This window comes from Pseudomonas cerasi (genome assembly GCF_900074915.1).
Lineage (GTDB): Bacteria > Pseudomonadota > Gammaproteobacteria > Pseudomonadales > Pseudomonadaceae > Aquipseudomonas > Aquipseudomonas cerasi.
The window spans coordinates 921,268-978,938 of the sequence record NZ_LT222319.1; the positions used below are offsets into that span (position 1 = coordinate 921,268).

Consider the following 57,671-nt stretch of genomic DNA (forward strand, 5'->3'; position numbering starts at 1 on the left):
CTTCCATGCTCGCATCGTTGCGTGGGCTGTTGCCGCGGAATTGCCCGCCGTACAGCGTCAGGCCGTCGATTTCCTTGGAGGTGACCTGGCCGCCGCGAAACGTCTGCGGCAACGAACGACCGTCATCGGAGCGCAGGATCGGCAGCACCGGCATCCACTCGCCGACCTTCAGTTCGGTCTTGGAAATCCGCGCCTTGCCCGCCACGCCCAGACGCCCGAAATCATCGGCTGGACGACCATCGCTGTGAATCGGCAGCAACTGAGTGCCACCCGTATCCTTGCCGCCATCGAGCTTGAGCGAATACAGGCCCAGCACGTCAACCCCGAAACCCACCACACCCTGGGTGAAGCCCGACTTGGCGTCGAGAATGAAGCTTTGCGTCCATTCCTCGGCCTTGTTCTGTGGGGCCGCACTGTTCGGGAAAGCCGGGTTGGTGAAGTTGCGGTTGAAGTAGGCATTACGCAGGTTGAGCGTGGCCTTGGTGTCGTCGACGAAACCTTCGGCCATGCCAAGCATCGGGAATATCAGCGTCATGCCGCCGACGCCCAGCAGGATGCGTGAGCGGGAAGTGTGAGATGTCATTATTGTTGTGCTCCCTTGTTTAGTGAAACCGTCCCCTTTCCTGGCCGCGCGCGCGCGGCGGCCGACACCTTCGAGGATTACGTGATGCCTGTCGCCAGGCATGGCCTCGACCTGCAGGCGGCCGAGTACCGTTCGCTGTGTTTCAGCGAATGTTGTGAATCGAGAAGGGTGTCTGGTCGTGCGAGTTTTCAGTAAACGAGGCGTCACTGATCAAGGCTTCGATGATTGAGCCCTTGCTGATCGAGCGGGCAGGCGCGGCGTGAGTGTTCATGATGGACTGGCCTCGGTGTTGTTTTTATTTTTGGCGTTATAGGTTGTCGTACAACTGCGGGGATTATTTGCAGACCGTCGCCGCGTTGTCAACGCACCCATGGTCGAGGTTTAACGATTCACCGGTCATTTACAGCGCTCTTGAAAGCAAAATTAAATGCGAGTGAACGCTGCGGGCGGGTGTGCAGTCCACCCGATAATCCCGTTCATTTTTTGGAGACTGCCGAATGAATCGTTTCACCCAGAAAGTCATCGTCGTCACAGGTGCCGGTTCCGGAATCGGCGAAGCGACCGCCAAACGTTTTGCCGAGGAAGGCGCAAGTGTCGTGCTGGTCGGCCGTAATCACGACAAGCTGGCCAAAGTAGCCGCGCAACTGAAGGGCGAAGGGCACTTGATCAGAGCCACGGATGTGGCCGACCCGAGCGACGTGGAAGCGCTGTTCAAGGAAGTGGCGACCCGCTTCGGGCGCCTGGATGTGCTGGTCAACAATGCCGGCATCGTCAAGTCCGGCAAAGTGACCGAGCTGGGCATAGAGGACTGGAAAGAGCTGATGTCCGTGGACCTGGACGGCGTGTTCTATTGCACCCGCACCGCCATGCCGGCACTGATCGCCAGCCAAGGCAACATCATCAACGTCTCGTCGGTGTCCGGTCTGGGCGGCGACTGGGGCATGAGCTTCTATAACGCGGCCAAGGGCGCGATCACCAACTTCACCCGTTCGCTGGCCATGGACCATGGCGCTGACGGCGTACGCGTGAATGCCGTCTGCCCCTCACTGACCCGCAGCGAGCTGACTGAAGATATGCTGGGTGACAAAGCATTGATGGCCAAATTCATGGAGCGCATCCCACTGGGTCGCCCGGGCGAAGCCGAAGACGTCGGCGACGTGATCGCCTTCCTGGCCAGCGATGACGCGCGCTTCGTGACCGGCGTCAACCTGCCGGTCGACGGTGGCCTGTCGGCGTCCAACGGGCAGCCGCCACAAGCGTGACTGTCAGGAGTGCAGAAACAATCAAGCCCGGTAAAGACCGGGCTTGATGTCAACGCAGGGTGATCAGATCCGGAAGTGGCTGACCATTGTCTGCAACTGCCCGCCCAGGCGTGCCAGCTCGACGCTGGACGCAGCGGTTTCTTCGCTCGCCGAAGCGGTCTGCTCGGAGACATCGCGCACGTTGACGATGCTGCGGCTGATTTCCTCAGCAACCGCGCTTTGCTCTTCAGCGGCGGCGGCAATCTGCTGGTTCATCGCCTGAATGCTCGACACCGTTTGCGTGATGCTGCCCAGCGACGTGCCAGCCTTACGGCTAAGGGTTACGCTGCTGACGGTCAGTTCGCGGCTGTTAAGCATGATGCTGGACACCTGGCGCGTACCGCTCTGCAACGCAGCGACCAGTGTTTCGATCTCCACGGTGGATTGCTGCGTACGTTGTGCCAGGCCGCGGACTTCGTCGGCAACCACGGCAAAACCACGTCCGGCTTCACCCGCACGTGCCGCTTCGATAGCAGCGTTGAGCGCCAGCAGGTTGGTCTGTTCGGCCACCGCCTTGATGACGTCCATGACCTTACCGATTTTGTCGCTTTCCTGCTCCAGCTGAGTCATGGCATCGGCGGAGCGACCCACTTCGTTGGCCAGACGCTCGATCTGGGCGATCGCTTCACCCACCACCTTGTCACCGTCACGCGCTTCGCGGTCAGCGTTGGAGGCGGCCTGCGAGGCCTGTTCGGCGTTGCGCGCCACTTCTGCAACCGTCGCCGACATTTCGTGCATGGCGGTGGCGACCTGATCGGTTTCGACTTTCTGGCTGTTGACGCCAGCGCTGGTCTGTTCGGTAACCGCCGACAGCTCTTCGGCGGCACTGGCGATCTGTACGACGCTGTCGCGAATACCGCCAATCAGCTCGCGCAGGGTGCTGCCCATGCGCTGGATGCCTTGTTGCAGAACGCCGAGCTCATCACGGCGCGTCACGGCCAGGGTCTGAGTCAGGTCACCCGATGCAATACGGTCGACCACCGCCAGGGTTTCCTGCAGGGGACGGGTAATCTGCCGGGTGATGATCACTGCGGCGATGATGCCCAGAATCATAGCCAGCAATGTGCAGACGATCTGCGTGGTACGCGCCTGTGCGCTTTCCTGATCGCGGCGATCCAGTTGCAGCTTGTACATGTCCTCGCTGATCTTGACGATATCCTGCCCTTGCGTGGTCATTTCTTTGCGCGCCTGGACAATCGTGCCCGTGGCCGCCTTGAAGTTTTGCAAGGTCGTCCGATAGGCCATCAACGAGGTTTCCAGCTGCCTGAGCTGATCGGCCTGAGTGCCGCTGAAGGTCGTCTTGAGCGCGTCCAGATCCTTGATGGCCGAATCCAGTTTCGAAACAGCTGCCTGCTCGGTCTCGGGCGTGGCATTGGTGGTGTAGCCGCGCACTTCATAGCGCGCGACTCTCAAGTCATCTTTGGCATCGGTGACGAGTCGGTACTGCTCGAATCGGTTGGCGTCAGCCGGGTCCATGTTTCTGACTTCAGTCACGAGCTGCTCGAACACCGCGAGGCTTTTGCTCGCGTGGGTGGTCAGTTCATCGCGTGCAGCGGTGCTGGCCTTATAGCCACTGCGCATGTTGTTGAGGGACTTCTGGTAGTCAGCGATCACGATGCCCAACTGATCGAGCATTTTCAGGTTTTCGGGACTTTTGAACGAGGCCCGCAGTTTTTCCTGATACGCCTTGAAGCTGTCCAGCGAGGTCTGCACGGTTTCGGCAACCTTCTCGTCGCCGTCGGCCACCATGTACTGCAGGCGCGTTACGCGCAGTTTGGTCAACTGTGCATTGAGTGAAGTGATGTCACTCATCCAGTTGCTGCGATTGATCAGCCCGCCCATGCTGGTCCAGCCAGTCAGTGCAAGAATGGCTGTAAAAACAAGTACCAGACCGAAGCCAAGAGCCAGTTTCATATTCACGCTGATGTTTGCAAACCAGCTACTCATTAAATTCTCCAACAACTGCCATTAAAACGGTTTTATCCCTGAAAGGCATGGCATACAGGTCAGGGTGAGGTGAGGTACACAGACACTATCGGCAGGGAATGGCCAAGCTGAAATAAAAAATAAAGAAAGTTCCTACACGCTCCGAATATTTTTCCCCGGGCATATCATTTGCGCCGGCACAGCGTTATAAAGCAACGCGTAAGTCATTGAATTAGAAACGCCGCATTCCAGGAGGAGCTGCACACTGTCGGCTGTGTTTGCGAGATTAAAACCCTATCCGTTGCAGGCTCATTGTGGGTGCAGGGCATGACATTTTTTGTGTCGTAACTTGCTTTGACATTCGAGCCTGCTTCCAGCAGTCCTGTTGAGATGCCTTGTCATGAATTTGAAGTTTCGTCATAAGATTCTGCTGGCCGCGGCCGGTGTAGTGGTGCTGGCGTTCGCCTTGTTCACCTTTTACAACGATTACCTGCAACGCAAGACCATCAACCAGAACCTCGAGTCTTCCGTGGGCCAAGCGGGTCAACTGACTGCCAGCAGCGTCCAGAACTGGCTCAGCGGGCGCATTCTGGTGCTGGAAAATCTCACCCAGAACGTAGCTTTTCAGGGCGTCAATTCCGACCTCAGCGGGCTGGTATCGCAGTCTGCGCTGGTATCGACCTTTCAGTTCACCTATGTCGGTGACAGCAAAGGCGCGTTCACCCAACGGCCCAATGTGGGCATGCCTGCGGGTTACGACCCTCGCCAGCGGCCGTGGTACAAGTCCACCGTCGACGCAGGCAAGACCATTCTCAGCGCGCCGTATCTGGCTTCCGTGGGTGGCCTGGTGGTAACGATCGCCAGCCCGGTCAAGGCGGCAGGTCAAGTCACGGGTGTCGTCGGCGGCGACCTGAGCCTCGACACGCTGGTCAAGATCATCAACTCGGTCGAGTTCGGTGGCCTGGGTTACGCCTTTCTGGTCAGTGGCGACGGACAGATCATCGTCAGTCCGGACAAGGAACAGGTAATGAAAAACCTCAAGGACGTCTACCCTGGCCAGACCATTAGCCTGGACGCGCGCCTGCGTGAGGTGACCCTTAATGGTCAGCAAAGGCTGCTGTCATTCACCCCCATCACCGGGCTGCCCTCGGCTGACTGGTACATTGGTCTGTCGATCGACAAGGAAAAGGCCTATGCGCCGTTAAGCCAGTTTCGCAGCTCGGCGATGGTTGCCGTGCTGATTGCAGTCGCCGTGATTGCGTTGCTGTTGAGCCTGCTCATTCGTGCGCTGATGCGCCCGCTGACCGACATGGGCCGTGCGATGCAGGACATCGCCCAGGGCGAGGGTGATTTGACTCGGCGCCTGAGTATTCAGGGCAAGGACGAGTTCGCCGCACTGGGCGGTTCGTTCAATCAGTTCGTGGAGCGCGTGCACGCGTCCATCGTCGAAGTGTCCTCCGCGACGCTTCAGGTGCATGACCTGTCGCAACGGGTGGTCAACTCCTCTAACTCGTCCATCGTCGGTTTCGATGAGCAGAGTGCCCGAACCAACAACGTCGCTGCAGCGATCAACGAGCTGGGTGCTGCAACCCAGGAGATTGCCCGCAACGCATCGGACGCCTCGATCCAGGCCAGTGAGGCCCGCAACCAGGCAGAAGACGGTCAGGTAGTGGTCGAGAAAACGATCCACGCCATGAGCGCGCTGTCGGCCAAGATCAGTGATTCCTGCACGCAGATCGAGCAACTCAACGCCAGCACCGAAAACATCGGCCATATTCTGGATGTCATCAAAGGCATCTCGCAACAGACCAACCTGCTGGCCCTTAACGCCGCCATCGAAGCCGCCCGCGCGGGTGAGGCCGGACGCGGTTTTGCGGTAGTTGCCGACGAGGTACGCAACCTCGCGCATCGTACCCAGACCTCTGCCGACGAGATTCACAAGATGATTGGCGGTCTGCAGACCGGTTCTCAGCATGCAGTGCTCAACATGAATGAAAGCCAGACGTCGAGTCAGGAAAGTGTCGAAGTTGCCAATCAGGCGGGCAGTCGGCTGCGCGAGGTAACACGGCGCATCGGCGATATCGATGGCATGAATCAATCGGTCGCCGCTGCGACAGAAGAGCAGACTGCTGTTGTGGAAACACTCAATATCGATATCAATCAGATCAACACGCTTAATCAACAAGGCGTGGCCAACCTTAATGAAACGCTCAAGGATTGTGCTGCGCTTTCGCAACAAGCCGGGCGTTTGAAACAACTGGTCGACAGTTTCAAGATCTGACCGTATATCCAGTAACAGAGGTCGGGCCACTGACACTTGGTAGTTGGCCCGGTCTTCAAAAGCGAAAGAGTAAAAGCACCAGTGCGTGGATGTTTCAGCAGCCCTGCTGGACCGTCCAGTGCAATCCGCCCATGAAAAAAGCCTGCTCGGTGGCAGGCTTTTTGGTCAGAGATCCTTTTTAACCTCTTTATCGATGTGCTTGTCAGCCTTGTGACGCTCTTTGTCGTCATGCTTCGCACCTTTGTCGACTTCGTCGGCGTCGTGCTTCACGCCCTTGTCCACTTCCTTGGCGTCATGATCGACACCTTTATCCAGCTCACGGTTATCGTGCCGGACACCCTTTTCCAGTTCACTCTCTGCAAAGGCGACTGGCGCTACAGCACCTGTCAGGAAGAGGGCGGCAGTTATTGAGAGTACAAGTTTACGCATGCTTTGCTCCGTCATGAGAAATGCTGGCTCGTCTTGAGCCATCATTTTCGAGCATAGACCAGACATTCAAAGTGAAAAATGCAGTTCGTCGAAAGGCCGACTCGAGTCACGATCCAGTCCAGCCGCGGCTGTCAAACAGCTGATTTAACCAGAATGCTTTCGTCGATCTGTTCAATCGAAGTCACCCCGGTCAACGTCATCGCCACATGCATTTCCCTGGCGAAAATATCCAGCATATTCTCGACGCCACGCTGCCCATCGGCGCCCAGCGCATAGGCCATCGAACGTCCGAGCAATATGCCCTTGGCGCCGAGGGCGAGCATGCGCACCACATCAAGACCCGAGCGAATGCCGGAGTCGGCCAGCACCGTCAGGTCACTGCCGACCGCCTGAACAATAGGCGGCAAAGCCTTGGCGGTGGACAGCGCGCCATCCAGCTGGCGTCCGCCGTGGTTGGATACCACAATGCCGTCCGCGCCAAAACTCAGCGCATCCCTGGCATCCTGCGGATCGAGAATGCCCTTGATGATCATCGGGCCTTGCCAGAACTCACGAATCCACTCCAGATCCTTCCAGCTGATGGACGGGTCGAAGTTGTTCGCCAGCCAGCCCACATAATCTTCCAGCGTGGTGGCCTTGCCCAGGTATCTGGAGATATTGCCCAGATCATGAGGGCGACCGAGCAGGCCGACATTCAGCGCCCAGTCCGGCTTGGTCATGGCTTGCAGAATGCGTCGAGGCGCGGCATAAGGCCCGGACATGCCCGAGTGCGCATCGCGATAACGCGCACCGGGTGTTGGCATGTCGACGGTAAAGACCAGCGTCGTGACGCCCGCCGCCTTGGCACGCTCCAGAGCGTTTTTCATAAAGCCACGGTCTTTGAGCACGTAGAGCTGAAACCAGATCGCCTGCTTGCTCTGCGACGCTACCTCTTCAATCGAACACACCGACACCGTCGACAGGCAGAATGGAATCCGCTTGTTCGCCGCGGCCTTGGCTGCCTGCACTTCACCCCGGCGCGCATACATTCCGCTCAGGCCCACGGGGCTGAGGACAATCGGCATGGCCAGGGTTTCGCCAAACAGCCTGGTTTCAAGACTCACGTTATCGACATTTTTGAGGACGCGCTGGCGCAGGCTGATATCGGCCAGGTCCGAACCATTGGCACGCAGCGTGTGCTCTGCATACGCACCGCCGTCAATGTAATCAAACAGAAAACGCGGGAGTTTGCGTTTGGCCGCTGCACGGTAATCGGATGCCGAAGAAATAATCATGACGTTTTCCTGAGCGAATAAATCTACGAACCAAGGCCGCCAGGGGGGAGCGGCAGGTTCAGATTACGGAAAAACCGACTATGATCAAAACAACTAATACAACTTGAATTCAGTCGGAAATCGAATACTTGTGAACCTTCGAACATTACGCACTTTTGTCGAAGTGGTACGTCAGGGTAGCTTCTCCCAGGCCGCTGACGTGGTATCGCTCACCCAGTCCACCGTCAGCAAGGCCGTCAAGACCCTTGAAGACGAATTGGGCACGCCGCTGTTGAGCCGCATTGGCCACCGCAGCGAACTGACCGCCGCCGGCGAAATCGTCTACCGCCGCGCCTTGACCCTGTTGGCCGAGCGCAACGATCTGCTGACCGAGCTCAACGACCTGCGTGGTTTGAAGGGCGGCGTGTTGCGCATCGGTCTGCCTCCCGTGGGCAGTGGTGCGCTTTTCGCCGCCATGTTCCCTCAATACCGCGCCCGCTATCCGGATATCGATATTCAGCTCACCGAACACGGCGCGAGCAAACTGCATGAGTGCCTGGCTTCGGGAGAAGTAGAGCTGGCAGCACTGCTGAAGATGAACTCGTTCAGTGAAGAGTTCGATTACCAGGATGTGCGTATCGAGCCCGTGGTGGTGGTCATGGCAGCGAACCATCCATTGGCCAAGCGCAAACGAGTCGTCATTGAAGACCTGGCCGAAACGCCGTTTATCCTCTTCGAGGCGGGGTTTGCACTGAACACCATGATTAAACTGGCCTGCGACCGCAAGGGCGTTACGCCCAAAGTGACTGCACGCAGTGGTCAGGTCGACTTTATTGTAGATCTGGTCTCGGCAGGGTTGGGTGTCGCATTCTTGCCGAGAATGCTGGCGCAGAAGCACTATCACGACGGGATTCGATTGGTTGCGCTGAACGATCCGGATACGGATTGGCATATGGTGTTGGCATGGCGCAAGAACGCGCACTTGTCACCTGCGGCCGAGGCCTGGTTGACCCTCGCCAGGGAAACCCGCCTCCCGACGACGTCCTGAATTTGCGCGGATCATCCAGGAGGCATGATTGAAGCATGCGCAGGGAGGCATAAGAGTGGTGACAAAACGGGAAGGCCAGAAACAAGAAAGCCCGCACGAGGCGGGCTTCTTGTTGATTCACAGTTATCAGAACAAAACTGTGAATCGGTACTTGGTGGCTACACAGGGACTTGAACCCCGGACCCCAGCATTATGAATGCTATGCTCTAACCAACTGAGCTATGTAGCCAAGTGGCGCGCATTATTCTCGGAGAACGCATATGTGTCAAGCGTTGTTGTGAAAAATAATTGCGTGCGATCAACCGGTTAGGTCGAAGCCCGGGTTGGAGTCAGGTTTTTCGGGCTTTCAGCGCAACAGGGTCTCCAGCATTTCCAGGTCATCGAATTCTTCTACTCTCTCCAGCATCTCGGCCATCTCCCGTTGATCCCTGAGCCAGGCTTTAAGGCTTTTCGGGTCGGTCAGTAACTGCAGTTCGTCCTGTTCCTCGTCGAGATGCTCCCGTATGGCTTTGACCTGCCTGGCACATTTTGTGTTGGCAGTCTTGGGTTTGAGGTCCTCGTACGGGTCCATCAGGAATTGTTCCCGGATCAGCATCTTGCGATCGTGGATCTCGTCTTCCAGCTCTCTGAGCTGTTCGCTCAGGATCCGGTTGAAATGCTTGAGGCGCTTGTCGGAGATGCTGTCGATGTGGCTCTGATCGATTTGCTCGATCTCCATTTGCATCTGTAGCAGCGCCAGCAGGTTGTCATTTTCATAGGCCTCGTTGACCCGTTGCATGAGCGCCGTTTTTCGCTCGCGCTCATCGGCATCCTGTTCACGGTCCGGGTGCAGCGCGCTGGCCAGCTTGCGGTAAATTTCGCGCAGTGACTGGCTGCCTTCAGCCTCTTCCTGCTCACGACGCAGTTCGCTGGCCGTCGGCTTTTTCGGCTCCTGTGCGCCTTGCGCCTGCTCGGCCTGATCTCTCAGCTTCTCTTCAACATGCCGGGTCACGTCTTCGAGAGAGTCCAGGTCGACATCGTCGTCCAGTTCCACGCCCAGATCTTCTTCCAGCGATGATTTGAACCGCTGTCTTTGCAGGCGCTCCTCCTCGTCGTAGTCGTTGCCGGTGTATTTGAAGTAGAGATGCTTGAGTTCTTCATCGTGTTCGCCGCCAATGAGCGATGTGGTCAGGTCGCAGATAATATCGAGTAGCGTGGCTCTGTCTTTTTTGGCCAGGCGGAACTGATCGAAAGCTACGTCAAGCAAGCGCAGCTTGTTCATCTCGTTCGCGGCCTGCTCACTGAGCATCGGAACCAGTTCTTCGATCCACAGCTTTTCGCAGGTGGCTGAAATCGAGAGCCACTGCTGCAAAAGCTTGCGCCTGGCTTCGAGCTTTTCCATCAGTGTGTTGAATTTCTTCTGACCGGCGCTCAATTGCGGCCTGGACGGTTGCGCGACGATGCGTGGCGAGGCGGGTGGGGTGGTCATGAAGACCTCCTTGATGGCGAGAGCACTGCTGCGTGGTGGTCGATTGTCGTTCTCCAGTCTACTTTTTTCGACCTTTTTGCGGGATGAATAAATGGCTGCCGTAAAGCACTCTTTTCGTCTGCCGAGCGGTCCGGTTCTTGCTTGGATGTGCCTGATAGCTCGTTTGAGAAGCTTTTTGACGCCAAAAACAATGAATGGCGACACTTTGCGTACCAATCTGAGGCGACGCGTATCGCCATTGAAACAAGAACATGGCATTTTGCTGTTAGTGTTTTTCCAACAAAAGGCATCGCCTCTGTTTTTGCAGATCTGGCAGGTGTTCACCGGGAGTCGCAGGACATGAACAGTCTTTTGTCACCAGGCATGCGCCTGATGGGACATTTTGGTTTTGCTCGCAAGTTTCAGGTCTTGTTCCTGCTGTTCATGTTGCCGCTGGCGGGCAGCGCATGGGTCATCACCAAGGAGTACAGCAACAAGCTTGATGTCATTTCCGGGGAGCAATCCGGCGTGCGTCAGTTGCTGGCGCTCGACGATCTGAACGTCGAGCTGTCCGCCCAGCGCGATCATGCCGCACGCTGGAAAGCCGCCGACATCCTGCGCGAGCCGACTCCGGCTGCAAAGGCTGCCATGGCCAGCGTCGATGCAGGCATCCCTCGCATTGCCAAGGCGCTTGAGGGCATTCAGGCGGTACTGGTCGAAGAAAAAGCACCTGCCGATACCATGAACCGTTTCAAGGCGCTTCAAGCCGCCGTCACCGGTCTGGACACGGCATCATTGCGCACGGTGGGCTGGTGGCCTGATGGCTACGACCGATTCACTACGGTGCTGAACCTGGTTCAGGCACTGCGCGAGCAGATCGCAATGGACAGCGGTTTGATTCTCGACCCCTGGCTTGAAACCTACATGCTCATGCAGCTCTCCACTCAGCAAGTGCCGGACCTGATCGAGCGTATCGGTCGTCTGTCGAGTGTGGGGCAGACGTCGGTGGCATCGGGTCAGTTCAGCTTGCAGAGCCGTCTGCAAATGCGCGACCTGCGTGGTCGCATCGATGACTCCAAGGACCAGATGCAAAAGGCTGCCGGCCTGCTGCTGTCCAAGCTTCCCGAGCAGTTACAGCCTTGGGCCGACAAGTACGCTGCAGTAATGCAAGTGCTGGAAGCACAGCTTAAGGTGATTGATGACGGTGTTTTCGGCGGCAGTATCAAGCTCAAGCCGGAAGAGTTCGAGAAGAGCATCGACACCCTGACCGGCAGCACGACGGAGTTGCGCAGGCAGTCGCTTGAGGCGCTCAACGGACGCCTCGATTACTACCATGAGAGCTCCAACACGGAGTTCATCCCGATGGCGTTGGTCTTCTGTGTTCTGGTGATCATGGCGATCTATCTGTTCGCCTGTCTGCAATCCTCGATTCGCAACAGCGCCAGAGGCATCACCACGCTGGCTGAATCCCTGCGTGACGGCAATCTGTGTGTGGAAGTCGCTGTGCAGGGGCGTGACGAGCTGGCTGCCATCAGCCGCGCGCTGAACGTCGCGGTGGTGCAACTGCGTACCAGTCTGCTGGGCGTCAATCAGGAAACCGTTCGCGTCGGCGACGCCGTGCTGACGCTCAGTGCTCAGTCCAGCGGGACGCTCACCGAAGTCGAGGACCAGCAACAGCAGATCAGTCAGATCGCTGCAGCAGCCACCGAACTGGCTGCCACGTCCCAGGGCGTGGCCAGAAGCTGTGAGCAGGCATCGGAGAGCGCCAGGCAGACGCGTCAGATTGCTCAGCAAAGCAGCCAGGACAGCCAGCGCACCACTGACAGCATCCAGCAACTCAATCAGCGGCTGACCGAAACTGCCGCTGCGCTGGGCCGCGTCAGCGAGCAGGGCCAGCAGATCCAGTCGGTGGTGGATGCCATTCGCGGCATCGCCGAACAGACCAACCTGCTGGCCCTCAACGCAGCCATCGAGGCGGCGCGCGCCGGTGAGCAAGGCCGCGGGTTCGCGGTGGTTGCCGATGAAGTGCGCAGCCTGTCCCAGCGCACCCAGGCCTCGACCGCTCAGATCGCCGGAACGGTCGACAGCTTGCGCTCCACCGTGACGCAGGCAGTCAACCTGATGGAGGCGGCCTGTGGACAAGCCGTCAACGATGCGCAGTCGGTGACCGGTCTGGGCGTCCGCCTGGGCGAAATCGCCATAGCAGTGCAGGGTGTGACCGATACGCTGGCGCAGATATCGACCGCCGTGGAAGAACAGGCGACGACCGCTGATGAAGTGAGCAGCAACATCCAGCAGGTCGATCAGGCCGCAGGGCGTTTGCTGGAAGGTGCCCGTGCGGTCAATCAGGCGGCGGATACCTTGAGTCAGGGCAGTCGGGCGCTGAATGACAATACGGCGCGGTTTCGCTTGGGGTGATACGCCAGGTGGTCAGTAAAAAGCCCCAGTGATGGGGCTTTTTTATTCGTCGAGAGACGACATTCATTTCAGCAGGTCGTGATAAACCTGCACAGTCGACGCGCACATTCTTTCTGCGGTGAACACCTCGTGGAACCGTGCCAGCGCGTTCTCGCCGAAGCGGGCCGCTTGCTCCGGGTCTTCCCACAAGCGGCGCATCGCTTCGCGCAACGCCAGCGGATTTTCCGGTGGTACTGCCAGACCGGTTTCTTCGTCGATATTCACGTAGGTAGTGCCGGTGCCGATCTCGCAGGAGATCATCGGCTTGCCATACATCGAGGCTTCAAGCAGCGAGATGCCGAACGCTTCCGAGCGTAGGTGGGAAGGGAAGACCAGGGCATAACACATCTGCAGCAGACACGCCTTGTCTTCATCGTCCAGTCGACCGAAAAACAGCACGTTGCGCAGTTGCAGTTTCTCAGCCTGCTCCTTCAACTCGGCCTCCTGAGGCCCGCCGCCGAGGATTACCACCGGGTAATCAACGCCCTCCAAGGCACTGAGCAGTGTGTGCAGGCCCTTGTAATAGCGCAGCACGCCGACGAACAGAAAGAACTTGCCCGGCACGCGCTGTTGCCATTCTGAACGTTTCTGCGCCGGGACCACCGGATAGGCCGACTGATCCAGCCCGTAGGGCACGACTACGGTCCTGTCGGCGAAGGGTTTCAGGGTCTCGCTGGTCTGCAGGTAATTGGGCGAGGCCACCAGAATGCGGTCCATGCGTTTGAGAAACTGGTTCATCAACGGGCTGTACAGCTTCAGCAGTGTGCGCTGCTTGATGATGTCCGAGTGATAACTGAGCACCGTTGGCCGGCCATGGCGGGTGGCGAAATGCACCAGATCCATCAGCGGCCAGGGGAAATGAAAATGAACCAGATCGGCTTCTGCGGCCATTTCCCTGAACTGACTGAAGACACTGGCAGAAAAGCCTGTGGACGCCAGATTGAAGTTTTCCTTCACGCGCGTGACCTGGTGGTCGGCGACCTGCAGGCGAGCGGGTGAGGGGGATGGGCTAAGCGTCAGCACCTGGCTTTCTACATCCAGCGCACGGCAGCCCTGAGCGAGCTGGAAAATGACCTGCTCTATCCCGCCGGTGTTGTCCGGGTAATAGGTTTTGAAGAAGTGTAGAACCTTGATCATCGTCTGCCTGATTCAGCCATGCGTGCTGAGTCGTTCACCACGGGCTTTAAGGGTGTTTAAAAAGGAAAGGCCTGTCTACCAGGTAGACAGGCCTTATTTTGTAACTGCCCACCAATCAAGCGGAGGGCAACATCCAGCTCAGGGTTTCCCGAAGCGGCGGGGTCTCCCAGTCGTGGACCAACGCGCGCAGGCGAGCGTTGTTGCCGCACAAGGTCTTGACCTCATTGGCCCGGACAAACGCAGGGTTCACCTGAACGTCGATATCCTGGCCCGTGATGTCCCGGCACATGTCTATCACTTCGCGCAGCGAGTGGGTCACGCCAGAGCTGACGTTGATCGTCTGCCCGACCGGGCGGGCTTCCAGCAGACCGCGGTAGGCGCTGACAACAGCGCGCACGTCACTGAAATCACGCCACACATCAAGGTTGCCCAGTTCGATGATGCTGGCCTTGCGTGCGAAGTGCGAAACGATCTTGGGCAGCAGAAAGTTCTCTGCCTGCCCGACGCCGGTGTAGTTGAACGGCCTGGCGATGACGATGGGCAACCTGGTTTGCCAGAGGCTCGCCATGTATTCCATTGCCAGTTTGCTCACGGCATAGTCGTTGGCCGGTGCGGGCGGAGTCGTTTCATCCAGCATGCCGGATGAAGCATTGCCGTAGACATTGGCGCTGCTCGCCAGCAACACACAGTCAGGCACCTTGCCGCAGGCATCGATCGCTTCGAGCAGGTTGCGGGTGCCGATCAGGTTGACCTGATAGAAAGCATCCGCTGCCCCATGCCCGACGAACGCCAATGCTGCGAGGTGCACGACGATATCCGGCTGAGTGTCTGCCAGCAGCTTGCGAAGACCTGCCACGTCTGCCAGATCCACCTGGTAGTAGCCGGGACTGTCCGAAGGCTGACTGCCGACGCCGAGGACTTCACAGCCCTGGGCGGCAAGCTCGTTCGCCATGAAACGGCCTGTAAAGCCGTTGATTCCGGTGATCAATGCGCGCTTGCCAGCAATACTCATCAGAACGAAAAGCCTTTTTCATTACGACGCAGATCCGCTTCGACCATCATGCGGCACAGCTCTTCCAGATTGGTCTTCGGTTCCCAGCCCAGGACTTCCTTGGCTTTTGCAGGGTTACCGATCAGCAGCTCGACTTCGGTTGGGCGGTAGAATTTCGGATTGACCGAAACCAGTACCTTGCCAGTGTCTGCGCAAATGCCTTTTTCCGACTCGGCTTCGCCTTCCCACTTGATGGTCACGCCAGTGGCCTTGAATGCCATGCTCACGAAGTCGCGTACGGTTTCAGTGCGGTTGGTGGCCAGGACAAAGGTGTCCGGCTCATCAGCCTGCAGCATGCGCCACATGCCTTCGACGTATTCCTTGGCAAAACCCCAGTCGCGCTTGGCGTCCATGTTGCCCAGTTCGAACGACTCGATCAGGCCCAGTTTGATCTTGGCAACCGAATCGGTGATCTTGCGGGTCACGAACTCACGGCCACGCAGTGGCGACTCGTGGTTGAACAGGATGCCGCTGGTAGCGAAAATGTCGTACGACTCACGGTAGTTGATGGTCATCCAGTGAGCGTAGAGCTTGGCGACGCCGTACGGGCTGCGCGGGTAGAACGGAGTGCTTTCTACTTGCGGGATGGCCTGGACCTTGCCGAACATCTCGGAAGTCGATGCCTGGTAGAAACGGATCTTGGTGTTGACGATGCGGATGGCTTCCAGCAGGTTGACTGCGCCGATGCCGGTGATTTCGGCAGTGGTCAACGGCTGTTCAAACGACACACCCACGAAGCTTTGTGCCGCGAGGTTGTAGACCTCGGTAGCGCCAGTGGTTTGCAGCAAGCGAATGCTGGCAGACAGGTCAGTCAGGTCATACTCGACGAGATGCAGATTAGGGTTGTTCTGGATCCCGAGCTCTTCTATACGCCAGAAATTGACGGAGCTGGTACGGCGATAGGTGCCGTAAACGGTATAGCCTTTTTCGAGCAGCAGCTCAGCCAGGTAAGCGCCGTCTTGACCAGTAATGCCGGTAATGATTGCTTTCATGCTATGTCTTTTAACTCCATCGAAGAACGGGGCCCCGGATTATTCTCGAGGCTTGTACTGTATGTCTGGTGTGCAATGATACAGGTTAGAAAGCCTATATACGACTGTTTCACCCATAGATCCTTAGCTTTCAAGAGTGAGTGATCCGCGATCCCGAGTGTCTGGCGGTGCAATCGCTATGGCCATGAGGCATCATTGGGAGTCTTCAATCTCCGTCATTTTTCAAACGGGCGCTGGCTTGCCAGAAAATAGCTGATTTTTCGATGTTTTCCACCGTTAGACCCGGCTGGGCTTCATGAACAATTCAACTATAAAGCGGGGATTTGTAGACTAGACGGTGACTATTCCAGCGAAGGCGATATAGTGCGCCCCCAGAAACCTTTTCTGCTTTTTACGTATCGCGGCTTCGTATGCCTCTCACAGGGCGAGCCTCGACCGAGACCCTGAGTAACGTTGCGCGAAACGGAAACACTCAGGGTAAGCACGACTTCACCCTTTTCAGGAGTCATCAATGTTGGAGCTGTTCAGAAGCCTTTGGGGTTACCGGGGATTCGTCTTTTCATCTATACGCAATGAGTTTTCCGCACGATTCTCCCGCAGCCGCCTGGGTGGCTTGTGGATGATCATCAACCCGCTGGCACAGGTTGCGATCTACGCGCTGGTTCTCTCCAACGTTCTGGCTGCCAAACTACCCGGCATCGACAACAAGTATGCGTACGCGGTCTACCTGATGGCCGGTATGCTGGCCTGGAGCTATTTTTCAGAGATCATCGGTCGTTGCCTGACGCTGTTCATCGACCAGGGCAACCTGATGAAGAAGATGCGCTTTCCGCGCATCACACTGCCGGTGATTGTCGCGGGTTCATGCCTGCTCAACTACGTACTGTTGTTCGCAGCCATTTTGCTGGTCTTCGCTGCGTTGGGGCAATGGCCGCACTGGCAAATGTTGTGGCTGATCCCGCTGACTATCGTGATTACTGCGCTGGCCGTAGGGCTGGGGTTGATTCTGGGCGTCTTGAACGTATTCATACGCGACGTTGGCCAGGTCATTCCCATTCTGCTGCAGGTATGGTTCTGGTTTACCCCGATTGTCTACCCGCTCAACATCATCCCTGAACAATTCAAGAGTGTCATGGGCATCAATCCCATGTTCCCGATCGTCAGTGCCTATCACGATGTTCTGGTTTATGCGCGAGCGCCTGATCTGCAAAGTATGGCCGTCATCGCCGTTGTCGCTGCCGGGTTAATGCTGTTGGGTCTCTTCATGTTTCGCCGGGCGGCGCCGGAAATGGTGGATGTACTATGAGCCTGCTAAGTGTCAGTAATCTGGGAAAGGCGTATCGCGTCTACGCCTCTGAGTTTCAGCGCATCGCTCGCTGGTTTGGCATACCCACCAAGCCAAGTGAAGAGCACTGGGTGCTTAAGCACATCAGCTTCTCGATCGAGCCAGGTGAGGCAATAGGGATTGTCGGGCAAAACGGGGCGGGTAAGTCGACGCTGCTCAAGATGATAACCGGGACTTTGCAGCCTACTGAGGGGCATGTTCAGGTCAACGGTCGTATTGCCGCTATTCTCGAGCTGGGGATGGGGTTTACTCCCGACCTGACCGGGCGTCAGAACGTCTATCATGCCGCCGGCTTGATGGGGTTCAGTGCCGAACAGATCAACGGTGTCATTGATGAGGTCGAGGCGTTCGCGGAAATTGGCGATTACTTCGACGAGCCAGTGAGGATGTATTCGAGTGGTATGCAGATGCGGGTTGCGTTCGCGGTTGCCACAGCTATCAGGCCTGAAATACTTATCGTTGACGAGGCGTTATCTGTTGGCGATAGCTACTTCCAGCATAAAAGCTTCGAGCGTATACGTCAGTTCCAGGCTCAGGGAACGACATTGCTTATCGTGTCTCACGACCGAGGTTCCATTCAGGCGCTTTGTAGCCGAGCAATATTGCTTGAAAAAGGTACGGTGATAAAAGACGGCAAGCCTGAAGAGGTCATGGATTTTTATAATGCATTGATTGCTGAAAAGGAAAACGCAACGGTTCAGGTCCGAGAGCTTGAGGATGGTTCGATGCAGACTCGCTCAGGCAGCGGAGAGGCCACTATCGGCTCCGTCAGCCTGCACAATGCTGCCGGCGAGCGTATTGAGTATGTGTCTGTCGGCGAGCCAGTGTCTTTGCGCATCAATGCTCAGGTCAATAGTGCAATTCCTGAGCTGGTCGTAGGCTATCTCATCAAAGATCGCCTGGGGCAGCCTGTCTACGGCACCAACACCCATCACATGGACTGCAAGGTCATTGATCTGCAGGGAGGAGAGTCGCTGGATTACTCCTTCAATTTTCCAGCTAACCTGGGGGTGGGCTCGTATTCGGTTGCGGTGGCACTCCACACAACGGACAGTCACTTGTCACGCAATTATGAATGGGTAGATCTGACGGTCGTGTTCAATGTAGTCAATATCTCGCAAAGCGAGTTTGTTGGGTTGGCATGGCTGCCGCCTGTTGTGGAGTGCAGTAGATGACCGTTCCTTTCTATCGTGCTTTTGAAGACCGTTATCGTGGCTCGCGTGAGTTGATCCATGAGCGTCAGCAGGTTTACATTCCTTTCCTGGAACCTTTAAAGCAGATTTATCCGGAATCTCAGGCACTGGACTTGGGGTGTGGCCGTGGTGAGTGGCTGGAAATTCTTATTCAAAACGGCTTTCAGGCGCTTGGTATCGATCTTGATGTGGGTATGCTTGAGGCCTGTACGGCGTTGGGATTGCCGGTCGAAAACATGGATGCACTGGAAAAGCTGAGAAGCTTGCCAGATGAAAGCATGACAGTTATTTCTGGTTTTCATATCGCCGAGCATATCCCGTTTGGCGATCTTAAAGTGTTGGTTGCCGAGGCGCTGAGAGTACTAAAACCTGCCGGTCTGCTTATTCTGGAAACGCCCAACTCGGAAAATCTTGTGGTGGGCACGCAGACATTTTATCTGGACCCTACCCATACTTGCCCCATACCGCATTTGCTGTTGAGCTTTCTGACTGAATACTCTCGGTTTAGTCGCTCTCAGCTGCTGCGTCTTCAAGAGCCCGTCGCGCTGTCCGAAGGCGGACCTGTCGATCTGTTCAGCGTGCTGCACGGCGTCAGTCCGGATTACGCGATCGTCGCGCAAAAAGCGGCAGCTCCCGAACAGCTGGAGATATTCGACGCCGTTTTCGGTAAAGAGTACGGCATGTCGCTGGAGTCACTTTCGCGTCGCTATGACTCCCAAGTGGCAGGCTGGGTTGAAAAGAGTGACGCTACATGCGCTGAGCTGCGTGAGCAGTTGAATCAGGTTCAGCAACGCGGTCAGGAACTTGAGCAAATTGTGCGTGCGCTTGAAGAGTCAGGTACTGCGACCGAGACTGAACTGCGTGAGCAGTTGAACCAAGTTCAGCAACGCGGTCAGGAGCTTGAGCAAATTGTGCGTGCGCTTGAAGAGTCAGGTGCTGCGACCGAGACTGAACTGCGTCAGCAGTTGAACCAGGTTCAGCAACGCGGCCAGGAACTTGAGCAAATTGCGCGTACGCTGGAAGAATCGGGTGCTGCGACCCACGCTGAACTGCGTGATCAGCTCTCTCATGTTCAGGAGCAAGGCAAGCACCTCGAGAGCAGTGTGCACGCGCTGCAAAATAACGACGAAGTTGAAGCCAGGATACGTGAGGTGACACTGCGTGCCGAACTGGCTGAGTCGCGCGTTCATAGTTTTCAGCTGGGTCAAGAAGCTGCACAGTTGCGTATGAATGAATCGGAAGCGCGCTTGAATGAAGCGTTTTCTTACCTGAAAGAGCTTCAGGCGCAGGTTACGCAATTGCAGCAGGATACCGGCGTTACTAAAGTGACAGACGCAGTCTCTGCGCAAGCGCGGGTCGATGAGCTCCAGGCCCGTCTCAAGGAATCGTTGGATAATGCGCATCACTGGTGGCTGAAAGCCAACGAGAACCAGGTCGAACAAGCGCAGATGCATGAGATTCAAGCCCAACTGGATCAATCGCTGAACAATGCGCATCATTGGTGGCTTACAGCAACCGCTTATGAGGCGCGTATTGCACAGTTTGAAAATAGTAGGTCATGGCGGATAACTCGGCCGCTTCGCACGTCGGCCAGTTTATCCAGCAAAGCGTCCAGAGTACCTTCGAGTCTCTTCAAACGAGTGGTACGTTCTGTGTTGGCCCGCTCGATACGCTTTGTTTTGAATAGGCCGCGCCTACGCACGCGTCTTGTCAATAAAGCTCAGGCATATCCCAATTTTTTGAATAGCGTCAGGCAATTTGCCCTGCGTCACGGAATTATTCAGCCTCGGCCTCATGAAGTGACTCCTGTTACGGCTGCAACAGAGGCGACTGACGATGGTTTTCCGACAGCAAGCCCAAGGGTGGCGCGTGTTTATTCCGATTTGAAGCTGGCTTTTGAGCGCAAGGAAAACCGTTAATGCGTATTGTCATTGATCTACAGGGCGCTCAGTCCGAAAGTCGTTTTCGCGGTATTGGTCGCTATTCTCTGTCATTGGCTCAGGCCATCGCACGAAATGCCGGGAGCCATGAGATATGGCTAGCCCTGAACAACTGCATGTCGGAAAGCATTCCTGACATAAGGGCTGCCTTTGCTGGTCTTATTCCTGAGAGCCGCATACGTATATTTGACGTTCCGGGTGATGCGAACCCGACTCCTTGGGTGGCGAGAGCATCTGAAGTCATCAGAGAGTCCTTTTTGTCCACGTTGAAACCCGATGCGGTAGTGGTCAGCAGTCTGTTTGAAGGCTATTGGGCCAACGCAGTGACGTCCGTTGGGGCTGTGCCGGCAACGCATCAAACCGCAGTAATCCTCTATGACCTGATTCCGTTCATGAACGAGGATGTCTATCTTCCTACTGCAGAGCTGAAAGACTATTACCACCGTAAAATAGACTGGTTGAAGAAAGCCGATACTTTGCTGGCCATTTCCGATTCCTCGCGTCAGGAAGCGGTGACTCACCTAGGCATTGACCAAGCAAAGATAGCCAATATTTCCGCGGCTATTGGTGAGCAGTTTATTCCCGATGATGTGAATCTGAGCAAGAGTTCGGCGATACTTGAGCGTCTGGGCGTGAAAAGCGAGTTCATTCTTTATGCGCCGGGCGGCTTCGACCCCAGGAAGAATTTCGCTCGCTTGCTTGAAGCCTATAGCACGTTGCCCAGCGCGCTTAAGGCCAGGCACCAGTTGGTAATCGCAAGCAAGCTGCATGCTCAGCAGCGAATGGAGCTGCTCGCCTTCGCAGAGCAATATGGCGTCAAGGCTTCGGAGTTGGTACTGACTGGCTACGTCAATGATGCAGACCTGATTGCCCTCTACTCTTTGACCAAGCTATTTGTCTTCCCGTCGACCCATGAAGGCTTTGGTCTTCCGGTGCTGGAAGCCATGGCATGTGGCGCTGCGGTTATCGGTTCTAACTGCAGCAGTGTTCCGGAAGTCATAGGGTTCGACGAAGCGCTGTTCGACCCCTTCTCGGTCGGCTCCATCGCTGCGAAAATGCTAGAAGGTCTAGAAAGCGATGGCTTCCGCTCAAGATTGCTTACCAATGCAGGGGAGCAGTGCAAGAAGTTTTCGTGGGATGAGTCTGCGAAAAAAGCCATAGAAGCTTTGGAGTCGAGGCATTCGTCGGTTGCTGCTGATCAGCCTGACCTGCCTGATCCTGGAGCTGCATTGCTGGAGCGACTGATTTCACTCTCGGACACTGCGCCTACTGACATCGAGCTTTTTCAGGTTGCGAAAAGTATCGCATTCGACTTTGCAGGTGCTGATCACAGGCAGTTGTTGCTTGATGTATCCAGCATCGTTCACAGTGATGCCAAATCAGGTATTCAACGCGTCGTACGCAGTCTGCTCCATGAGTTCTTGAATGACCAACCAGCAGGCCTGACTGTTCGTCCGATCTACTTCGCGGATGGCCAGTATTATTATGCTAATGCCTTTGCCTCCCGCATCTATGATCAGTTTTCCGAAACGACAGATGCAATTATCGACTTCGCCCAAGACGACATCTATCTGTCTCTGGACTTGAACATGCACTTGGCCAGTCAGCTCTATCCGCTGCACAGTCAGATGCGGCAGATGGGCGTACAGGTCAGTTACATCGTGTACGACTTGCTGCTGTTCCACCGCCCTGACTGGTGGGTGGCGCCGAATGCTGAGTTGTTCAACGACTGGCTGCAGAAAATCAGCATGGTAGCTAGCAGTCTGATTTGTATATCGGGTGCAGTTGCGGATGAATTGAAGCAGTGGCTTGCTGACAATGTTGACAAGTGCGCAGGCAACAAGCCGAGTGTAAAAAGCTTCCACCTGGGGGCCGATATCGACAACAGCCTGCCTTCTGCAGGTCTGCCCGATGATGCAGGGGAGCTGTTGGCACGTCTGGCGCAGAAGCCAAGCTTCCTGATGGTCAGTACCGTAGAGCCGCGCAAAGGGCATGCGCAAACGCTCTCTGCTTTTGAAAGTCTCTGGGAGCAGGGGCAGGACATTAATCTTGTCATCGTCGGGAAACGGGGCTGGCTTGTCGACGAGCTGGTCGCACGCCTTGAAAATCATCCCGAGAAAGGCAATAGGCTTTTCTGGCTGGAAGGCATCAGTGATGAGTACCTCGAAAAGATTTACTCAGCATCTACCTGCTTGATCGCAGCATCCGAGGGCGAGGGGTTTGGCTTGCCACTGATTGAAGCTGCTCAGTACGGGCTGCCGATGATCGTTCGTGATCTGCCGGTTTTCAGAGAGATCGCACTTGATCATGCATTCTACTTTAGCGGTATGAACGATTCTGATATCAGCGCCGCGATCACGGCGTGGCTTGACCTTCACAAAGACGACAAGCATCCGGGCTCCGGTGACATGCCTTGGCTGACTTGGGAGCAAAGTGCTGCGCAACTGAAAAAAGCACTGATGTTCAGCGTTTAGTACCCGTCCTGGAAAATACTGCCATACAGCCGATTTGAACCTGGGCGCCGCATCGCGCCCAGGACTGAGCCGCTGTCGGGGGCCAAGGGCTGGTGCTGCAGCCGCAAATATCCCATCAGAACGGCTATCTGACAGCCTTTAAATACCGCTACACGGTAGGCATGTAACGCCATGTTGCTTGCTTAAAGACGCTAAAAACTCTATCCTCCGCGTCTATTTTTGGGCGATTTCTGCGCGTTAATCAGCGCTTGTCAGCGTCAAAACCTTCAATATGGTAGTGAGCAGCGTGATACCTACATTAATACGAAGAATCGCCAACCTCGTTTACAGACTTACTCGAGGGATATTTCCCTTATCACTCATCTCCTTCCTGATCGTCGGATCACTTGGCGTTCTGGTACACATGAGCATTCTCAAGACACTCATGCTGACCTCGACGGACAGCTTCCGGTATGCCAACGCAGGCGCGATGATCGTTGCTGCCAGTTTCAATTATCTGATGAACAATAAGTCGACTTATCGTGAGACAAGTCTGGCAGGCAAGCGAATCATTGCCGGGTATTTGATCTATCTGACGATCACTTCTCTTGGGCTGGGTTTGAGCTTGCTGATTTCTGGAGAAGTTTACGACCGGATACAAATGCCTATGATTTCCGCGCTGTGTGGCATCGTGGTCGGTTCGCTCTGGAATTATTTCATGTCCTATAACTTCGTTTGGAAAATGCTGTCTCCGAAACCCAAACCAATTGAACAGAATTAAGCAAAAATAATGAAAAAATTGATTTTTTTTGCCACCTATAACGAGGCCGGCAACGTAACGTCCATGATCGAGCGGATCACCGCTGCCGCACCCGATGCGGACATCCTCGTGGTCGATGACAGCAGCAAGGATGGCACCCTCGATATTCTGGCCACCTTGGCCAGACCAAGCCTGAAAGTGATCGTACGTCCAGGAAAGCTAGGGTTGGGTACTGCCCACCTTCTGGCATGGAAGTATGCGATTTTTCATTCATACGACATTCTTGTCACCATGGATGGCGACCACTCCCACGATCCCGCCGACATCCCGAAGCTGATTGGCGCTCTGGATGCCACTACTGACCTTGTCATCGGCTCTCGTTACGCTGAAGGTGGAAAGTGTGATTACACAGGTTATCGTCTGCGTGTCAGTCAGGCAGCAAACAAAGCCGCCAGGCTGTTGCTGGGCATCAAGCTGACCGAGTTTACTACCTCTTTTCGCGCGTTTCGCGTCAGCCGGTTGAATGCAATCGACTTCGACACGCTGGTCGTGGGTGGCTACTCATTCTTCCTCGCGGTGATTGTTCAGGCTTATCGACATGGCCTGAAGCTATCCGAGCGTCCAATCCATTTCCATGAGCGCAATGCAGGTGTGTCGAAGATCCCTCCACTGGAGATCTTCCGCGGTATCGCTAATTTGCTCAGGCTGACGGCAATCAGTCATTTCACCAAAGTTTCTCCTGCTGTGAGCAACGTGATAATGAAATGCGAAAAATGCCAATGTGAATTCTCGTTGATCAAAGCCGATCAGCCGGGTGCAAAAGGCACCAAGGACGAAGTGTGTCTGAGCTGTGGGAATCGTCAGATCGGTGCGAAAGGCGCATGACGGTCGTATCAACCAGCGATAATCGTAGCCAGCTACTGCTAGGCGTTCTGCTTATTATTCTGTCGGGTATTGTTGCGGGTGCGGTACTCCCGCTAACCCAGGCGCTGGCAGGGTTTCAGGACGGAGACGGGATTCTTACTTCGCTTATTTCGACTCAGAAACTGACTTGGTATTTTTGGGGCCAGGATCGCTTGCTGAATGTCATACCTGCACTGGCCTCTCCATTTTCGGACGTGGACACCAATCTCAGGGTACAGGTTTTTTTTAGAAGCATGTTTGCGTACCTTTCTCCGTTGGGAATCTTGATCTTCTTTAACCGAAGCCCGAGGTTTCTGCTGGTCGCGATTGCAATCACCAATATCATCGTCCTCGCCTGCCTGAGCCAATATGGTAAGTTCAATTTCTACGTCCAGCACAATACATTTGGCACTTCGATGGTCATGCTGGCATTCGCTTATGCGCTGACCTATTCACAACTGCCTAAGGCGGCCATTATGGTCATCGCCTTATTCGTATGCAGTGTTGCTTACGCTACAAACTACGCGTTACTGACCTACGCCATTCCGGTCATCTTTCTGTTGGGTGTCTTGCGCTGGCCTGACTGGAAACGATACCTTTCGTTCTTTGTTATCAACGGTTTGGCTATTCTGATTGCTCGTTACCACAGCCAGACATTTGGAGTGGCTTCTACAGACTTTGGTATGTTGATTTCGCTTCAGGGAATTATTGAGTCCCTGAATAGCATCTACCAGAATCTGAATTTAGGTGCGTTCCTTATCTTCTTGGCGATGACAGCTATCAGTTATCAGGTGTTGGCCGAAAAGAAATTTCTCGAACTGAGTGCTGTGGTTTGCGTTGGATTAGGAATTATTGTCCTTTTAGCCAACACCGTATGGCTGCAGATGAATCTTTATAACATTCGTTACTTCCTCACCAGCGAGCTTATTATCGCCAGTGTTATGGGGTTTATTATAACGCGCATGCTGATGCTCGGTCAGTATAAATATGCATTGATCATCCCAGGTCTTGGTTTGATCTATTGTGTATTTGTTTCTTCGCGTGGCTTCGGTGCAGACTATGACGAGCTGGTTGCTGCACCTTGGCGCTCTAATTCCGAGGCCGTAGCCAAGCGGGCTGTAGAAGAGAAAGCAGAGGTGATTACCGGAGGTTTCTGGGATGTCTGGCCTGCTCTGTTCGAAACCAAGCATCTGCAGCCTGATTTGCCGGTCTATGGCGCTGCGTTTCGTGGCGGAGTCCTCAGAGATGACTTCCTGGCAACGACAAAGGGCAAAGGCGAATTTACGGCGCTTTGCTTCTTCGACACCACTGAGCTTTGCGTAAACGAGATCGTTGGTAACTTCGGTGTCACAAGTGATAACCAACTGGTTGTCAAGAAGGCCGAACCTATCGTTGTAGGTGAGAAAAAACTGCTCAAGATGGTGCTTGAAGTCAACTGACTCCAGATGTAACTCCTGTCAGCAGCGCTAAACAGCGAAAGGGCGCGATACCGTTAAAAACGGTATCGCGCCCTTTATCGATCTGGCATCTCGAAGCGTCAGATTCAGGTCAGAAGACCTTTTCCTTCAGCACGTTCTTCAAATACTGGCCGTAGCCATTCTTGATCAACGGCTGTGCAAGCTTTTCAAGCTGCGCACCATCAATCCAACCCGCGCGGTAGCAGATCTCTTCCGGGCAGGCGACCTTCAAGCCCTGGCGCCTTTCCAGCGTGGCGATGTACTGGCCGGCCTCTAACAGGCTGTCATGCGTGCCGGTGTCCAGCCAGGCATAGCCACGGCCCATGATCTCGACGTGAAGTTGCTTCTGCTCCAGGTACAGCGTGTTGAGATCGGTGATCTCCAGCTCGCCGCGTGGGGAGGGCTTCAACTGGCGGGCCAGATCGACCACCTGATTGTCGTAGAAGTACAAGCCGGTGACGGCGTAATTCGACTTGGCAACCTTGGGCTTCTCTTCCAGCGACAGCACTCGGCCACTGTCATCGAATTCGGCTACGCCATAACGCTCGGGGTCCTGCACGTGATATGCGAAGACTGAGGCACCCGACTCACGGTTGCTGGCATTGAGCAGCAGCGACTGGAAGTCATGCCCGTAGAAAATGTTGTCGCCCAATACCAGTGCCGATGCATCGTTGCCAATGAAGTCCGCGCCTATGGTGAACGCCTGAGCCAGCCCATCCGGGCTTGGCTGTACGGCGTAGGTCAGGTTCAGGCCCCATTGGCTGCCGTCGCCCAGCAACTGCGAGAAGCGCGGCGTGTCCTGCGGTGTGGAGATGATCAGAATGTCACGGATCCCGGCCAGCAACAGCGTGCACAGCGGGTAGTAGATCATCGGCTTGTCGTACACCGGCAACAACTGTTTGGAGACAGAGAGCGTGGCCGGGTGCAAACGGGTACCCGATCCACCAGCCAGAATGATTCCTTTACGAGCCATGAGAGTCCTTAGCGCTGGATTTCGTCCAGCATGCGTTGTGCGCCTTGTTGCCAAGACGGCATCTTCAATTGAAAAGCAGTTTCGAGTTTACTCAAAGCCAGCCGCGAATTGCGCGGGCGCGGTGCCGGCACTGGATACGCTTCTGTGGGGATGGCGCCGATCTGGTCGGGCGCTACCTTCAATGCCACGCCATTACGTGCGGCGTGTTCCAGAACGAACTGTGCAAAGCCGTGCCATGACGTCTCACCGGCAGCAGCCAGGTGATAGATACCTGCCAACGCTGCCGGGTTTTGATCTGCGCGTACTCGATACAGAATCTGCGTAGTGACGTCGGCGATCAGCTCGGCACCGGTGGGGGCGCCATATTGGTCCGCTACCACGTTCAACGAGTCGCGTTCGGTGGCCAGGCGCAGCATGGTCTTGGCAAAGTTATGGCCGCGCGCCGCATACACCCAACTGGTGCGCAGTATCAATGCCTTGGCACCACTGGCCTGAATCGCCTGCTCGCCCATCAGCTTGCTGCGGCCGTAGACCGACAATGGGCCGGTTGGCGCGCTTTCCTGCCATTGTTCTTCACCACTGCCATCAAACACATAATCAGTGGAGTAGTGAATCAGCCATGCGCCCAGTGCGGCAGCCTCTCTCGCCAAAACGCCCGGAGCTTCGCCATTGATCAACATCGCCAGGTCCGGCTCGCTCTCGGCCTTGTCCACAGCCGTATAGGCCGCTGCGTTGACGATGACGTCAGGCGCCAGCGCACGAACCGTGGCAGCCAGGCGCTCCAGATCGGCCAGATCACCGCACAGGCCATCGGTACCCTGACGATCCAGCGCGATCACCTCGCCCAGCGGTGCCAGAGCGCGCTGCAGCTCCCAGCCAACCTGCCCATTCTTGCCCAGCAGCAAAATCTTCATACGTCGCTGACCTCATACTGTTGCACGATCCAGTCACGGTAACTTCCGTCCATGACACCAGTCACCCATTTCTGATTGGCCAGATACCATTCCACCGTCTTGCGAATGCCGGTCTCAAAGGTTTCCGCAGGCTTCCAGCCCAGTTCGCGTTCAATCTTGCGCGCATCAATCGCGTAGCGGCGGTCATGGCCCGGGCGATCGGTCACATAAGTGATCAGCTCTGCGTAAGCGCTGACCGGCTGACCGGTCTTCTGATTGATGACCTGACGCGCAGCGGCCGGAGCCAGTTCATCGAGCAGGGCACACAGAGTCTGGACAATATCGATATTGGCCTTCTCGTTCCAGCCGCCAATGTTGTAAGTCTCGCCCAGCGCACCGGCCTCCAGAACCCGGCGAATACCGGAGCAGTGATCTTCGACATACAACCAGTCGCGGATCTGCTGACCATCACCGTAGACCGGCAGCGCCTTGCCGGCCAATGCGTTGACGATCATCAGAGGGATCAGCTTTTCCGGAAAGTGGAAAGGCCCGTAGTTGTTCGAACAGTTGGTAGTCAGTACCGGCATGCCGTAGGTGTGATGGTAGGAGCGCACCAGGTGATCACTGGCAGCCTTGCTGGCCGAATAGGGGCTATTCGGCTGATACGGCGTGGTCTCGGTAAAAGCCGGATCGTTCGCGCCCAGCGTGCCATAGACCTCGTCTGTAGACACGTGCAGGAAACGGAACGCAGCCTTGTCGACCGCCTCCAGACCGTTCCAGTACGCACGAGCCGCTTCAAGCAAACGGAACGTACCCATCACGTTGGTCTCGACGAATGCCTCGGGACCGGTAATCGAACGATCCACATGCGATTCTGCAGCGAAATGCACCACCGCCCGCGGACGATGTTCGGCAAACAGCCGCTCCAGCAATGCCGCATCACCGATATTGCCGTGAACGAAACGATGCTGCTCGTTGCCTTCCAGCGACTGCAGGTTGGCCAGATTGCCAGCGTAGGTCAGCGCATCGAGGTTCAATACCGGCTCGCCATTACGAGCGCACCACTGCAGAACGAAATTCGAGCCGATGAAGCCGGCTCCGCCTGTGACTAGGATCATAGTGTAGGTCTCAGTCTATAAAGTAGACGTAAATATTATGTACCTAAATCTAGAAATAAAATACGTTGGATCTAAGTACGGTATGCCCGGTTTGCCAAAAAATGAGGAGACTAAAAGTATCCGATATTCAGTGGTCGCAAAACGTGTCATTGCTTGAAAAAGTTAGCCATTTTTGGGCTGGGCTTCGTTAAGCAATCGTTTGAGCTCCGATATTTCTAGGGTCAAGGTCGCGATTTTCTTGTCTTTTTCACTTTCAAAATTCGATGAGCTCTGAACGTGAGATTGTTGAGGCTCTGGAACCAAGAATCCGCCATTCGCGAACTTGTTTTTCGCAACCAATTCTTGAGATCCGACCACATGGCGCACACCAAGAACATTGTTCTGAGGTTGATTTTTAGTAACGATACACATGGAGTTGATAAATTCAATAGAATGAATTTCCGATAGAAGACCCTCGGTGTCCACGTCGGCCGGAATGTTGAACTCAGCTAACAGCTGGGATTTATTTATGGGCACTCCCCAATGTTCATAGTTAATGATGTCTGTCAGTGATTTTAAAAAATTCATTGACGAGCTTTTGTTGAACAGCCCACCCTCAAATGATTGCCAGTAGCTGCAGTGGAGGTCTTCAATAATATAAATTCCACCGGTATTCAGTTTAGGAAAAAGCAGGAAGAACGAAGTTATTATGTCGCTGCTGGTGTGCGAACCGTCGTCAATGATGATGTCAAACTCATTTGATATCGCGTCAAGCTGTCGTTGAATGTTCGAATCATTTATGTTGCCGATGAGAAGCTTTATTTTTTCACTTTCGTAGTTAAGTTGCGCACAGTCAGGGTTTATGTCGCAACCCACTATTATTTTGAAGTGAGAGAATAATTTGCTCCAGATTTCAAGTGAGCCTCCATTTTGAATACCTATTTCGAGCAAGCTTACCGCTGAGGTTTCAAGGTTTTTAAATAAACGATCATACGTGTTTAAATAGATATCCCATTTATCAGATACATAGCCCTCATGCCCTGCGTAGATGTCCATTAAAGAGTGTCTGGTTTTCATGAGGACCTCTGTATTTAAAAAGTATTCCTGAAGCTTTTGCATTTACGATGCGCTTTCAGACTCTGGGTGTGTGACGTCGAAGGCACGTTTGCAATTTTCGGAATCCATAAAACGAAAAAAGGCTTTGGTTGACGATTTGTGATTTTTGTACTGCTCTGGGCGAAGCGACTTGATCACTGATTTTATATCAAGGCATTTAGGCCCTGGTATGATTTTCTCGAAAAGGCTGGTAGGTACGTAATGGCCTTTGATAAATTTCTGTGGCATGAAAAATATAGGTGCTCTTTTTTTGTAGTAGGCAAAATCGTAGCCCACGGAGCTGTAATCAGTAATGAGGTATTGTGACGTGTTGAAAATGTGGTTGAACGTAGATGTATCATTGTTGTTCACAAAACGAATGTTGCTACTGTGTGCTCTGAGAATAGCTGCCAGGCACTCTACGTGTTGAGCAGGAATAGAGTTGTGAATGAAATAGTATAGCTCCAGCTTGGGACGGCTCTTGGCGATCGCTTTTACAAGTTCTACAATGGTTGTGACATAATCAGAGCTCAAGAACTCTGCAAGCGTCGCTTCGTAAAGACGTCGCCGCCAGGTGAAAAATATGACCGCAGCGTTAACATCCAGCGGGGCGTCATTGCACCACTTATCCATTCTGGGGTATCCGCCGAGATAGATAGTGTCATGACCAAGAAGCTTAAAGTTTCTTTCTTCATAGGTGGAACAGGCGAAGATTCCATCATTGCGGTTGCCGTTGTAGGACGCTATTTCATAAGAGTCTTTGTCGCCAGCGGAAACGCCGTGCCACATAAGGTAGAGTTTATATTTGAGCGCGCTGATATGTATGTCTTTGAGTCCGGGAAAAATAATGCCGGGAAAGCCAAAGGAGCAGAAAAGAGATTTTGCATTCAAGAAGAGCTCCTTATGCTGGGCTGAGCCTAGAATGGCTAAGTGTTTTTTGATGTGCTCATCCTTTTCACGATCAACCACTTCCTTGCTTGTAATATAAAAACAAGAATCGTCCGACTTCAGCGCGTGTTTAAACGCTTCATAGGCATTGTCGCCTGTCAGTGACGCTCGCTCTGAGTAAAGGCTGTACTTGGCTTGTATTTCGTTGTTAATGATCGAGGCGTACAGGGATTTGTCAGTCTGGCTGTAGTTGTTTGAGAGCATTATTGAAATAATGGATTGTTCTTTGTTTTGCAGGTGTAAAGTGTTTTTTTCGATGCGCGGGTAGAGCCCTGAATTTTTGTGATTTAATAGGTTGTAGCACGGGATATCTCCGTAGACGTATTGTAAGTCTACGGGTTTGCCTCGCTCGCTGAATGTCAATCCAGCATTTTTTTCAATGTGCTTTTTATCGAATTCAAATATGAATAGGTGAAGGCCCTGGGTAAGGTAGCTGTCAGCAAGGCCAGTGTAAGTATCTTTGCCTGCTTCTGTACGGCTCGTAGCGGATGTAGATGTAAACTCCGAATCGTTTGATATTATGAGTTCCAGGTTTACATAGCTGTGTTCGGATACAGTCAGCAGGCTAACCATGTTGCCGGACGTAGCGCAGTCTACAATTCTTAGTTTTTTGTTTTTGATGATTGGAGTGTGAGTATTCTGATTGTCGTTTGAAACAATCTTGTTATCTTTTAGCTGGAATGGAAAATTTTTGGATTTGAATATCCCATTCACAATGCCTGCCCTTTCTGGCGACAAACCAGGCAGCATGCTTTTTTTGATAAATAATGCAGTGTTCAATACGTCCATGCATTCACGGGCTGCAGGGTTCAGTCCCGCAATGGATTTGTACATTGAGTGAGGTGGGTAGCCATGTGAGCTTAATAGCTTGGACATGCCCATTTCATAGTTGATAATGATATCTGTTTTGTGCTCCTCATGTTTTACAGAGTAGATAAAGTCTCGCCAGAACGTGGCATTGAAAACGCTTTTTGCTATAGAGAGAAAGTAGCTCTGTATGTGAGGGGAATACAATGAGTTTCCATGCGACTGGGTATTACGGAAGCCAAAATTGTTAATGGTTGTTCCATAGAACTCAGGATTGCCGTCCTCCTCCCTGCACTTGAAAAAGTCATTAATGTCTCCGCATGGACCAACGACAGAGTCATTGCATATGAGAATTTCATCAGCGTTTTTAAGCAGTCCATTTTCGTCTGCGTACGCGAAAGCTCGTTTGTAAGATCCAAAGTCGTATTCGCGATGGCGCACGAAATGTGCGTGACATACAAGGTGTTCTATCTTCCGGAACTCATCGGGCTGGATGCCGCAATCCCCAATCAATACGATCGCATCACACACGGATCTTACTTTTTCCAACAAGAATATAGTCTCGTCAGGTATTGCTCCGTCACCCATGTAACACGCGAATAAACACACGCGTTTGGTGGCGTGGGAAATATTTGAATTGTTTTCATATGTCAAAAATTTTGCAAGCGGATTGCTCAGGCCGGCTGTTCTGTTCTCTTTCTTTCCGTGGAGTTCAAAGTGCAAAAGCGGCATGACGCCATCTTCTTTGACGTCGGGATAACTCTCTAAGTAAGCATCCGCATCGAAGTGCTCGGATGGATTGCGAAGATTATCTTTGCAGGTAATGTAATCTAAGGCAGAGGCAAGCCTGGAGGTGCTTTTGCCATTGTGGTTTTTTTGATAATAGGCGTCGTCGAAATACGTTGAGTTGTAGATTGCTTCAACAGCATAGGGGATTACATACCTCTTCTCTTGTTTTCCATAGGTCTCATAGTGAAGAAGTGGATTCATATTTATTGTTTTTACATCAGGGTAGGCCGCTAGGTACATATCTCCGCTAAAGCCAAAGGAAGGGGATTTTCCTTGCCGCCATCCGTAGTTAAAATAATGTAATGCAAAATCTATGTTGAGATTTTTCAAGTCTCTGTAGTTGCTTTTGTACCAGGCTTCATCATAGAAATCTGAGTTTCTTATCTTTTCTAAAGCGGCCATGTCCACATCGTTTTTTTCGGCGCTAGCTATTTTAATCGTCGTTGAGCTGGTCGCTGATTCATCAAGGCTTTCATTTTTTTTTGCGCTGTGTTTATTTGTTTTAGGTTTGGTCACAGTATCTTTCTCATAATTTAAATCAAGCTGGGGCGCAACCTGATGGCTACGCCTAAAAGTATTGACTGATGTCTTGAGCTAAGTGCCTATGCGTCGCAACTGCCTGTGTCTTGGCGGCATCGCCAACCCCCCATAAGGCCCACTCAAATAATCCAGGCTCAACGCCGGGTGATAGTACGGATCGCTTTGGCCAGATTGGGACCAGCGTTCGATAAAGCCTTGCTGTTCGCGCTGGCCGCGGGCTCGCTTTTCCGGAGTCTGGTCTTTGCCGCGGCTGGCCGATTCGGCGTGGATGAGTTCGGCGAATGGCGTCCATATGATGTTCAAGCCCTGTTGTCGAATACGCAGGCACAGATCCACGTCATTGAAGGCCACCGGGAAAGCCTTTTCATCCAGGCCTTGCAGCGTACCGAAGACCGATTTGCGCAGCAGCAGGCATGCCGCCGTAACTGCGCTTTGGCGTCTGGTGATCTGATTCATGCCCAGGTAGCCGGGGTCACGTTGTTCCAGGTGGTTGCCAGTGTGCGCGGCCAGTCCATTGACACCGACCACCACGCCGCCGTGCTGCACCATGCGGTTGGGCCACAGCAGTTTGGCTCCCACTGCGCCGACGTTCGGGCGCAGCAGTTGGCTGACCATTTCCTTTAACCAGTCGGCCGCTATGATTTCGATGTCGTTGTTGACCAGCCCGATCAGTTCACCGGAGGCGTGGGTGACGGCGTAATTGTTGATGGCCGAGTAATTGAAAGGGTGAGGGTAGGGCAGAACCTTCACACCGCGCCCAGACAACTGTTGCAGATAAACCAGGGTGTGCGGGTCGCTGGACTGGTTATCGACAACGATGATTTCCAGGTCAGGATAATCAGTCGCGGTCAGCAGGCCTTCGATACAGGTGCGCAGCAACCCGAGTTGGTCGCGGGTTGGAACGATCAGGCTGACGCGGGGCAGGGTGGCCGGCAAGGGCCACTGCGTACGCAACAGCGTCGGGAATTTCGGCAACTGCGTGACGCTGGCACCTGATGCAAGGCTCTCGCTCAGCCAGGCAATCGCTTGCAGGCGTTGCGCAGAAGGTTCGGCTTGCTCCGGGCTGGCGGCTGCTAAATGGCTGCGGTGATAAAGCACGTGCGGCAAATGCGCGACGACGGCCTGGCTGGTCTCGGTGGCCAAGGCGATGGCCGCGCTCAACTGGTGCCAATCAAAAGTTCGCGGGCCATCAGTGGCGGGTATCAGGGCCAGGGCCTTGTCGATGATTGCAGCACTGAAGATCGCCCCGGGGGTGAAGATATCGGCCCCAATAAACAGGTCGATATCCCATACCGGTTTCAACCACGGCAGGCTGCGCTCGCCTTGCGGACCATCGCGATCACAATCTGCATAACCCCACGCGCAGCCATCTTCGAGCAGGGTACTCAGGTGTTCCAGTGCGTGCATTCCCAGATGATCGCCGGCCATCAGCGGGACCACTGCATCGCAGCCGGCTTCAAGTAACTGCTTGAGTGCGGGCAGCAGGTCAGCGGCGCCTGCTTTGACCAACTGATCAGGCGCTGTTCGCTGAGCGTTCAGGCTCGCGAGGCTGATGGCTTCGAGCGTGCTGTCGCCGTCACTGATCAACAGCACACCGGTCCTGCATTGCTGCAGTTGATCGTCTTTTGGCGCAGCAGGACGGAAGCGTTCAAACCACTCGGCGTAATGATGAAAGCCTGCGCTTTTCGGCAGGCGCATTGCCTGGTCCGCTGCAATCCGGGTCAGCAATGTCAGATTTTGCTCGGTGGGCGTGCGCTCATGCTGCTTGAGCAGACCTTCCAGCCCGTCGTGCCAGCAGCACAGGGTTATCGGGCTGCCGGATAGCGTATGGCCGAGGTCATTTTCGATGTCAAGCATATGTGGCTTACCATCGGCCAGTTCCCAGGGCAGATCAAAACTGAAGCCGTGATCGCTGGTGGCGCGATAGACCAGCGCCTGGTGATGAACATTGCACGTAGCCTGGCCCAGTACCCGGCTGCCTTCACGCACAGTGATTTGCACATGCCGCTGCGGTGCAGCCGGGTCCCAAGACCAGCCGCCGAGCCGCAGGCCACCGCTGTGCCAGACCTGAGACGCGATGGGCGCCGGCTCTGCGCTGGGCGTGGTCGGTAATTGCAGGTCGCCCGCAAGCCAGCAGTCACTGTTGGCCACCCGGGCGCTGATGTGCTTTGCATTATCCAGCCAGCCTTGGCGTAGCTGTACACCGAAGCCATGGAATGGATCATCCGCACCGGCACGGGGATGAAACTGGTCGGCCCGCACCAGTGAAACGCAGGCGCCGTCGACGTAGACCTCGACAACCAGGCGTTCATCCACGTGCTGGGTATCGAGCGCCCAGCCTTGCAGCACATCGCCATACAGGCCGGTGATGGCACCATTGAAGCGGGTATTGCCGGGGGGCTGAGCGGTCGGGTCGGAGTTAACCTGTGGGTGTTCTGAGATCATGTCCGACTCAATGAAATAGGCAGTGTGTTGATCGGTAATGCTCCGGCTTCATGGGCGAGCGGCCCTGGCATGGCGTACAGCGGCAGACCCAGTTCGACGGCAAGATCCGCAGCGCGCCAGGATGCACCCGGGCTGCGCTCCAGGCTCAATGCGGCTGTGCATCCGGCAAGCAGAATGCAGTCGGCCTGGCTCAAGCCTTGCGCAATGGGCAATGCATGAATTGCGCCAGTGGCGAGCAAGGGTTTGACCCACGGGCCGTCCTCTGCAACGAGCAAAACCAGAGATTGGTTTTCGTGTGTGATGCGTCTGCCCAGTTCCAGCCACTGTTTGGCGATGTCAGGGTCTGAAAGGCGGTCGGCTATCAGCAAGGTGGTTGGCACAGAATCGTTGTTCGGCAGCGCTTGAGGGGCTGACCGGATCAGAATATCGGCCTGTGGCAGAGCGGCGGCGTAACGCTCGCGCAGGGCCTGCCACGGCAACTCGATGCTCTGCGCCTTGCGTGCGAAATCCGCCGAGTCGAATCGGCTGTCTGGCGTGAGCAACGCGTCATCGCGGCAAACGATTCGGTAAGGTCTATCCAGTTGCTCGGCCAGTGCGCAGAGCGCTTCAGGGCAGTTGGCGAGGTTCTGATAGATCAGTTCGTCCAATGGCAGGCTGCGCAGGTCTTGCAGCAGTTGCTCGGTGTCGGCAGGCAGTTCGTAATCAAGGCTGAATGCCAGCGGCAGCACGTTGGCCTGCAGCGTTGCCTGGGCATGCTGGCCCTTATTGCGCCACGTGAGGCTTAAAGGCGCTTGCGACGCTGTACTGTTGGCGATATGCAGCTGCCTTAATGCCTGTGTCGACAACTGCTCGGTCAGTTGCGCAAGGCGCGCGCGTTGCAGGGCCTGACGCGCGGGCCTGATGGGGTCGCGCAGGCAGAAGTTTTCATAGCGCGATGACGCGTCCGGGTAGCGACGCTTGAGGATGGCGTTATTGTGCGCCACCCGCAGCGCCTTTTCGGCGCCGAATGAAATGCCACCCTGGTGCGCAACGAACACATTGGGCGCGCCCACATGACGCCAACCCAGGCCGCGTGCCCTCAGGCACCAGTCAGTTTCCTCACCATAACCGCGCAGCAGTTCGACTTCGTCCAGATAACCCACACTGTCCAGAGCGCTGCGTTTGATGTACAGGCAAAAGCCGCAGCCGGTTTCGAGCTCCATGGCCGGGCTGCCAGTCAGGCGCGCCAGATCGTCCAGGCGGACCTGTTCTGCTGCGCTGGGCATCGAATGGCTGAAACGGCTTTCAGGAAAACTCATCAGCTCGCCGTTATTGGTGAACGGGGTGACCGATGCGATGGTCTCGTCGGCATAGGCAGTCGTGCGCAGCCGGTCCAGCCAGTCACCCTGCACACGGGTGTCGGCATTCAACCAGACCACATCCTGCCTGGGGCTTAACGCCATCGCGCGGTTCATGCTGCGGATGAAGCCCAGGTTGATGGGGTTCTGCACCAGAGTAATTTTGCCCTTGCCCGCGAGAACCTTGAGGGCTTTGCGCAGCGCGGGGACCGGCGTTGCGTCTTCGATCACCACCAGGCGGTGAGGTGTGCGATTACGTTTGCGCGCCTCCAGCGCACTGTTGATGCACTCAAGGGTTTCTTCCAGGCCGTCGCAAACAGGAATGAGTACATCCACCGGCTGCTTGTCGCCAACCTTCAACGCCGCAGGTGGAGCAACGAAAACCGGCATCGCTGACACTGGGCTGCCCAGCAGCGCGGTGCCGTTATCGAAGCGCACATGCACGGCAGGGGTGGCATTGGGCACCTTGATGCGAATACCGCCGTGAGTCGCAGGCAATCCTGCCGCTGTCAGTAACGGGTGCGGGGCGCTGGCAACCATGCTGATCAAGTGACCGTTGGCTTCCAGTTGCAACGACACAGGCGTCTGCACGTTGTGCACGTCGATGGCCCAGCCGTGGATCTCCTGCACATCAGGCAGGTAACGGACCACGCCCAGCGTCCCTGGCAATCCGGTTTGTGCAGCCAGCAGTTTGAGTACCAAGGCGAGTTCGTTTGCAGCCGTAATATCAGGGAGGTGCGCGAGAATGATGCGGCGCAAGTCTTCGGGTGTTTCCGACAGGCTGCGTGCCTGCCACAGCATCATGCGTAGCGAAGCGTCAGCAGGCAGCTTTTGCCAGGCATTACTCATGTAACGGTTGGCCAGTAACGGCTGACCCTGGGCAATGATGCTGCGCCCGAGGAGGGCGTGAATGTCCGCACGTAAAGGAAACGCGTGCGCGGCGTTGAGCAAATAAATAAAGGCAAGCTTTGGGTCTTGCGGCAGGGCCTCGATACCTTTCCAGACCAGTGCTTCCGGACGGTATTCAGGGGTCTGCAGCGCACACTCGAGTGCCACGGTGGCAAGGTCGTGCTCATCGGCCTGGCGGTGGCGATGAAACATATCCATGAGCGTTTCTCGCCCACGGTCGAGGTGTCTGGACATAAGCTGGCGTGTTCACTTTAAAAATAAAAGAGGGGCGACCCGAAAGTCGCCCCTTTTTGTATACGACCCGGCCTTGCGGCCGGGCGTATTTGTTACAACGACGGGGCTAGTTACACCGCGCCGTGCAGCACGATAACGTTGTCGTTATGTGCTACTGCTTCTACCGAACCAACGATGCCGATAGCGACGTCAGCTTGAGTGCCGCCGTTAGCCAGGATGTCGGTAAAGGTTGCCTTGCCAGCAGTATCAGAAGCACGGCCGGTGGCGGTCAGGTACAGGTTGTCGATGAAATCGCTGTCTGCCTTGAGTGCAGCTTCATCGGAGTTCACGATCGCCTTGGCTACGTCTGCACGAGTAGAGCCGTTGAACAGGTTATTCACCCAGTTATCCAGACCAGCCTGATCAGCATTACGACCCAGTGCAGCGGCGTAAAGATCCTGGACGAACTCAGCGTTTGACTGGTCAAAGCGTTGTGCTTCGGCAGAACCAGCGATGCCTGCAGCTACGTCGCCAAGCGTACCGCCATTAGCCAACAGTGTTTGCCAGGTTTGCAGGCCACCACCATCGGCGCCAGTAGTACGGCCCAGCAACTCGTTATAGAGCGTGTTGATAGGAGCCAAAGTCGAGGTGTTGACGAACTCGTCAGAATTCAAGAACTCGTTGGCTATATCGGTCAGCGAAGTTCCTGCATTGACTTGGTTAGCGAAGTTCTGAGCGCCGCCCAGATCCGCATCGCGACCGAGCAGCCCGTCATACAGACGCAGGGCTGAAGCTTCAGCTTCGCTTTGTGCCAATACGACCGTTTCAGTGCCAGCGGTGCCTACGAAGGTCAGGAACTCAGCGCCAGTAATCGCTGCAGTTTGCGCGCCGGTCAGGTTGACGTTGAAGTTGTTGCCAGTAACGAAGGTGTAGTCAGCAACCGAACCGTCCAGCTGTACAACGTCGTAGCCTGCGCCAGCGTTGACAACGTCTGCATGGTTGGTGCCACTCAGAACAATGGTGTCGTTGCCGCTACCAGTGATCACGTTGTTGTTGCCAGCACCAGCGATAACAGTGTTGTTACCGTTGCCAGTGATGATGGTGTCGTTGCCAGCACCAGCGTCGATGAAGTTGTTCTGATCGCCACTGACGATGATCAGGTCATCGCCCGTACCAGTGGTCAGCACGAACTGAGTGATAGCGGAAGCATCAGCCGAAACAGCGATGCGAGCCTGCGAGGAAACATCGGCAGCGGCGTCGGTAGCAACGGTTGGAGTGATGTTGACGTGCAGGTTGGCCTGGCTGTCCAGAATGATTGCTTTGGCAGCAGCCACATCGGGAGTCACGTTCAGGGAGACCAGATCGCCAAGCGCACCCGCGATGGTGCCAGTGATCACGTCGGTAGTACCGGTTTGGCCAGTAGGAATCTCAAGAGCATTTACACCATCCCAGCTAGCCAGGTTTACGGTGGAAGCGCTGTCCAGAGCCAGCAGAGTGCTGATTGCGGCAGTGGTGCTGTCGGTCAGGCTGGTAGCGGTCAAGAACGAGCTGAACTCGGTTGCTGTTACCGGGGCATCATATTGCATGGGAAATTCCTGTTACTTCAGGCCATCTGGCCTGTGCTGCTAATTTTCTGCGTCAATGCAGAGTTTTCCCACGGAGACTTATAGCGGGCAGCGTTCATCTTCGTAGCGGGTGCGATGCAAATGTGTAACGCCACCAGGGGCTCTGTGCCGGTGGGGCCGTACATCATCTGGTTGGCGACAATGACCTGCGGCGCAGCGCCGCGAAAGACAAGGTGGCCAGACAATTCGTAAAAATGCCGATCGGGTCCGACCAGGCTGAAACCTGCTGAAACCAGAGGCAAAGACTTGCCACGGGTACCGGTGAAGGCTCCCGTAGCGACATTAGGGCTAGGGCCGGAGCCGGCGACAGTGGAGGTGTAAACCAGGTCCACGCCTGCCGGCTTGTCGTCCCACAGGATGGAAAACCCTTCAAGGCGCCGGGTGCCGTCAGGTTCACCGGTCCAGCCTTCCGTAGACATCACATCACCTTCGCCTTGCAGATGCGCGACCAGCTTCAGCGCAACGGGCGTGAGAGTCGACGAGATTGCCGCGCTCGGTTCGGCAGTCGCAGCGATCGTTAAATTGCGCATGATGGCGGTGGAGGTGTCGATTCGGTCGATGCGCAAGTCGATAGGGTCGATGACTGCGTCGAACATATGGTATTCGGTGATCAGAACCGTGGTGATGCCGCCCTTGACGCGAGCAACGATGGTATCGCCCAACCGGGTCAGCATGTTCTTACTGACACCTTCGGCTGGAAAGAAATCGATGGAGCCTTTACCAAGGGGGGCTTGCTGCAGTGCGATGCACACAGGTTTGTCTACGGGTGGCTGCGAGGCATAACGGAATATGTACATTCCTGGCTCGAGCAGCGTCACGCGAGAGCTGATCTTCAATCCATCAAGTTCTGGAGACTGCACCCAACAAGATTCCTTCTTATCCTGAGCGGCTATGCCGTTAGTCCATTAAAGGGCTGTAACACACTACTCGGGTACTGCTACCTATGGTCGATGGCTGTGTTGGCCAGACTGCGAGACTAGTCCATTTGTAGGAAAAGTCAATTCTAATAAGTTCGATTTTAGGCGTATTCTGTAGGAATTTTCCGATTGGTCAATTTCCCTCTAGAACGTACTTCTCAGGCCTTTGGGTGGCAGAGTGCCATAAATCTTTTTGGTCTTTGCTTATGCGTGTTTAATTGATACAAGATGTTTCGTAGTTGGTTGATCAAATGTGAGTGGGGCCTGTCGCGTCAGCGGTGCCAATCAAGATCGCTTCTGAGTAATGTCGAAGTTCTATGTAATGTGGAAGTTCTATGGCTGCGCTGTTTAGGTGCGTTAATCGTTTCAGCAAAAAAAAGGGCGCACCGCGTCGGTGCGTTTGTATGCCGTTCATCTGTAACTCAGCGACGCTTTTGAGGCATTGCCGCTCAAGCTGCCTTTTCTGTATTGCGCTCCTTCATATATTGCACTTTTTAAAAAGTTGAACTTTAAGCCGTTACGTGAATACTCGGCAGTTCAGCTTCCGTCACCGTTTTCCCCTTGGATGCATAAAAAGTATTCACCTGCACGCGTTCATATTTGCGTGTTTTGATCGTGCTTTGATGCTGTGGTGGGCCAAAAGCAGGTGCTACACTGCCGCGCGTTTACCGATTTCTCATCAGTACGGATTCTATGAGTCGTTCACACGAAAATAATTTGCAGGTAGCCCTTAAGGCTTGCAAAGGCAGCTTTATCTCAGTCGGTTTCTTCAGTCTGTTCGTAAACGCCTTGATGCTGGTCCCCACCCTTTACATGATCCAGGTCTCTGGGCGGGTGGTGCCCAGTAGCAGCACTCCAACACTGATCATGCTTACCCTGATCATGACTGTTCTGATGATCACCATGGGCTCGCTGGAGTGGGTCCGATCCAGAATCATGGTCCGTATCAGCAACAAACTCGACGTTTTGCTAAGTCGCGACGTCTACCAAGCCAGTTTCAGGAAAGCGTTGAGAAGTGGCGGCATGGATGCGTCGGCCCAATCACTCAATGACCTGACTTCACTGCGTCAATTTCTCACGGGCAATGGCCTGTTCGCATTTTTTGACGCACCTTGGCTGCCGATTTACACCGCGGTCATGTTCATATTCCACCCCTGGTTTGGCTGGATGACGGTGGGTTCTGCCATCGTTCTGGTGGTATTGGCTTACTTGAACCACCGTTTTACTGGCAAGGCACTGACCGAGGCTAACCAGCAAAGCCTGACTGCAAACCTTCTGACTACCAAAAACCTGCGCAATGCAGAAGTCATCGAGTCGATGGGCATGCTTGACACCTTGATGGCCCGTTGGGGCAAGCGGCAGCGCAGGGTCCTGGTTCTGCAGTCTGATGCCAGTGACAAAAGCGGGACGATCAGCTCTATTTCAAGAACCTTCAGAAACTGGGCGCAATCAATCATGCTGGCGCTGGGGGCTTATCTGGTGATTACTCATCAGATCAATCCGGGCTTAATGATGGCCGGCTCGCTTTTGTTGGGGCGCGCTCTTTCGCCCGTTGACCAGATAATCAATACCTGGAAAGGTTTTGTTGCTGCCCGCGTGCAGTACAACCGTCTGAACGAGACGCTTGAAAAGCTGCATAACGAGCCGGATCGCATGGCTTTGCCTGATCCCGAAGGGCATATTCAGGTCGAAAACCTGGTAGTCACACCGCCGGGTGGCAAGAACCCGGTTATTCGCAACATCAGTTTCGTAACGCCGGCTGGCACCATTGTGGGTATTGTCGGGCCGAGCGCAGCAGGCAAATCGACCCTGGTAAGAGCCCTGTTGGGCATCTGGCCAGCGCAACACGGTACAGTGCGTCTGGACGGTGCCGACATCAGTGCCTGGGATAAACAGAAGCTTGGCCCGCACTTGGGCTATCTGCCACAGGACATCGAACTGTTCGAGGGCAGCATCAGCGATAACATCGCTCGATTTGCCAAGGTCGACCCCGATAAAGTCGTTCTGGCGGCGCGCACCGCGGGCGTGCATGAAATGATCCTGCAGTTGCCTGACGGCTACGACACCGTGATCGGCAGTGATGGCGTCAACCTGTCCGGTGGACAGCGGCAACGCATCGGTCTGGCCAGGGCTATTTACGGCAGCCCGCGGTTGATTGTGCTGGATGAACCCAACTCCAATCTCGATGAAGTCGGCGAGCGCGCTCTGAGCGTGGCGCTGCAACTGATAAAGGAGTCAGGTGCCACGGTATTCATCGTCTCTCACCGTCCCAATATTCTGTCGCGGCTTGACCGGGTAATGGTCATGAACGCCGGCACCATCACTTTGTACGGCGCGCGTGATCAGGTCATTGCCGAGCTGGCACAGCAACAGGCGAAGGCGCAGCAGGCTCAGCAGCGGGTGGCTCCGGCAGCCACCGGTGTTGCACCGGCGCAACCTGCGCAACCTGGCGCGTGAAAGGAATTCATGAATGAGCATTAAGACAATATCCACGCTCGAGGCGGATGCAGATGACATGCCCACCTCTGATCGCGGGGTTCGCCGGATCGGTGTGGCGATCGTACTGGTTACCTTCGGTCTGTTCGGCACCTGGGCGGCATTCGCTCCACTGGGCAGTGCGGTGTACGGCTCAGGTGTGGTGATGGTGCAGAGTTATCGCAAGACGGTTCAGCATCTTGAAGGCGGTATCGTCAAGGAGCTGCTTGTCCGTGATGGGGACACCGTTCAAAAGGGTGATCCGCTGATCGTGCTGGACGACTCGCAATTGCGCTCTCAATACGAGTCGACCCGCAACCAGCTGATTTCCACCCAGGCCAGGGAGGCACGACTGCGCGCGGAGCGCGACGAGCTGCCCTCGATTCCGCCACTGACCATCAGTGGTACGGACAGCGTGCGCGCCAAAGAAGCCATAGCAGGCGAGCAACAGGTATTCAGCACCCGGAAAAATTCCCGCCTGACCGAGATATCGGTACAACGCGAACGCATCGGGCAATTGAAGCAGCAGATAAGTGGTCTGCGAGACATGATCCGCACCAAGATCAGCCTTGAAAAATCCTACAGCAGTGAGATCACCGAGCTGAAGGATCTGCTGTCCCAGGGCTTTGTCGACAAGCAGCGCTTGCTTGAGCAGGAGCGCAAGCTGGACATGCTCAAGTCCGAAGTGGCTGATCACGAGTCAACGATCACCAAGACTCAGCTACAGATCAGTGAGACCGAGCTGCAGATCATTCAGTTGAACAAGAACTTCAGCTCTGACGTGGCGAAAGAGTTGAGCGATGTGCAGGCCAAGGTATTCGATTTGCAGGAGACTGCTACCGCGCTGCAGGACCGTCTGTCTCGCGTGGTCATTCGGGCTCCTGAGGACGGTATGGTTCTGGACATGAAAGTTCATACGGTGGGCGGCGTAGTCAGCGCCGGTACGCCATTGCTGGATATCGTGCCGGAATCTTCCGAGCTGGTCGTTGAGGCTCATGTCGCTATCACGGACATTGACCGGATTTCCATCGGCAAGCTGACAGACGTTCGCTTCAGTGCCTTCAACAGTGCCACCACTCCTGTCATCGAGGGGGAGGTGACGCGCATCTCCGCTGACCGTTTGAAAGACGATGCCGGTGAGCCGTATTACCTGGTTCGGGTAAAACTGACCGAGAAAGGCATGAAGCGTCTTGGCGACCGCAAGTTGCAGCCGGGCATGCCCGCTGAAGTGCTGATCAATGCTGGTGAACGGACCATGCTTCAATACCTGTTGAAGCCGGCGTCCAATGTGTTTATCAAATCGATGATCGAGGAATGACCGTGCTGCGCTTCGTTCCTGTGTTCCTTTCCCTCGGGTTGGCCAGCATTCAGGTCCATGCAGACCCCACGCAGCCCGCTACACCCCAGGTGACCAGCGCTTCGGCATACTCCGTGGATCTGATGAAGCTGTATCGCGAGGCTCGTCTGGAAGACCCGCGCATGCTGTCTGCCTACCTGCGTGCCCAGTCTGCAGTCGACAGTGAGCGCGATGCGCTCGGCGGTCTGTTGCCGCAGGTGAGTGCAAACGGCAGTTACAACCGGATCCTGCGCAAGGACGACACGCAGCGCGAGATCTATAACAACTCCAGTTATTCGCTCAACCTGACCCAGTACCTGTACAACAAGCAGGCCTGGGAAACCTACCAGAAGGCCAAGAGCACGACGGAGCAGAAGGGGCATCAGGCCGAAGATGCCCAGGCTGAGGCCACGGTGGACCTGGCCAAACGGTATTTCCAGGCGCTGTCTGCCGACGATGAACTCGAGCTGATCATGGCCGAGCGCCGGGCGACGCAAAAGAGCCTGGATCGGGTCAGTGCGATGTACGAAAAAAAGATGGCCGTGGTCACTGATCTGCTGGATCTGAAGGCGCGTGTCGATTTGCTGGCCGCCCAAGAGGTTGATGCCCGCAACCAGATCAGGCTCAGCCGTGCTGCGCTCTCTGAAATTGTCGGCCGGCCGATCACTGAGCCGCTTAGCCGCATCAGAAACGACATTGCGCTGCCGGTGCCGTCCAAATCGATGGACACTTGGGTGGCCCAGGCCATCGACAGCAACCCGCTGCTCAAGGCACGTGAAAGCAGCCTCGACGTCGCCAACGCGGCCGTACGTGAAGGCAAGGGCGGGCATTATCCGACCCTGACCTTTACTCTGGGTGCCCAGCAAAGTGACGTGGGCTATGACAACACCCTGTCACCGCGCAGCGACAGCTATGTGGCGACGATCGGTGTGCGCGTGCCGATTTACAGCGGCGGCTCGACCTCTGCGCGGGTTCGTGGCCTGTACAACGAGCAACTGGCCACCGAGCAGGATGTGGAAAGCGTGCGCCGTCAGGTGGTCAAGGAAACCACCAACGCCTACCTGACGGCGTTTTCCAGTGTCGAGAAGATCCGCGCCAACAAGAATGCGCTGGCATCGTCAGAGCAATCGAGCATTGCGGCGCAAAAAGCCTTTTCTTATGGTGTCGTTAACGCGGTCGATGTGCTGACCAGCGTGCAGAACGAGTTCAAGGCGCGGCGTGACCTGCTCAAGGCGCAATACGACTTCATCACCAACCTGTTCATCCTCAATCGATGGGCAGGCCGCCCGCCACAGGAGAGCGTCGACAGCGTCAATGTCTGGCTGGGTGGTACCAATCCGGCAGTCGAGAAGGCTGCGGACTCAGCCTTGAAAAAGACGCCCTGATCGCACCTGCGGCGCGCTTCAAGGCTTGTGCCTGGTGGCTCTTCTAGCGACGAGCCGCCAGCACCTTGCGGTAGATATCCAGCGTGTTCTGCGCACAGGCATCCCAACTGAAATGACGCGCACGCCCCAGCCCTGACTGAACCTTGCGCTCACGTTCTTCAGGCTGTTCCAGGACGGCGAGCATTGCAGTGCTGATGCTTTCTGCACTGTGCGGGTCGACAGCCCATGCTGCATCGCCTGTCACTTCCGGCAGTGAAGAATTATTGGATGCGATCAGCGGGCACTGTGCCGCGAATGCCTCGATGGCCGGCAGGCCGAACCCTTCATACAGCGAAGCAAACACCAGCGCTCCGGCACTTTGCAGCAGCGCCAGCACCTCATTCTGTGGCAGGTAACTTAGCCAACGGCCTTCGCCACGTTGTTGTAGCGCCTCAAGCTGCGGTAGCAGTTCTTCGTTGCTCCAACCGTCACGCCCGACAATCACCAACGGATGCTCTTTACGTACCTGTGCGGGCAGTTGCTGGAAGGCTTCAAGCACGCGCTGCAGGTTCTTGCGAGGCTGCAGTGTGCCGACTACCAGAAAAAAGCCGGGTTTGAGGCCATACATGCCCAGCACCCTGTTGCGCTCGGCGGCGCCGATGCGCTCGAAATACACAGGGTCCACGCCCAGGGGCGTGACGCTAATGCGCTCTGGTGCGATGCCCAGGTGGCTAATCATGTCCTGCTTGCTGTATTCGGAGATGGTGATGATGTGATCGGCACGTTTAATGCTGGTTGTGAACAGCCAGCTTTTCAGGCGCTTGAGGTCTTGCTTGATCCATTCCGGGTGTAATACCGGAATCATGTCCATGATCGTGGCGACGACAGGCACGCCTTTGATCCGCGGTATGTGATGATCCGTGGCATGGAACAGCTGAACGTCTTTGGCGATGCTTGCTGAGTTACCCAATGGCAGTTTGAGTACGCTGCTGAGCACCGCATGAATGCGGTAGTCGCTGGACAACTGTTGTGGCTGACCACAGGCCAGCACTGGCAGTTGCTTGCCGAAAGCGTAAGGTTTGACGTGGATATCTTCAGCCTGACTCAGCTTGTCCAGGTTGTGCCAGAGCGCCCGGGAATATATGCCGATGCCGTCCAGATGGCCGGCACGTTCACCTTTCGCCCAGACAGTACAACTCAAGCCTATATCCATGTTCTGTCGTTCTCGATGTCGATCAATTACATCACTTCTCAATGGTGTACCAGGGCAGCGGATTACGCTTGCGTGCGGCGGATATGCGGAATCGGCTGCGGAATCGGGCGCGCAGACTAACATGGGGCGACCCGGCTCGCACGGGGTGGTGAGCAGTTACGGCGGCGGAGTTACTGAATGGTAGGCATATTGTTGTGGCCTTCATGTTGCATAGCAGCCAGAGCACCCGGATAATGGGCCTTTGCCACGCCCTAGTGGCCCAAGAATGGAGCATCTATGTTCACCCCTGTAATTCTGGCTGGCGGTAGTGGTTCGCGGTTATGGCCTTTGTCGCGGCAGAGTTTCCCGAAGCAGTTTCTTGCCCTTGATGGCCAGGATCAGGGAACCATGTTTCAACGCACACTGGCTCGCCTGAAAGGCCTTGAACACGCGCCTGCGGTTGTTGTGAGCAACGAAAATCACCGCTTCATCGTCGCCGAGCAGCTACGTGTTGCGAAGATGGGCAGTCGTCGTGTCATCCTCGAGCCGCTCGCCCGCAACACTGCGCCGGCCATCGCTCTGGCTGCGCTCGAAGCAACGGCTGATGGCACCGACCCGATTCTGCTGGTACTGGCTGCCGATCACCATATCCACGACGAAGAAGCTTTCCGACAAGCGGTAGCAGTTGCTCAGGTGCACGCCGAGGCGGGTCGCCTGGTGACGTTCGGGATTACCCCGACTCACGCTGAAACCGGTTTTGGCTACATTCACTGTGGTGAATCCATTGCTCAGGGTGGCTTCGCGATCGAGGCGTTCAAGGAGAAGCCTTCGCCGGAAATGGCTGCCGAATACCTGTCCTCGGGTGCTTACCTGTGGAACAGCGGTATGTTCATGTTCCGTGCTTCGGTGTTCCTGGCTGAGCTGAAAAAGCATCGCTCCGACATCTTGTCTGCATGCCGCGTAGCCTTGGCTGACTCCGATGCCGACAGCTACTTCCTGCACGTCTCGTCCGAGAAGTTTGCCTTGTGCGCTGATGAGTCAGTGGACTACGCGGTCATGGAGCACACCGATCTCGGTCTGGTCGTACCTTTGGACGCAGGCTGGAACGATCTGGGCAGTTGGGCTGCGATCTGGGACGTGGGCCCGCACGACGAGAACGCCAACCGCCTTGAAGGCGACGTGATGGCCATCGACACGCGCAACTGCCTGGTGCAGTCGCACCATCGACTGGTAGCCACTGTCGGCGTCGAGGACCTGATCGTCATCGAAACCAAGGACGCCGTCCTGGTTGCCAACAAGCACAACAGCCAGCAGGTCAAGGACGTGGTCAAGCGTCTGCAGGCAGAAGAGCGTCCTGAGTTCGTCACTCATCCACTGGTCAACCGCCCGTGGGGCCACTACGACACGATCGATCTCGGCGAGCGTTATCAGGTCAAGCGCATCAGCGTACTGCCAGGCGAGTGCCTGTCGCTGCAGATGCACTACCACCGCGCCGAGCACTGGATCGTTGTATCCGGTACCGCCAAGGTTATCTGCGACGATCAGGAACTGATCCTTTCCGAGAATCAGTCCACTTACATACCGCTGGGCGTCAAGCACTCGCTGGCCAACCCTGGCAAGGTGCCGTTGGAGCTGATCGAAGTGCAGTCCGGCTCGTACCTGGGCGAAGACGACATCGTGCGCTTTGAAGACCGTTACGGTCGTCTGAAGAAGTAATCCGGCATCCGCTGCATGCTGGTCCGAACGCCCCGCAAACCTGTTTGCGGGGCGTTTTTCGTTGGGGAAGGACCGGTTTGTCCTGTCTATGTGTTTGCCACCTGAGTTGGAGGCGTCCTCGACACCGGCCCATTCGATGACGTTACCCGGAAATATCATCAGGGATGTGACGCCTCCCCAAGTGGAGGGCTGACCGGGGAGGGCGTGAACCTGTCTTGCGATAAAGCTCCAGTGCCTGGGAGTGATGACGTACCGTGAGCGTAGGATGATCGATAACCTGTGGTAGCTATGCGGTAGCTGTCACAGGAGCGCAGCCTCAAAACGACAAAACCGCGCCAGGGCGCGGTTTTATCGAGGTGTGCAGTTCGAAGTGTTTCAGGATGCTCCTGAAACCGGATACTCGAATCAGACGTTAAACGGTCTATATCTGTCTATGTGCTTGTTTATTAACGATTAATTGATAAAAAGACAATTTTGTACTCGATTTTATACTCATCTGCCACTTCTCTGCTTCATTCGGCCACCAGATAGCACCGAGTCATTCCCATGTAGTATCGACCGATAACCGCTGATTCGCGTCAGACGAACCATTAGGCGTCCGCACGTCACTCGGTGGTCGACGCGTGGAAGGACAAAGTATCGCTAAAGCACGGTTGACCCTCCCGGTTGTTACTACGGCCTCGTGCAGAGGTTAGCTACGTGACTGAGATGACAGACGCAGATGTGAATGCATTATGGTGCGAAAGTGTGGGTTTCCCGGCAAAATCAATTGTTGAGGCATCGGACTGTGGCCATGCGTCGCTTACCGCCTCGCCCTGGAGGCTCAGAACGCACCAGCAGGTCCTCGCCGGTCCAGGGGACATCCTGGTATAGGGGTGTCCGGAGGCAATTCAGAGGTTCGTGGCCATCATAGCCATCTTTATGGGAGGATTTTTAGATGCCTGATTAAACGCGGTGCTACTCATCGTCAAAAGCTCTCCTGTCTCGCTTCACTATACAGGCATGGCAGAGACACGGAACGGTCATGACTACGAGATGGAATCAAGGAGATTAAAATGGTCGACCAATCCTCTATTCCAGAAGATGCTAATTCTTTAATCAAAAAAATTGATGACCTGATAAGTTCAATTGCAGATAATGACTCACTTGTGAGAGGAAAGTCTGTTCGCTCGAAGCTCTCAAAACTAGTTGATGAGTGTAACGCTCGACACCTCATAGCTAAGACAAAAATTGAGAGCTTTGAACTGTTGGCGTTTACCATAAATACGGAAGCCGTGTTACAGCATCTGAACCAGGATATGAGAAGTGACTGGTTCGTAGATGCGATCCAGCATCGAGATTTATTTGAGAGTAAATCATCACTTAGTGATACTTTGAGAATGCTGTTGTCAGCTGATAACGGTAGATATTTGGGAGGCGATAGAAAGATTTATGACATACCCAAAAAAGGGCTCGGAATCCGATACTCATTAGAGACGGATTTTTATGATCGATTCATATACCAAGCAATCTGCTCCTATTTGATGCCTTTTTTCGATCCCTTACTCTCCCATCGGGTTTTGAGTCATCGCTATAATAAGCACAGAACATCCGAGCGATACATATTTAAAAGCAGGATTGAGCTTTGGAAAACCTTTGAGGGGGTAACAAAGACGGCGCTAAAAAACAATCAGAGCCTACTGGTCACTGATTTGTTGAATTATTATGAAAATATTACTGTCGCTTCGATAAAAAGCGCATTCGAAAAGCTATTGCCGAAAGTTAACGCGACAGGTCCAGAAAAATCTTTGATACGAAACGCTATACATACGCTTTGTGAGCTTTTAGCTAGATGGAGCTATGATGACCTTCATGGGCTTCCCCAAAATAGAGATGCATCATCCTTCGTCGCTAACATTGTGCTTAATTCTGTTGACCAGGCCATGGTCACAATGGGGCATGACTATTACCGATATGTGGATGACATTAGAATAATATGCACATCACCGCGCTCCGCAAAAAAAGTTCTAACGGAGCTCATTAGTCAGCTCCGAACGGTCGGTATGAATATCAACCCCGGAAAGACTATAATACTTACTAAGGATAATTCAGACACGGAAATAGCAGAGCACTTTCCCACAACCGATGATCGCACCATGACGATTGATAGCATGTGGCGCTCTAGGAGTCGGAGAGTCATCGCTCGCTCTGCAAAATATATTTACGATCTTCTAAAGGAATGTATAGATAATAGGCAGACGCAGTCCCGACAGTTTCGGTTTGCTGTGAACAGACTCATACAATTAGCTGAATCAAACCTGTTTGACGTCCATAACTCTGTAGCTACAGATCTCAAAAAGTTGCTAATTGAAACGTTGGAAGAACATGCTGCATCAACAGATCAGTATTGCCGAATACTCGGAGTGTTAGCACTCAATGAGAATGATCTAGATCAGATTTCCAAGCACCTTAGTGATTATGAAAAATCTATTCACTCTTGGCAAAATTTCCATCTGTGGTTGCTGCTTTCAAAAAAAATTGTATAAGTCTGAAAGCCTGATAGAACTTGCACTTGATCGAATTCGCCTTGACCTACTCCAGCCCGAAATTCCCGCAATATTTATATATCTTCGCTGCGTAGGCAAGAGTATGTTGCTAGTGCCGCTGATAGAAAGGTTCAGATCAACCTGGCCCTATTACCATCAGCGAAATTTTCTACTGGCAACTAGTGACCTAGATAGGGATACCCTTAAGCCACTGATCCCTGAGTTATCCATTAAACTCAAGGGGACAGTTGATCGAGCTCGATCGCACTATAATAATGGCTTGCCTCTTCTTGATAGGGAGCCGCGAAGCCCACTAGACCTATATGAAGAAATAACTCCCTATGATTAAAGCAAAGAAAGTGCTTATGTTTGTCCGGGATTATACTGACTCAGGAAATGATAAGTTTTTCTTTTGGGGAGATAGCACGCTGAGTAGTGTTACTATTCAGCAATTGGTGCTCGAAGAAGCTGAAATAGTTTGCCATGATTATTGGCTGATAGCTCCAAGGATATTTGCGTCTGCTCGTAGATTGCCGAAAACTGTAACCGACTTGGAGGAACTTAGAATAATGTCCTCAGGCGTAAAGGGTGATCGTGAAAAACGAGAAAAAATAGATATTTCGAGTGCGCTTCAAGATTTCGCTGACAGCGAGGTGATTAAATCATACATTGATATATTCCAAAAAAAATCTCCAATTGACGAGGTTATATTACAGACGATTGGGGAAGCTCTATTCAATCTATCGGTGAAGACAGAATTAGTTGCTAAAGACAATAATGAATGGGAAAGGTATACAACAGTAGAGCGCCCCGTTGCTGACTACCTGATTAGTTCCGCAGCGGCGGGAATTGCAATTGACACGACAAGGCTTAGGATTCATAAAGAGAATATCGAGTTCGATTATTATATGGCTCTGAAGCAGTTCTCCGCAAAATACGACGTACCCCTTGAGCTGCCATCAAATGACGACATAATTCGTCGGCTTGAACCTATGGGCTACGATTTTTTGGGCGTAGATGTTGAGTATGTACTCAACTTTGTTCCGATGAATGATAACTTCGCGATCGATCTCCTAAGATTGAGAAAAATCGCAAAATCTCGAAGTGTTCTCAACGCTATCCCGCTGAGCCAAAAAAGAATTTATCCCATAGTTGATTGCTTCGGCTCCATTACATCGAGAATTTACTTTAAAGATCCGTCTCTGCAAAATCTAGCAAAGCATCACAGAGATATACTTGTTCCCGATGAAGGCCGCGCTTTTTCTTATGTGGACTATGAGCAATATGAAGCGGGAATTATGGCTGCTTTATCCGGCGACGAGAAGTTGTTAGAATTGTATGCGGATGGCGACCTTTATAAGCAGGTGGCCAATGATATATTTGAAGGTGAGGGCCGGCGAAAAGAAGCCAAACGGCTTTTCCTCTCTTACGCCTATGGTATGAAAAATAGACATCTAATAGATGCAGCTTTCGGGTATGGCGCTGATCGGCGTGCAACCAAAACCTTTTTCAAGCAATTCTGCAAATTTGAAGAGTGGAAAATTTCCGTCCATGATTCATTTGGTACAGATCAGAGAATCGGCACAGTACTAGGTAATTACCTCAAGCGAGATCGAACGGGTCCCCTAACAGACAAAGAAAAGCGATCTGCTGTGAGCCAGTTAGTGCAAGGTACAGCGTCTTTGATTTTCAAGAAATCCTTGATGAAACTTCGGGACGAGGCGGGGGCAGGCTTAAAAGTTCCTATGCATGATGCTGTCCTCTTCGAGCACTCATTAGAGTTCAACCCTCAAGTTGTCTCCGATTTATTTTCGAGCACGATGACTGAGCACTTTAGTGGCAAGATTATCGGTAAGGCGTCGCTTAGCCCTTTCTCATCTAAATTAAACTCATGATTCTAACTTCGGCGTTATCCTGTTTTCGAATAGCTTTAAGGACTGAGCATATCTGTTCTGAGTGAAAGCCGGGTCAGGGGCCGCCGCACCGGCTCATCGGGCCTGCCCGATGAACGGAGCGCCGGGGCGAAGCCTTCACCCTTGATGCGGTTGGAACAATCCCAGCCTCTGCAAGGGTAGCTGATGGGTGCTCTTCCCGTCAGCTACCCGCCGCGTCGCAAGGCAGACTTGGGGCGTCCAGAGGGGCAAGGCCCCTTTGGCCCGAGCGGAGCGGATGGGATTGTCTCGACGGGATTTTCGAGACGCGGCCTCACGAGCCAAAAACTGATCGGCAGCGTATTCGAGTGCGGCCCAATATGCTGGATCTAAAATCAGCAGCTCGCCTTGGACAAACTTATGCGCAATCATGCCTCCACCCCTGGAAGCCAAAGGCCACGCTTCACAAACTGCTTGAATGCGCCTTCGACGTACAATGTTCCGGTGTGTACCTGCCAAGCCCGATAGCTCCACTTGATAGCAAGGATCGAGAAAGGCAAGGCCATCGACAAGATGCTAATGCAGGTCATCGCCATGCCGCCTGTTGCGAGGCTGTACAAGGCGATCAAAGGGCAAAGCGCAGCTAGTATCCAAAACATCCGTGATTGTCGTGTGTGTGATTTGATCAAGCCCATCTGCTCTTGTTCGCTCATGCCATTGAGTCGGGCACGACCCCTTTTGCTAATGAGGGGAATCACTACCTCATTGATTGAGCGTGGATCGCGCTTGGTGAAAACGTTGAAGCCACAGCCACCCGAACAAGTCCACGGGTAAAGCGCATTTTTGTCTGGCTCTGCGTCTTTGTGAACGAACATCACTCCCCTGTCGCACGCAGGGCAATGCGGGTTTCTGATCGTGTTCACCAGGTCTTTTAAATGCTGATGGTTTGTGGAGATGTTACGCCATCCGAAAATCGAAAGAGGCATAGAAACGAACGTGAATTTTGCAGCCTTTTTTGCAGTTTTCAAAATCGTCATTTCAAAGCACCTTACGCGCACTGCGGCGACGTTTTACAGGAGTATTTGTTAGGATTTTTTCAGCTACAGCGATGAGCACCGCCATGATGCCCTGAGAGGGTGATTCTTCTACCTTACATCTGTGTTTCATGGTTCCGATCTCCAAGGTTGTTGGTACAGACTACTGGCCTACGGGATGCGAAAATTACTCTGATGGTGCACGGTGCGGGATGTGCAGCTTTTCTCGTCTGTGTGCTTCGATTATTTGATCACACCACCCTTGCATTACCTCGCAAATGTGAGGTGAAAGTTGTATAAGGACAGGTTCCTGAGCGGGAGCAGTGCGTATGTAACCACCATCCAACCAACTTTTGGAAAGCTCGCAATAGCGCAGAATAACTTTGTTTATTTCTTTGTTATTTGCATTGCCTAAGCCATGCATTGTGCTCATTGCAATAATCGCAAGACTAGACATTGCAAAATTTGCCTCTTTTATGGTCTTTGCCTGCTGTTCATTTTCTTTTTTAAGCTGGGCATAGCCCGCTTTCCATTTATTATTGACCTCGAGCCATTGGCTATTTGCATCTTCAAAACCTGCGTCGTAACCTTCATTGCGTCCTTTTTGGTAACCCTGCCTGCGGCCGATAATGACCCCAGTGGTTTCTGCATTAAAGTCATATGACATGATTTCTATTCCTTTATGAAATTATGGGCTTGTCGTTGTTTGCGTTACGGTCCTGACTATTGAATTTATTGACTTCGGACGAAGAATCTTTTCCATCTGACTCCGCAGGATTAGCTGAAGTCTCAGGCAAAACACCACCTCGTGGGCCCAGCATCAGACTTTCACCATCTCGGCCACCGGGCCGGGTCGAGGATTCAGAAGAGGACGCACCACCTAATGATTCATCAGCCATATTAGGAGCAACGCCTTGTGGGCCTATGTTAAGTGGAGCCCCCCCGTCTTTTCGGCCACCCCGATCACCACCATCGTTATTGCCGCTGTCAACTCGAAGGCCAGATGTTCCTCCTCCTGGAATTGGCTTGGTTCCGCCACTAACACCGCCCAAACTGCTTGGCCCAAATTTTTCTGTGTTGCTTCGCATCTCGCTAGTAGCTTGCGTCGACCCCATAGAGTCGATGCCGATGCCGATCCATTTCAAGACCACATCCGGCAAAGTCTGCGATAGTCCAAAGATCATGTAGATGACAGGCAGCAATAGCAGACCATACATGATTAACCAGTTGCGCCACTGGAAGAACTCAACAAACCAGCCTAAAGACTCCGCACTGGTCACGTTGGCTGCGTGCATCGCCCAAAATGCTTTACTGATGTACAGCAGAATTGGATTTGCTATTGCCATCGCTGCAAACAAACCGAAAACAATCAGTACAGGTCGAGCAAACAGGGACAACAACATTAAATAACCTTGGGTCTGCGATCCAACAAACGAACGTTCTGGCGTCATGTGCGTCAATGCCCATAGTGGCGCAGCAACAACTGATTGCAGAACACCAAGCACCCAGCCGACCACGGCAATAATGAAAATGGTATAGGGCAGTGACGGCAGAAAAACACCAAAGTAAAATGCTAATACTCCTACCCAGCTAGCGACTTCTACCAGTGGTTTTAAGAAATTGTAGATTACCCATTCAAGCAACGTGTCAGCTAGCGGGGTGGCGTCAACACTAGTTCCGAAAAAAGATACTGATCCAACCCCAGCTGCTACGGCCTTGGCACCTGATAACGCAGTATGCACGACACGATTAGTTGTAATAGCGGATGCCTGCATAAGTGCCAGTACATCACCAGTAGTCTTGATACGAGAAATTGCGTCAACATCACCATCCGTGCCAATCAGCGTGGCTGTAACGCGTTCCATGCCCCAGCCGATGAAGTTACTCATAATGCTGTCGCCACGGCTACCCAAGGTGTCGACATTCAAATCATCCAGCGATGCCGGAGCTAAAGCAGCTTTAATATCTGCTGCATTAGGCGTTACGGGTTGTTTGTAGCTTGAGCCATCAAGCGATTTGCTAATAATTGCTTGATAGATGTCACCGCCACTGTAAAAATGACCCCCTAACGCCAACCTAGAATTGACCCCCCTGGGTAAAACTGGCGGCTTTGAGCTGCCAATATGTTGACCCAGGAGCAGTCTGTGGAAATTAAAGTGTTGGCCCGTCAGGGCCATGGCATCAAATTCATCGCCCGTGAGCTGGGTATTTCGCGTAACACCGTGCGCAAGTACCTGCGAAAGGCCCGGTCGCTACCCAGTGACAAGGTGAGACCCGCACGTCCGTGCAAAATCGACCCCTTCAAGGACTACCTGCACGAGCGTATTGAGGCGGCGCGCCCACACTGGATTCCGGCGACCGTCCTGCTGCGTGAGATCACGGCATTGGGGTACAGCGGCGGCGTCAGTCGTCTGAAGGCTTATATTCGCCCCTTCAAACGTAAGGCAGAAGAGCCGGTGGTACGTTTCGAGACACTGCCCGGCAAGCAGATACAGGTGGACTTCACCACCATTCGACGAGGCCGTCAGCCGCTTAAGGCGTTCGTGGCGACACTTGGTTTTAGTCGAGCAAGCTTTGTCCGTTTCTCCGAGCGAGAGGACAGCGAAGCCTGGCTGACAGGGCTTCGGGAGGCGTTCGCTTACTTTGGCGGCGTGCCCGAGCAGGCATTGTTTGATAACGCCGGAACCATCATCACCGAGCGAGATGCTTTTGGGGAGGGCCAGCACCGTTGGCATCCCCGATTGGCTGCGCTGGCCGATGAGTTTGGTTTTATTCCCAAGGTCTGCCGCCCTTACCGTGCCCAGACCAAGGGCAAGGTTGAGCGCTTCAACGGGTATCTGAAGGGCAGTTTCATTACCCCGTTGGCCGCTACGCTCAAGAGTGCGGGTCTGACGCTGGATGTGGTGACGGCCAACGCACATATCGGCCAATGGCTCGACGAAGTCGCTCATCAGCGGATTCACGGCACGACGGGTGTTCAACCGGCGGTACGTCTGGCCCAAGAGCAGCAGGTACTATTACCACTGCCAACACAGAGCCTGCGCCCACAACCCGCCCAAGGCCTACGCCTGGGACGGGTCCTGCCGTACGAGAGCTTGCAGCATCCGCTGTCGGTTTATGAGCAACTGCTGGAGGTGAGAGCATGAACCTTCAACATGCTCGCCTGACAGAACTATGCAAGGGGCTAAAGCTTGAGCGCGTCGGGGTGGACTGGCCGCACCTGGCCCAACAAGCAGCAAGCGGCGAAGACAGCTTTGCCGACTTCCTCGAAAAGCTGCTGGCTGCCGAGACCGATGCCCGAAGTGAACGCTCTCGACAGGCCCTGCTGAAAACTGCCGCGCTGCCCGCTGTGAAAACGCTGGAGCAATACGACTTCGCGTTTGCCACCGGCGTCCCCCGGGCACAGCTCCAGGAGCTGGCAGCACTGAGTTTTGTTGGACGTGCCGAGAACATCGTGTTCCTGGGGCCTAGTGGTGTAGGCAAGAGCCACCTGGCTATCGCCCTGGCCTACCGGGCAGTGATGGCCGGTATCAAAACCCGCTTCGTCACGGCGGCTGACTTGATGCTGCAACTGACCGCTGCGCACCGCCAGGAACGGCTCAAGGAATACTTCA

At 54.3% G+C, this 57,671-nt stretch carries 41 protein-coding genes, 1 tRNA gene and 2 pseudogenes (2 of these 44 only partly in view); 20 read left to right on the forward strand and 24 right to left on the reverse strand.

Going from position 1 to position 57,671, the window contains the following annotated elements; translation table 11 throughout:
* Both PCPL58_RS06670 and PCPL58_RS32300 read right to left on the reverse strand, forming a co-directional pair.
* On the reverse strand, positions 1-583 hold the 5' end (the start) of the coding sequence (locus tag PCPL58_RS06670) for an OprD family porin (protein ID WP_065349084.1). Its footprint begins 686 nt before the window's first position; the window shows 583 of its 1,269 coding nt (coding positions 1-583); the start codon lies at positions 581-583; the stop codon falls past the left edge of the window.
* Positions 584-725: 142 nt separating this feature from the next.
* The gene (locus PCPL58_RS32300) at positions 726-854 is read right to left on the reverse strand and encodes a hypothetical protein (RefSeq protein ID WP_003346012.1); all 129 of its coding nucleotides are present in this window, start codon (positions 852-854) and stop codon (positions 726-728) included.
* Between the two features lie 226 nt (positions 855-1,080).
* Here PCPL58_RS32300 and budC point away from each other — a divergent pair, with 226 nt between their 5' ends.
* Positions 1,081-1,845 carry a meso-2,3-butanediol dehydrogenase gene (gene budC / locus PCPL58_RS06675; RefSeq protein ID WP_003421660.1) on the forward strand — a complete coding sequence of 255 codons (765 nt, stop codon included), beginning with the start codon at positions 1,081-1,083 and terminating at the stop codon, positions 1,843-1,845.
* 63 nt (positions 1,846-1,908) lie between these two features.
* Here the strand turns inward: budC and PCPL58_RS32575 are convergent, their stop codons facing one another.
* Together PCPL58_RS32575 and PCPL58_RS32580 are read right to left on the reverse strand one after the other, a co-directional pair.
* The gene (locus tag PCPL58_RS32575) at positions 1,909-2,772 is read right to left on the reverse strand and encodes a methyl-accepting chemotaxis protein (protein WP_370683523.1); all 864 of its coding nucleotides are present in this window, start codon (positions 2,770-2,772) and stop codon (positions 1,909-1,911) included.
* A 39-nt stretch (positions 2,773-2,811) separates the two neighbouring features.
* Positions 2,812-3,831 (reverse strand): annotated as a pseudogene (locus tag PCPL58_RS32580) (methyl-accepting chemotaxis protein); the annotation flags it as partial.
* A 379-nt stretch (positions 3,832-4,210) separates the two neighbouring features.
* Between PCPL58_RS32580 and PCPL58_RS32585 the strand changes: the two are divergent.
* Together PCPL58_RS32585 and PCPL58_RS32590 are read left to right on the forward strand one after the other, a co-directional pair.
* Positions 4,211-5,185 (forward strand): annotated as a pseudogene (locus PCPL58_RS32585) (cache domain-containing protein); the annotation flags it as partial.
* A 117-nt stretch (positions 5,186-5,302) separates the two neighbouring features.
* Positions 5,303-6,091 carry a methyl-accepting chemotaxis protein gene (locus PCPL58_RS32590; RefSeq protein WP_370683524.1) on the forward strand — a complete coding sequence of 263 codons (789 nt, stop codon included), beginning with the start codon at positions 5,303-5,305 and terminating at the stop codon, positions 6,089-6,091.
* 165 nt (positions 6,092-6,256) lie between these two features.
* Here PCPL58_RS32590 and PCPL58_RS06690 read toward each other — a convergent pair whose 3' ends face one another.
* Positions 6,257-6,520 (reverse strand): hypothetical protein, encoded by a 264-nt coding sequence (locus tag PCPL58_RS06690; RefSeq protein ID WP_016567218.1) that lies wholly within the window; start codon positions 6,518-6,520, stop codon positions 6,257-6,259.
* A 131-nt stretch (positions 6,521-6,651) separates the two neighbouring features.
* Positions 6,652-7,794 carry an FMN-dependent L-lactate dehydrogenase LldD gene (gene lldD / locus PCPL58_RS06695; protein ID WP_065349086.1) on the reverse strand — a complete coding sequence of 381 codons (1,143 nt, stop codon included), beginning with the start codon at positions 7,792-7,794 and terminating at the stop codon, positions 6,652-6,654.
* A gap of 130 nt (positions 7,795-7,924) precedes the next feature.
* Here lldD and PCPL58_RS06700 point away from each other — a divergent pair, with 130 nt between their 5' ends.
* Entirely contained in the window at positions 7,925-8,821 is an 897-nt protein-coding gene (locus tag PCPL58_RS06700) for a LysR family transcriptional regulator (protein WP_065349087.1), read from the forward strand.
* 152 nt (positions 8,822-8,973) lie between these two features.
* Here PCPL58_RS06700 and PCPL58_RS06705 read toward each other — a convergent pair.
* Together PCPL58_RS06705 and PCPL58_RS06710 are read right to left on the reverse strand one after the other, a co-directional pair.
* Positions 8,974-9,050: transfer RNA gene (locus tag PCPL58_RS06705), tRNA-Met, on the reverse strand.
* Between the two features lie 117 nt (positions 9,051-9,167).
* Complete coding sequence (locus PCPL58_RS06710; RefSeq protein WP_065349088.1) at positions 9,168-10,289, reverse strand: J domain-containing protein; 1,122 nt, start codon at positions 10,287-10,289, stop codon at positions 9,168-9,170.
* 1,371 nt (positions 10,290-11,660) lie between these two features.
* Between PCPL58_RS06710 and PCPL58_RS32595 the strand changes: the two genes are divergently transcribed.
* Positions 11,661-12,686: a methyl-accepting chemotaxis protein gene (locus PCPL58_RS32595; RefSeq protein ID WP_371834269.1), complete on the forward strand. Its 1,026-nt coding sequence runs from the start codon at positions 11,661-11,663 to the stop codon at positions 12,684-12,686.
* A 63-nt stretch (positions 12,687-12,749) separates the two neighbouring features.
* On the opposite strand, the gene PCPL58_RS06720 is transcribed toward PCPL58_RS32595, so the two are convergent.
* The 3 genes from PCPL58_RS06720 to gmd form a co-directional block, all read right to left on the reverse strand.
* The gene (locus tag PCPL58_RS06720) at positions 12,750-13,862 is read right to left on the reverse strand and encodes a glycosyltransferase family 4 protein (protein ID WP_083188331.1); all 1,113 of its coding nucleotides are present in this window, start codon (positions 13,860-13,862) and stop codon (positions 12,750-12,752) included.
* Between the two features lie 115 nt (positions 13,863-13,977).
* Positions 13,978-14,874, reverse strand: coding sequence for a GDP-mannose 4,6-dehydratase (locus PCPL58_RS06725; protein ID WP_065349090.1), 897 nt, complete (start codon positions 14,872-14,874; stop codon positions 13,978-13,980).
* On the reverse strand, positions 14,874-15,905 hold the full coding sequence (gene gmd / locus PCPL58_RS06730) for a GDP-mannose 4,6-dehydratase (RefSeq protein ID WP_003414986.1): 1,032 nt from the start codon (positions 15,903-15,905) through the stop codon (positions 14,874-14,876). Before gmd ends, PCPL58_RS06725 begins: the two co-directional genes overlap by 1 nt.
* Positions 15,906-16,416: 511 nt before the next feature.
* Here gmd and PCPL58_RS06735 point away from each other — a divergent pair.
* From PCPL58_RS06735 to PCPL58_RS06765, 7 genes are all read left to right on the forward strand, one after another.
* A complete protein-coding gene (locus PCPL58_RS06735) occupies positions 16,417-17,211 on the forward strand; it encodes an ABC transporter permease (RefSeq protein WP_004419153.1) in 795 nt (264 codons plus the stop codon).
* Positions 17,208-18,425, forward strand: coding sequence for an ABC transporter ATP-binding protein (locus PCPL58_RS06740; protein WP_004419151.1), 1,218 nt, complete (start codon positions 17,208-17,210; stop codon positions 18,423-18,425). The genes PCPL58_RS06735 and PCPL58_RS06740 overlap by 4 nt, the downstream gene beginning before the upstream one ends.
* Positions 18,422-20,362 carry a class I SAM-dependent methyltransferase gene (locus PCPL58_RS06745; protein ID WP_004419150.1) on the forward strand — a complete coding sequence of 647 codons (1,941 nt, stop codon included), beginning with the start codon at positions 18,422-18,424 and terminating at the stop codon, positions 20,360-20,362. The genes PCPL58_RS06740 and PCPL58_RS06745 overlap by 4 nt, the downstream gene beginning before the upstream one ends.
* On the forward strand, positions 20,362-22,857 hold the full coding sequence (locus PCPL58_RS06750) for a glycosyltransferase family 4 protein (RefSeq protein WP_004419149.1): 2,496 nt from the start codon (positions 20,362-20,364) through the stop codon (positions 22,855-22,857). The genes PCPL58_RS06745 and PCPL58_RS06750 overlap by 1 nt, the downstream gene beginning before the upstream one ends.
* A gap of 271 nt (positions 22,858-23,128) precedes the next feature.
* Positions 23,129-23,617, forward strand: a complete 489-nt coding sequence (locus PCPL58_RS06755) for a GtrA family protein (RefSeq protein WP_004419148.1) — start codon at positions 23,129-23,131, stop codon at positions 23,615-23,617.
* Between the two features lie 9 nt (positions 23,618-23,626).
* Entirely contained in the window at positions 23,627-24,481 is an 855-nt protein-coding gene (locus PCPL58_RS06760) for a polyprenol monophosphomannose synthase (RefSeq protein ID WP_046265874.1), read from the forward strand.
* The gene (locus tag PCPL58_RS06765; RefSeq protein WP_065349091.1) at positions 24,478-25,938 is read left to right on the forward strand and encodes a hypothetical protein; all 1,461 of its coding nucleotides are present in this window, start codon (positions 24,478-24,480) and stop codon (positions 25,936-25,938) included. Before PCPL58_RS06760 ends, PCPL58_RS06765 begins: the two co-directional genes overlap by 4 nt.
* Before the next feature lie 109 nt (positions 25,939-26,047).
* On the opposite strand, the gene rfbA is transcribed toward PCPL58_RS06765, so the two are convergent.
* The 9 genes from rfbA to PCPL58_RS06810 all read right to left on the reverse strand — a co-directional run bounded on the left by rfbA (position 26,048) and on the right by PCPL58_RS06810 (position 40,424).
* Complete coding sequence (gene rfbA, locus PCPL58_RS06770) at positions 26,048-26,929, reverse strand: glucose-1-phosphate thymidylyltransferase RfbA (RefSeq protein ID WP_065349092.1); 882 nt, start codon at positions 26,927-26,929, stop codon at positions 26,048-26,050.
* A gap of 8 nt (positions 26,930-26,937) precedes the next feature.
* Entirely contained in the window at positions 26,938-27,843 is a 906-nt protein-coding gene (rfbD, locus tag PCPL58_RS06775) for a dTDP-4-dehydrorhamnose reductase (protein ID WP_065349093.1), read from the reverse strand.
* Positions 27,840-28,940, reverse strand: coding sequence for a dTDP-glucose 4,6-dehydratase (gene rfbB, locus PCPL58_RS06780; RefSeq protein WP_024650061.1), 1,101 nt, complete (start codon positions 28,938-28,940; stop codon positions 27,840-27,842). Before rfbB ends, rfbD begins: the two co-directional genes overlap by 4 nt.
* 162 nt (positions 28,941-29,102) lie before the next feature.
* Positions 29,103-29,996, reverse strand: coding sequence for a class I SAM-dependent methyltransferase (locus PCPL58_RS06785; RefSeq protein ID WP_024650062.1), 894 nt, complete (start codon positions 29,994-29,996; stop codon positions 29,103-29,105).
* Between the two features lie 42 nt (positions 29,997-30,038).
* Positions 30,039-33,074, reverse strand: coding sequence for a rhamnan synthesis F family protein (locus PCPL58_RS06790; protein WP_157893892.1), 3,036 nt, complete (start codon positions 33,072-33,074; stop codon positions 30,039-30,041).
* 78 nt (positions 33,075-33,152) lie between these two features.
* Positions 33,153-35,543 carry a glycosyltransferase family 2 protein gene (locus PCPL58_RS06795; protein ID WP_065349095.1) on the reverse strand — a complete coding sequence of 797 codons (2,391 nt, stop codon included), beginning with the start codon at positions 35,541-35,543 and terminating at the stop codon, positions 33,153-33,155.
* Positions 35,540-37,987: a glycosyltransferase family 2 protein gene (locus PCPL58_RS06800; RefSeq protein WP_065349096.1), complete on the reverse strand. Its 2,448-nt coding sequence runs from the start codon at positions 37,985-37,987 to the stop codon at positions 35,540-35,542. Before PCPL58_RS06800 ends, PCPL58_RS06795 begins: the two co-directional genes overlap by 4 nt.
* Before the next feature lie 146 nt (positions 37,988-38,133).
* The gene (locus PCPL58_RS06805; RefSeq protein ID WP_024650066.1) at positions 38,134-39,588 is read right to left on the reverse strand and encodes a DUF4214 domain-containing protein; all 1,455 of its coding nucleotides are present in this window, start codon (positions 39,586-39,588) and stop codon (positions 38,134-38,136) included.
* A gap of 17 nt (positions 39,589-39,605) precedes the next feature.
* Positions 39,606-40,424: a hypothetical protein gene (locus PCPL58_RS06810; RefSeq protein WP_065351011.1), complete on the reverse strand. Its 819-nt coding sequence runs from the start codon at positions 40,422-40,424 to the stop codon at positions 39,606-39,608.
* An 813-nt stretch (positions 40,425-41,237) separates the two neighbouring features.
* On the opposite strand from PCPL58_RS06810, the gene PCPL58_RS06815 reads away from it, so the two are divergent.
* Genes PCPL58_RS06815 through PCPL58_RS06825 form a run of 3 tightly spaced genes read left to right on the forward strand, consistent with a single transcriptional unit; the run spans position 41,238 to position 45,740 of the window.
* Positions 41,238-43,001 carry a type I secretion system permease/ATPase gene (locus PCPL58_RS06815; protein WP_029572108.1) on the forward strand — a complete coding sequence of 588 codons (1,764 nt, stop codon included), beginning with the start codon at positions 41,238-41,240 and terminating at the stop codon, positions 42,999-43,001.
* A 13-nt stretch (positions 43,002-43,014) separates the two neighbouring features.
* The gene (locus PCPL58_RS06820; RefSeq protein WP_065349097.1) at positions 43,015-44,337 is read left to right on the forward strand and encodes an HlyD family type I secretion periplasmic adaptor subunit; all 1,323 of its coding nucleotides are present in this window, start codon (positions 43,015-43,017) and stop codon (positions 44,335-44,337) included.
* A complete protein-coding gene (locus PCPL58_RS06825; protein WP_065349098.1) occupies positions 44,334-45,740 on the forward strand; it encodes a TolC family outer membrane protein in 1,407 nt (468 codons plus the stop codon). Before PCPL58_RS06820 ends, PCPL58_RS06825 begins: the two co-directional genes overlap by 4 nt.
* A 43-nt stretch (positions 45,741-45,783) precedes the next feature.
* Here PCPL58_RS06825 and PCPL58_RS06830 read toward each other — a convergent pair whose 3' ends face one another.
* Complete coding sequence (locus tag PCPL58_RS06830) at positions 45,784-46,932, reverse strand: glycosyltransferase family 4 protein (protein WP_065349099.1); 1,149 nt, start codon at positions 46,930-46,932, stop codon at positions 45,784-45,786.
* A gap of 276 nt (positions 46,933-47,208) precedes the next feature.
* Between PCPL58_RS06830 and PCPL58_RS06835 the strand changes: the two genes are divergently transcribed.
* The 3 genes from PCPL58_RS06835 to PCPL58_RS06845 all read left to right on the forward strand — a co-directional run bounded on the left by PCPL58_RS06835 (position 47,209) and on the right by PCPL58_RS06845 (position 53,047).
* Positions 47,209-48,627 (forward strand): mannose-1-phosphate guanylyltransferase/mannose-6-phosphate isomerase, encoded by a 1,419-nt coding sequence (locus tag PCPL58_RS06835; RefSeq protein ID WP_004419137.1) that lies wholly within the window; start codon positions 47,209-47,211, stop codon positions 48,625-48,627.
* Between the two features lie 1,055 nt (positions 48,628-49,682).
* Positions 49,683-51,152, forward strand: coding sequence for an RNA-directed DNA polymerase (locus PCPL58_RS06840; RefSeq protein ID WP_232002898.1), 1,470 nt, complete (start codon positions 49,683-49,685; stop codon positions 51,150-51,152).
* A gap of 341 nt (positions 51,153-51,493) precedes the next feature.
* Positions 51,494-53,047, forward strand: coding sequence for a DNA polymerase (locus tag PCPL58_RS06845; RefSeq protein WP_065349100.1), 1,554 nt, complete (start codon positions 51,494-51,496; stop codon positions 53,045-53,047).
* 404 nt (positions 53,048-53,451) lie between these two features.
* Here the strand turns inward: PCPL58_RS06845 and PCPL58_RS06855 are convergent, their stop codons facing one another.
* The 3 genes from PCPL58_RS06855 to PCPL58_RS06865 all read right to left on the reverse strand — a co-directional run bounded on the left by PCPL58_RS06855 (position 53,452) and on the right by PCPL58_RS06865 (position 56,234).
* On the reverse strand, positions 53,452-54,060 hold the full coding sequence (locus tag PCPL58_RS06855) for a hypothetical protein (protein WP_057433984.1): 609 nt from the start codon (positions 54,058-54,060) through the stop codon (positions 53,452-53,454).
* 184 nt (positions 54,061-54,244) lie between these two features.
* Positions 54,245-54,724: a FliH/SctL family protein gene (locus PCPL58_RS06860; protein ID WP_065349101.1), complete on the reverse strand. Its 480-nt coding sequence runs from the start codon at positions 54,722-54,724 to the stop codon at positions 54,245-54,247.
* A 13-nt stretch (positions 54,725-54,737) separates the two neighbouring features.
* A complete protein-coding gene (locus tag PCPL58_RS06865; protein WP_232002899.1) occupies positions 54,738-56,234 on the reverse strand; it encodes a DotA/TraY family protein in 1,497 nt (498 codons plus the stop codon).
* Between PCPL58_RS06865 and istA the strand changes: the two genes are divergently transcribed.
* Positions 56,181-57,203 carry an IS21-like element ISPsy4 family transposase gene (gene istA, locus PCPL58_RS06870; protein ID WP_002551322.1) on the forward strand — a complete coding sequence of 341 codons (1,023 nt, stop codon included), beginning with the start codon at positions 56,181-56,183 and terminating at the stop codon, positions 57,201-57,203. The genes PCPL58_RS06865 and istA overlap by 54 nt on opposite strands.
* On the forward strand, positions 57,200-57,671 hold the 5' portion of the coding sequence (istB, locus tag PCPL58_RS06875; RefSeq protein WP_005741073.1) for an IS21-like element ISPsy4 family helper ATPase IstB. Its footprint extends 338 nt past the window's final position; the window shows 472 of its 810 coding nt (coding positions 1-472); it begins with the start codon at positions 57,200-57,202; the stop codon falls past the right edge of the window. The genes istA and istB overlap by 4 nt, the downstream gene beginning before the upstream one ends.

Coding starts and splice junctions, on each gene's coding strand:
- PCPL58_RS32300 (WP_003346012.1), bottom strand. CDS start 854: ATGAACACTCACGCCGCGCCTGCCCGCTCGATCAGCAAGGGCTCAATC.
- budC (WP_003421660.1), top strand. CDS start 1,081: ATGAATCGTTTCACCCAGAAAGTCATCGTCGTCACAGGTGCCGGTTCC.
- PCPL58_RS32575 (WP_370683523.1), bottom strand. CDS start 2,772: ATGGGCAGCACCCTGCGCGAGCTGATTGGCGGTATTCGCGACAGCGTC.
- PCPL58_RS06690 (WP_016567218.1), bottom strand. CDS start 6,520: ATGCGTAAACTTGTACTCTCAATAACTGCCGCCCTCTTCCTGACAGGT.
- lldD (WP_065349086.1), bottom strand. CDS start 7,794: ATGATTATTTCTTCGGCATCCGATTACCGTGCAGCGGCCAAACGCAAA.
- PCPL58_RS06710 (WP_065349088.1), bottom strand. CDS start 10,289: ATGACCACCCCACCCGCCTCGCCACGCATCGTCGCGCAACCGTCCAGG.
- PCPL58_RS32595 (WP_371834269.1), top strand. CDS start 11,661: ATGGCGATCTATCTGTTCGCCTGTCTGCAATCCTCGATTCGCAACAGC.
- PCPL58_RS06720 (WP_083188331.1), bottom strand. CDS start 13,862: ATGATCAAGGTTCTACACTTCTTCAAAACCTATTACCCGGACAACACC.
- PCPL58_RS06725 (WP_065349090.1), bottom strand. CDS start 14,874: ATGAGTATTGCTGGCAAGCGCGCATTGATCACCGGAATCAACGGCTTT.
- gmd (WP_003414986.1), bottom strand. CDS start 15,905: ATGAAAGCAATCATTACCGGCATTACTGGTCAAGACGGCGCTTACCTG.
- PCPL58_RS06735 (WP_004419153.1), top strand. CDS start 16,417: ATGTTGGAGCTGTTCAGAAGCCTTTGGGGTTACCGGGGATTCGTCTTT.
- PCPL58_RS06740 (WP_004419151.1), top strand. CDS start 17,208: ATGAGCCTGCTAAGTGTCAGTAATCTGGGAAAGGCGTATCGCGTCTAC.
- PCPL58_RS06745 (WP_004419150.1), top strand. CDS start 18,422: ATGACCGTTCCTTTCTATCGTGCTTTTGAAGACCGTTATCGTGGCTCG.
- PCPL58_RS06750 (WP_004419149.1), top strand. CDS start 20,362: ATGCGTATTGTCATTGATCTACAGGGCGCTCAGTCCGAAAGTCGTTTT.
- PCPL58_RS06755 (WP_004419148.1), top strand. CDS start 23,129: ATGGTAGTGAGCAGCGTGATACCTACATTAATACGAAGAATCGCCAAC.
- PCPL58_RS06760 (WP_046265874.1), top strand. CDS start 23,627: ATGAAAAAATTGATTTTTTTTGCCACCTATAACGAGGCCGGCAACGTA.
- PCPL58_RS06765 (WP_065349091.1), top strand. CDS start 24,478: ATGACGGTCGTATCAACCAGCGATAATCGTAGCCAGCTACTGCTAGGC.
- rfbA (WP_065349092.1), bottom strand. CDS start 26,929: ATGGCTCGTAAAGGAATCATTCTGGCTGGTGGATCGGGTACCCGTTTG.
- rfbD (WP_065349093.1), bottom strand. CDS start 27,843: ATGAAGATTTTGCTGCTGGGCAAGAATGGGCAGGTTGGCTGGGAGCTG.
- rfbB (WP_024650061.1), bottom strand. CDS start 28,940: ATGATCCTAGTCACAGGCGGAGCCGGCTTCATCGGCTCGAATTTCGTT.
- PCPL58_RS06785 (WP_024650062.1), bottom strand. CDS start 29,996: ATGAAAACCAGACACTCTTTAATGGACATCTACGCAGGGCATGAGGGC.
- PCPL58_RS06795 (WP_065349095.1), bottom strand. CDS start 35,543: ATGATCTCAGAACACCCACAGGTTAACTCCGACCCGACCGCTCAGCCC.
- PCPL58_RS06800 (WP_065349096.1), bottom strand. CDS start 37,987: ATGGATATGTTTCATCGCCACCGCCAGGCCGATGAGCACGACCTTGCC.
- PCPL58_RS06805 (WP_024650066.1), bottom strand. CDS start 39,588: ATGCAATATGATGCCCCGGTAACAGCAACCGAGTTCAGCTCGTTCTTG.
- PCPL58_RS06810 (WP_065351011.1), bottom strand. CDS start 40,424: ATGTACATATTCCGTTATGCCTCGCAGCCACCCGTAGACAAACCTGTG.
- PCPL58_RS06815 (WP_029572108.1), top strand. CDS start 41,238: ATGAGTCGTTCACACGAAAATAATTTGCAGGTAGCCCTTAAGGCTTGC.
- PCPL58_RS06820 (WP_065349097.1), top strand. CDS start 43,015: ATGAGCATTAAGACAATATCCACGCTCGAGGCGGATGCAGATGACATG.
- PCPL58_RS06825 (WP_065349098.1), top strand. CDS start 44,334: ATGACCGTGCTGCGCTTCGTTCCTGTGTTCCTTTCCCTCGGGTTGGCC.
- PCPL58_RS06830 (WP_065349099.1), bottom strand. CDS start 46,932: ATGGATATAGGCTTGAGTTGTACTGTCTGGGCGAAAGGTGAACGTGCC.
- PCPL58_RS06835 (WP_004419137.1), top strand. CDS start 47,209: ATGTTCACCCCTGTAATTCTGGCTGGCGGTAGTGGTTCGCGGTTATGG.
- PCPL58_RS06840 (WP_232002898.1), top strand. CDS start 49,683: ATGGTCGACCAATCCTCTATTCCAGAAGATGCTAATTCTTTAATCAAA.
- PCPL58_RS06845 (WP_065349100.1), top strand. CDS start 51,494: ATGATTAAAGCAAAGAAAGTGCTTATGTTTGTCCGGGATTATACTGAC.
- PCPL58_RS06855 (WP_057433984.1), bottom strand. CDS start 54,060: ATGACGATTTTGAAAACTGCAAAAAAGGCTGCAAAATTCACGTTCGTT.
- PCPL58_RS06860 (WP_065349101.1), bottom strand. CDS start 54,724: ATGTCATATGACTTTAATGCAGAAACCACTGGGGTCATTATCGGCCGC.
- istA (WP_002551322.1), top strand. CDS start 56,181: ATGTTGACCCAGGAGCAGTCTGTGGAAATTAAAGTGTTGGCCCGTCAG.
- PCPL58_RS06865 (WP_232002899.1), bottom strand. CDS start 56,234: ATGGCCCTGACGGGCCAACACTTTAATTTCCACAGACTGCTCCTGGGT.